Raw genomic sequence first — 57,671 nt, forward strand, 5'->3', positions numbered from 1 at the left:
ATGATTCGCCGACTTTTTTAGATGCGCCAAGCAAGGTATTGAAGTTTTTAAACGTCCATGTCATCGGCACCGCTTGTGAGGACTTGCATCAAGAAGTGCTGCTGCTAGAAGACCATCATGGCGACCCACTTTGCGTCATCGCTGCTGTGCCCTATCTGCGCGACCGCGATGTGCGTGGCAGTAAGGCTGGTGAGTCGGCTGACAGCAAAGACGCTAATGTCATCGCCGGTATTCGTGCCCATTACGATGAAGTGGCTAGTATCGCTAAAGCTCGTCAACAGCAGCTAATTGACACTTATAAGCGCCACATTCCTATTATTGCCACAGGACATCTATTTGCCGCTGGCAGTAAGACTACCGAAGATGATGGCGTGCGTGACCTTTATGTGGGTAATCTAGGTAAGATCTCTGCTGAGATGTTCGATGATTGCTTTGATTATGTCGCCCTTGGTCATCTCCATGTGCCGCAACGAGTCGGTGGCTGCGAGCATATTCGCTATTCAGGCTCACCCATTGCGATGGGTTTTGGTGAAGCGCGGCAACAAAAACAAGTTTTATTAGTACAGTTTGGTGATGTGACAGACCTTGTTACTGATGAAGATTTAGTTGCAAAAGCAGATCATAACGTGGTTAAAAACACTATTAAACTTACGGAAAAAAAGATCAAAAAAGCCATCAATAACTCTACGGCTCTGATGGACGATTTATTTGGCTTTGAAGAAACAGAGGATGTTAACAGTAGTGATAGCATAGCTAAAGATATACATAGTCATCAAGCAGAAGAAAATTCTGTTTCGCTTACTAACCCTGCTAATAGTAAAACTCTGCATTTTGACGATGGTAATAAGATGCAAATTATCACGCTACCTATTCCCTGCTTTCAAAAGTTAGCGCAAGTTTCAGGTGACCTGCAAACTATTGCCACAACTATTAAAGCTATGACTCAGTTACAACCGATTTGGCTAGAGATTATTTATACTGGCGATGAGATCGTCAGCGAGCTGCGTGAAGAAGTACAAGCGATGGTAGAGGGCTTAGCGTTCGAGGTGTTAAAAATCAAAAACACTCGTACTTATAATAAAGTGCTTAACCAAGAGCAAACCTCAGAGGCCTTGCAAGATCTTAATGAGCTTGAAGTGTTTGAGCGTTGTCTAACCACTCATGAGGTGGCTGAAAATCAGAAAGACTCATTACGGGATGCTTATCAGCAAATACTGCATAATATTTATCATGCTGACAGTCGGGCACAATAATCAGCCATAAAGCCTTTGATACTTTGATACTTTGATACCTTTAATATAACTCTAAAACCATAAGACCCCACCATGCGCCTAATCGAACTGCGACTAAAAAACCTAAACTCCCTTAAGGGCGAATGGTATATCGACTTTGCCGATCCTGCTTTTATTAACGAAGGTATTTTTGCTATTACTGGGCAGACTGGCGCTGGCAAGACGACTATTCTAGACGCTATTTGTTTAGCCTTATATGGGGAAACGCCAAGGATTAATAGTATTAGTAAAAGCAGCAATGAGGTGATGACTCGGCAGACTGCAGACTGTTTCGCTGAAGTGGTTATCGCTCTCAATGGCAGTCAGTATCGCTGCCGTTGGGGTCAGCGCCGAGCTTATGGTAAGTCAGATGGTAACTTACAAGACGCTACTCATGAGATTGCTAAGCTAAACCTTGAGGAGCCAGCCAAAGATGATGAGATTTTAGAGACCAAGCTATCACGTACTAAAGAGAAAATCATTGAGCTAACACGCATGGATTTTCAACAATTCACGCGCTCCATTCTATTGGCGCAAGGTAGCTTTTCAGCATTTTTGAAGGCTAAAGCTGATGAGCGAGCTGATATTTTAGAGAAGATAACCGGGACTGATATCTACGCTACTATCTCCGAGCACGTCCATGGAAAAAAACGCGCTGAAGAAGATGTTCTAAGCAAGCTGCAAATCGGTCTTGAGGGCTTGAGCCTATTAGATAGCGCTCAAGAGGCTGAGCTTAAGCACACCTTAACTACCCATCAGACCACTCTGACAGCGCAGCAACACACCTTTAAGCAGTTAAATGAGCAGCTTAATTGGCTAGATGCTGTGCATGAGTTGCAGCAAAAGCAACTGAATTTTAGCACTGAGCTTGAGCAAGCTAAGCAAGCCCAGCAAGCTTTTATCCCTGATGCTACTCGTCTAGCAGCCGCTAATAAAGCGCTAGAAATTGATAGTCAATACAGTCAGTTAGTTAACAGTCGTGATAATACAAAGAATTTAACTGCTCAACAGCAGCAGATTACCAGCCAGCTTGCTGGGCAACAAGTTAGCTTACAACAAGCGGCTAATCGTCTCACCACTGTGCACCATCTACAAGCTCAAGCTGATAACGAACTACACGCGACTTTGCCTATTATCATAAAAGTACGTGCCTTAGATGCGGATATAAGACAGCAAGCACATAGCTTGAGTGATTATAACCAACGTCAAGATACGCTATCTACTAACCTGCAATGCCAAGCGGCAGAGCTTGTTAATCACCAACAGCAGCAAGTCGCTAATCAGGCGCAGCTGGCGAGTACTGATAAGTATCTTGAGGACAATAGTCAACTTAGTGACCTTGATGCGGATACCACTATTTTTGATAGTAATTGCAGCCGTTTAAAAGCTTTACTGCAAGATAACATCAGCCAAGCGCAAGCTAAAAAGGCTGTTGACGCTCAAGCCAAACACTATCAGCAGCAACTTGCTAAATTAGCTGAGCAGCAAACGGTAGAGCAATTGGCAATAGCTACAGCTCGCCAGCAGCTTAGCGAATTACAGCAGCAACAAGCTGCCTTGCTAGCTAATAAATCACTAGCTGATAGACGGATTGAGCAAGAGCAGATTGAGCATAGCAGTAGTCAAGTTGAGCAAATAAAAGCTAAGATCCAACAGTTAACGCAGCTATCCGAACAAATCAATGCTATAAACTCAGCGCTACCCATAATTAATGATCAACTGCTAATTATCGAGCAACTAATCAGCAAAGACGAGTCGGCCATTACTGAGACTAAGCTCAAACGCCAAGATAAACAGCAGCACTTAGACTTGCTACAAAGAGTCGCTAAGCTCGAAGATTATATTGTCGAGTTAGAAGAGCATAGCCCATGCCCACTTTGTGGTGCTACTGAGCACCCGTACGCTAAGCATCATCCCTTTTTAGAAACTGGCAAAAACAGTGACAACAGCAATCAGCTGTCGCCAACTATGCAGACTAAGCATCAGCTGAATGAATTAGATAAGCTTCTCGATAGCTTACAGCATACCTTATCAGCGCATCGTATTGACTATGCCACTAAGCAAACTAGCATTGTGCAACAGCAGCAGCAATTAACCCCTTTATATAATCAAGTCAAGGCTTTATCTGGTGACATTGAACAGATAATAGCCACTCAAACCCCTGTATTAGCCTCATTACCACCTTCAGTATCAACTATCATTGCGCCATTAACCACCATAGCTGCCGATATGGCGGCCCTACGCCAACAGCTAGAGGGCGAAGTAGCAACTGCCATCATCACTGATCATGCTACCTCGTTAGCGTTAATAAATACCATGCAGCAACAGCTCGCTGAGCAACGCAATGCTATTAGAGCTGTGCTAGCTCAATATGAAAACCTCACCAGCTCCCTGACACAGAGTAGTAAAGTTATCGAAACCAAGGAGCAGCAGTACTATAAGCTGACAGCGGATATCAGTGCAATTGAAAGCGATCTAAAACTTAGTCTGCAAAAAACTGCAACTATAGATAGCACTATAGAAAATAACTTCTATGAGCTGGCAACAGTCAGTAGCACCGTTCAATCTTTAGTCGCTAAGTACCCCCTAGGCAGCTATGTTGCAGAGCTAACAAGCGATTCTTTTGCAGTGGATACTGTTTGTAATACTTTGCCAACAGTTTTACCGCTACTAAGCACTAGTATCGATCAACAAACGCTTGTCGATGCGGCAGAGGCTGACGATTATATAGAGCAGTTGCGCCAATACCGTAGCGGCTTAGTACAGTTAAAAAAGCTATTCAATAGCAAAAAACAGTCCCAGCAAATGCTGTTTACTAATCTCAGCAGCCTAAATACTCAGATAAAAACCCAACAGATGCAGCTTGATAAGGATACGGCGGAGCTTGATAAGCTCAGCGAGACTATCAGACAGCAGACTGAATTATTGACCCAATTACGGCAGGACAGAAAGCAGCAGTTTGACCATAAACACCCTGATAAAGAGGAAAGTCGGTTACGCTCGTTAGTTGCACAGGCCACTAACGAGCAAATAGCGGCGCAAAGACTGCATGACAATACGGCGCAAGCATTAGCACAATTAGAAGAAAAGCAGCAGCAGCTGATCGCACAGCTACAGACAGCTACTCAGACTATGCAAACTCAACAACAGGCTTTTGCAACTGTATTAGCAGCATCGCAGTTCACGGATGAAGCGGCTTTTGTGACGGCGCGCCTACCTTTAGAGCAGCGCAGACAGCTTACTCATCGCCAGCAAAGTATCGATAACCAGCTGCAGCAAGTACAGTCATTACTGACTCAAACCTCCCAAGCGCTCAAGCATAAGCTGGATACCCCACTGACTGTGGCTGACCGAGCCACACTTGCCGCCGAACAACAGCAAATGCAGGACAGTAATACTCGATTGAGTGAAATGATTGGGGCAATAAGTGGGCAGCTCAAAGACAATAATGACAAAAAAAGCGCTCAACAGCACAAACGTCAGGCTATTGATGAACAAAAACAAAAGCTACAAGTATGGCAGCAGCTACATAAGCTAATTGGTTCGGCCGATGGTAAAAAATACCGTACCTTTGCTCAAGGGCTAACCTTTGATATTATGGTTCGCCATGCTAATACTCAGCTGCATAAGATGAGCGACCGCTATCTGCTGATTCGTGACGATAATAATGCGCTAGAGCTCAATGTCATCGACAACTATCAAGGTGGCGAAGTGCGCAGCACCAAGAACCTCTCGGGCGGCGAAGGCTTTATTATCAGCCTTGCCCTAGCGCTTGGATTGTCGCAAATGGCCAGTCATAACATTCGTGTCGATTCGCTCTTCTTGGATGAAGGCTTTGGTACACTGGATGACGAATCACTAGATATTGCCCTCGATACTTTGACTAGCTTGCAGCAAGAAGGTAAATTAATCGGGGTCATCTCTCACGTTCAAGCCTTGAAAGAGCGTATATTGACCCAAATTCAGGTCAAAAAACTCTCTGGTGGCTTTAGTGAAATCAGTGGTCAGGGCTGTCATAAGATTATCAGTTGATGAAGTAACAAGTTTAAGAATCTAGCTACAAAGGCTTTGATATGGATATGCTTATAAAGAAACTCATCGATAGCTTCTACGCTAATGTCCTACCTATTAGTGTGTTTTGCTTAACGGTGGTGGCCTCTGTTTTAATTACTACCTCTGCTCAAGCGACCATCAACTGTGCTGGTTATTTGCCCAATAGCTATTTTGAGCGTATTGATGACGATAGCAAGTTCGCTGGCAAGTCAGCTCAGGTTGGCTTGCTTAATGATCAAAGCAACTGGGTAATTGCGCAGCAATACGATGAGTTGCAACCACTAAACGCTTGTACCGGTCAGCCTTTGTATTTACAGGCTATATCTACAAAAGCATTTACTTCAAAAATGCAACGGCAAACGGCTCTCCTCGATCAAAATGCCAGTGTTATTATCCCTTTTGCAGCCAATCAGAATATTGAGGTTTTTAATAGCAGGGATAGCTCGACACTATTTTTACGTAGTGATTTAATCGAAGGTAGTACAGCTACTGGGATGACTGAAGACATCAAGAATAACATCGTTAGTGCCCAAATTATTGACGCTAAAGGTAAAGTAATATTGTTATCAGAGTCAGCTATCGTAAAACTGCTATACCATCAGCTTTATGCTTACAAGCAAGATGGCAAGTTTGGCCTTATCGATGACCGAGCCAATATGGTATTAGCGCCACAGTTTGATAGTTACCGTGATGAAGGCAATAAAGTATGGGTAGAAAAGCAAGGTAAGATGTTTGATTTAGCTACGTTGATTGAGTTGGATTAATTATTTTGTGCTTTAATTATTAAACAATAAAAAACCACCCTTATCATAAGAGTGGTTTTTTTAGATCTATTAATCACTAAACTCGCTAAGTAATCCTTACTTAGTAACTAGTCCGCTCAGCTCACTCATCAATACTGACAGTGCTGATAAGCTAATAGCTTGCTCATCATTACCATCTAATTTTTGCATCTCGATAGTAACTGACTCTAGCTGCGCTTGATGACGAGACTTCCAGTCACTAAAGGCTTGCTTAGCATCAGGCTGAGATAACAGTGCATCCATAAGCATACGTAAGCTACGTGATAGCTCATTCACTAGTGCATGACGAGCACGGCGATCCCAATAGTCTTGCTGTGGTAGAGTAGCAATATTATCCATCATCCAATCAAGTTGTAACACCCGATAGGCTTCAAAGTATAGCGAGGCAATCTCATCGACAGGGCGTTCATACTGCTCAGCGAGTAAAGCTGCATCCAGAGCATCAACATGATATGCAAGCATAGCAAACAGCGCCGCATCCTTATCAGATAGGCCATCTTTAGTTAAGCTGGCAGTATCTTCTTGCAAGTATTGAGCGTACTGCTGCTCAATAAAGCCGCCTACTTTAGTCAGTTTATTGACACTACCGACGAAGCGATCAATCATATCCGTCACTTGTAACTCTTGACCAAAGGCATTGATGAACCACACTACCCCACGCTCAAGCGCATCACGCAGGCGTAGCTCAAGATTAAGTAGCAGCTTAGCATCGACTTTATTATCCAAGGCTTCTAGCATTTTCCATGCGGTGGATACTTCAAATACATCACGAGTAATGGCATAAGCACGAATAATAGTATCTATGGTTTGTCCGGTTTCCTCATAAAGACGGAATAGCGCTTCAATACCTAGACGGTTGACCACACTGTTAGTCAAATAAGTACTGATAATCTCACGATGTAGGCGATGTTCTGTCATCTCACCAAAGAAGCGTCCAACTAGCTCATCAGGGAAGTACTTGCGTAGTTCATTGACGAAGTACGGGTCGTCAGGCAAGTCAGACAATAACAAACTATCGTAAATCCACATCTTGCCATAAGCCATAACTACGGCTAGTTCTGGGTTAGTCAAACCAGTTCCTGCTTTTTGACGTCGAGCAATCTCTTCATCTGCTGGCAAGTATTCAATCGCTCGGTCTAAGCGTTGCTCAGATTCTAACAGCTGAATAAAGCGCTGATGATCGCTCAAGTTAGCCGCTGCTCGCAGATGGCTTAGCTCGATAGCTTGTGGTTGTAGATAGTTTTGACGCAGTACTAACTGTGCGACTGTATCCGTCATACTCTCTAGTAGCTCATTACGCTGCTTAAGGGTCATATCACCTTGCTCGACAACTTTACCGAGTAAAATTTTGATATTGACCTCATGATCTGAGCAGTTAACGCCACCTGAGTTATCGATAGCGTCAGTATAGATACGCCCGCCAGTTTGCGCATACTCGATACGACCTTGTTGAGTGAAACCTAAGTTACCACCCTCACCGACGACGGCAGTGCGTAGCTCGCCACCATCGACACGTAGCGCATCGTTAGCTCGGTCACCAACATCAGCGTGGCTCTCGTTAGCACTTTTGACATAAGTACCAATACCGCCATTCCAAATCAAATCAACGGGAGCACGAAGTAATGCGCTGATAAAGTCGTTCGGCGCTAAACTATCAGCGCTAATATCGAACAGCTGTTTCATCTCGGCACTAATAGCGATAGTTTTATCGTTACGTGAGAACACCCCGCCACCTTGGCTAATTAGTGACTTCTCATAGTCATCCCAAGTAGAGCGCGGCGTATTGAATAAGCGCTCACGCTCAGCATAAGAGTCTTCAGTATTAGGATTAGGATCTATAAAGATATGCAGGTGGTTAAAGGCGGCAACCAGCTTAGTATGAGTCGATTGCAGCATACCGTTACCGAATACATCGCCGCTCATATCACCGATGCCGACGACGGTGAAGTCATCACGGTTTTGAATATCCATACCGCGCATACGGAAGTGACGTTTCACTGACTCCCAACCACCACGTGCAGTGATACCCATAGCTTTATGGTCATAACCGACTGAGCCACCAGAAGCAAAGGCATCATCGAGCCAAAAGTTATATTCAGTAGATATAGCGTTGGCAATATCAGAGAAACTAGCGGTCCCTTTGTCAGCCGCGACGACTAAGTAGGGATCGTCTTCATCATGACGCACGGTATTGGCTGGCGGGACGATATTACCGTCAATAATATTATCGGTGACATCGAGCATCCCACGTAAGAACGTCTGATAGCAAGCAATACCTTCTGCTTGGAAGGCTTCACGACCATCAGCAATAGTCTTAGTTTTGACAATGAAGCCACCCTTAGAACCAACTGGTACGATTACCGCATTTTTGACCATTTGTGCTTTTACTAGGCCCAATACTTCCGTACGGAAATCCTCCATTCGATCCGACCAACGCAGGCCACCACGTGCCGCTTTGCCGCCACGCATATGTACAGCTTCAACACGCGGTGAATAGACAAATATCTCAAACATCAGCTTAGGTTTAGGTAGATTCGGAATATCCGCCGCTAAGAACTTAAAGGACAATCTATCTTTACGCTGACCATCGCTGTCAGTCTGATAAAAGTTAGTGCGTATCATAGCGTTGATTAGATCTAGGTACCAACGCAAAATGCGATCTTCATCTAAGCTATCAACTTCGACTAGCGCTGCTGTTAGCTGTTGCTGAATTTCTGTCACTTTCTCAGTGCGTATACTACTATCATGCTCATCATACTTAGGGTTCATACGAGCATCGAACAGACTGACTAATGCCACACTAATAGCGCTATATTTGACCAAAGTTTGCTGCACATAAGCGCTAGAAAACGGTGCTCTAGCTTGGCGCATATAACTCGATAAAGCGCGCAATATAACCACTTCATAAGTATCAAGTTTAGTAGTTAGTATTAGCTCATTAAAGCTATCGCTTTCGACACGTCCTGCCCATATCTCTTTTAGACTGTCCTCAAACTGAGCACGCACAACACGCATATCGATAGTATCAACATGCTCTAAGTTTAGCTCGTATTCTTGCATCCAGATTGACTGCTCTGGTAGATCAAACTCATAAGTTTGCGCTGAGATGACTGATACCCCAAAGTTCTCTAATACTGGTAACACTTTCGACAAGATTACTGGTTGTTGACGGCCATATAGTTTTAGATGCAGCTGATTACTAGCGTCGCCCGTTGACTTATACAAATGCCATAGCATTGGGGATTCATCATTTAAGCCCGCTAAGCGCTTAGTATCTTCGACTGCTGTTCTAGCATCAAAACGTTCTTGGTAAGCCGCAGGAATATAGTTTAAAAAACGGCGCTGTAACGCATTAGCCTGCTGTTCACCGACATTATCGAGCATCACTTGCTGATAATTATCTTGCCATGACTCCATCAATGCTGATAGCTCAACCTCTAGGTCACTATTGTCAACAGTATTAACTTCCCCTGGTACTGTGCGTACATGCACATGAACACGAGCGTGCTCAGACTCATTAAACTCAGTAGTGAAGCCTGATGAAGTGCCACCATAAGCCGCTTCTAATACTTTTTGAACTTTTATTCGTAACTCAGTATTGAATTTATCACGTGGTATATATACCAAACAGGAGACAAAACGTTGGTAATGATCTACTCGGCTAAATAGGCGTAGACTTTTGCTATCCTGCAATTGGCTAATACCATAAACAATAGGATATAGCTCTTCAACGCTGGCTTGGAATAAGTCATCACGTGGCAAAGTATTGATAACATGCATCATTTTATGATGAGCATGTCCATTACGTGGTAGATCTGACATCGCCATGATCTTGTTAGCTTTTTCACGCAATAGTGGGATTTGTTTTACCGTAAGCTGATAGGCCTGTGAGGTCAAAAGCCCTATAAAGCGATATTCACCAATTAACTTACCTTGGTCATCAAACTTATGGATACCCAAAAAGTCCATATATACCGAACGATGAATCGGTGATACACGGCTTGATTTAGAGAGCATCAATACTCGTGGCTCAGTTAGCAGCTGTTTTAAATTAGCAGGTAATTGATGAAAGCTATCAGAGATCTTATCTTCATCAGCGCCGCGTAATAACCCCAAGCCACTATTGCCAATAGCAAACAGCTCTAGGTCAGCGCCTTGTTCATTATCTTGCCCTTCTAGACGATACTCTCTAAATCCTAAGAATATAAAGTGATCATCAGATATCCAATCTAGAAATGCTTGGATTTCTTGCTTAGAATAGAACAACTCTGGTAAAGCTTGCTTAGTCAACTCGGCTTTGATAGTGGCTAACTGCGACTGCATTTGCTCCCAATCACCGACTACGACATCTAAAGTGTCTACTTTTTCTAATAATAATTTATGTAGTATCACTAATTCATCATCATCCTGATAAGCAATCTCAAAATGGATCAACGACATATGCGAAGTACCACTCTCAGGCGCGCTATCAATTTGAGTGATATGCCCTTCTTCATCACGTTTCACACTGACAATAGTATTGTATATACGATGCACGTCGATACCTTGATCTTCAAGGCTCATCAGTAAACTATCTACCAAAAACGGTCGATCATAAGCTACTATTTGCACTACAGTATGCGAACTATGAAAATGCTGTTCCTCAGCAATAGGATTTAAAATAGCCAATTGCGGCTTGCTGCCGTCATAAGCTTTGAGTAAAGTAAAATGGTGTAGACCCATCCCTGCTAAATCTACATCACTAATATCATCTGCAATCTCGTTATGTAATGGTCGATAGTAGCTCTGCAAAAAATAATCAACTAGCAATTTATCTTTTTGTACGTAGCTGGTAGCAATAGTACTTATTTGACTAATACGTTCCGCTGAGATATTAAGTGAGTTGGGCATAACAATTGTCCTTGTTATAATTTATTAATTTATTTTTGGGTTAATATGAATAATGCTGTCCATGCTCATAATTCATAGCTTTGTTTTACTCAAGCCTAATTATTGCTCAAGAATATTGTTAGTTATTCTTAGACAATTGCTTAGAATCAAGCCTCATTTTCTCTATCTTTCTACTAACTATCGTTACCTTGTTGCTGCTCGAACTTTTATCTGGTTATTATTGAGTAGAGATTATTATGATCCTGCCTCTAAAGTGTAACCCAGCTATTGCCATAGCTGACGCTTACAACATCATTTCATGAATAAGCTTTACTCTCATAACCTTTATTAATGAGACTGCTCTTAAAGAGAATTTTGCTAAAAAAATAAGGGGAATTTGCTAATATTGTCGTTTATAACGCAATGCAAAAACCCACTTGGATAAAGCCTAACCTATATCACCGTTTTATGCTACGCCTAGTCATTTATTAATAACAAAGTAGTCGCATTATCTGTTTTCCGCGCGTTTCAACATCATACAATGTAGATATTATGCTTAATGTCTTAAACTTATTGCTATTACACGCTTGCCTACGAATACACATAGTAATTGAGATCAGTTTTTTGCTAGAATACGCCAAGCTGATTAGCGGCAACTCTCTATGGTAACCTGAGAAGCCATCGATTTTGGCATAATGACATAATTATAAGAAAGCTCGACATTTTAATACGTAATATCTTAATAGTTTAGAATTTTAGAACTCAGCATTTAAACACTTAAATACCCAGTAGTTAAACTCTCAGCATTAAGGGCAAAACGCATGATGAATATTTTGATAATTGGCGCAGGTGGACGTGAACACGCTTTAGCATGGCAATGTGCCAAAGATGACAAGGTACAACGAGTTTATGTGACCCCAGGTAATGCAGGTACTGCCCTTGAGCCAAAATGTGAAAATATCATTTTAGAAACTGCGGCCAGTGACTCAATTGCTGGCGAGCACAGTGCTGTTATTGAGTTTTGTCAAAATAATGCTATTGATATGGTTATTGTCGGCCCAGAAGCTCCGCTAGTTACAGGTGTAGTAGACGCGTGCCGTGCTGCCGGAATCAAGGCTTGGGGGCCAAGTGCTTATTGTGCGCAATTAGAAGGCTCTAAAACTTTTGCTAAAGAGTTTATGGAACAGAACAATATTCCCACTGCAGCTTATCAAGGTTTTACTGATCCCGTAGCGGCCAAAGCTTACGTCGATCAGCAAGGGGCTCCTATTGTGATAAAGGCCGATGGACTTGCGGCTGGCAAGGGCGTCATTGTTGCTGAGACCGTCGAGCAGGCACATCAAGCTATCGATGACATGCTAGCTGATAATAAGTTTGGTGATGCTGGCAGCTGTGTGGTTATTGAGCAGTTCTTAATTGGCGAAGAGGCCAGCTTTATTTGTATGATTGATGGCAATAACATTCTGCCAATGGCTACTAGCCAAGATCATAAACGAGCCTTTGAGGGTGATACTGGACCAAATACCGGCGGCATGGGTGCTTACTCTCCAGCGCCAGTAGTTACTGACGAAGTGCATAATAAAGTCATGGCGCAAGTTATTCAGCCAGTGGTCGATGCTATGAATGCTGCCGGTCATCCTTATACTGGGTTTTTGTATGCCGGTCTGATGATTGATGACGCTGGTGACCCATCGATTATTGAGTTTAACTGTCGATTAGGCGATCCTGAAACTCAACCTATCTTGATGCGTTTACAGTCATCGATGGTTGACTTAGTGACTCAAGGGCTGGCAGGTGAATTACCTAGTCAAGCAAAATGGGACCCGCGCCCCGCTCTAGGTATTGTGGTTGCTTCCAAAGGCTATCCTGAAAGCGCTTCTAAAGGTGATGTGATATCAGGATTACCCAAGCTTGTGGATGCCGATATTCCAGCAGTAAAAGTTTTTCATGCAGGCACGACTTTTTCTGACAATAGCCAAACCATAAATAATGATGATGTTAATAGTAAAGAGATAACGACTAATGGCGGGCGTGTATTATGCGTCACTGCACTTGCGGATAGTATTTCAGAGGCTCAGCAAGCAGCCTTAATGGTCACTGGAGCGATTAGTTTTGACGGTGCGCACTATCGTCGCGATATTGGTCATCATGCTATTGCCCGTGAGCTTGTGTAGTTCACTAGCAAAACAATACTGCTGCTTTAGTGAAGTAAGTGGCGAATCAAAGCGTCTTTTATGGCCAAGAGGTATTGAAATTAAATAAGTAGACACCGCTAGATTATCAGTGCTTAACAGTATTATTTTAAAGCCTGTTGAGCACTTGTTACCTTCGGTCAATCTATGGCATTTAGTGTGATACAATTTTGTATATTGGCGTCATCGCTCCCTTGTATTGTGAGTCTCTGACCCACAAATCATTCTTACTCTGACAAATACCTTATACTTATGGCAAATGATACGTCTAAACCTACTGACAATAAGCAGTCCATCGATAGCCTGAAAACTTCAGGGTTTGAACGTCGCATGTCGATTGCTAAAACCTCTTTAAACATCGGGCGACGCTGGGCAGGTAACAGCGTTTCGGGAATGTTTTTGGATAAAAAAGCCCGCTCAGCACGTAACCAAGTGTTTATGGAAGCGCAGGCAAATTATGTGGCTCAAGAGCTAGGTAAATTAAAAGGCTCAGTAGTCAAGATAGGTCAAATGCTAGCTATGTATGGCGAGCATGTGCTACCCCCTGAAATCACTCGTGCTCTGCAAACTCTCAATGATGATACTGCTATTTTGGCATGGCCAAAAATTGAGCAAACGTTACGTCGTACTCTGGGGAGTAAACTCGATGAGCTTGAAGTTAACCACACGCCTATCGGTACTGCTTCTCTTGCTCAAGTACATCGTGCAACCGTCATTGCAACAGGTGAAGATGTTGTTTTAAAGATTCAATATCCAGGTGTTGCCGATGCTATTGATTCTGACTTAGCGCTGTTTAAGCGTCTATTAAAAGTCAGTAATGCTGTGCCACAGACCCGAGCGCTGGATACTTGGTTTGAAGAGATTCGCGACTTACTACATGTGGAAGTTGATTATACGATTGAAGCTGCTACTACAGAACGTTTTTATCAACGTTTAGCAAATGATCCGCGATACTCAGTACCAAAAATTAATCGAGATTATTCTAGTAAGTATCTTTTGTGTATGAGCTATGAGGCTGGCGTATCAGTAGCTTCAGAAACTCTGAAACTCCTGCCTAATGAGCGTCGCAGTGCTATTGGTCAAGCGGCGATAGAAATCATGATGCAAGAAATTTTTGTCTGGGGTGAGATGCAAACGGATCCAAATTTTGGTAATTATTTAGTGCGTATTGCTGATGAGAATGACCCTCAAGCGCAAGATAAGCTAGTATTATTAGACTTTGGGGCTATACGTCAGTTCGACACTCAACTTCTGACTATTGCACATGGCCTACTACGTGCCGGCTACCATCATGATCATCAAGCTATGAGAACGGCGATGACTGGTTATGACTTCTTCGACAGTATGAGTGACAAAGTAAGCTCTGATATTGCCACGTTATTTTTACTAGCGACTGAGCCGTTTAGTAATCCTGACACTAACCCTGATATTCCCTCTAACTGTTTAGACCATAGTAAACGTTATATTTGGGCTAATAGTAAGTTACATTCTCGAATTTCAGCAAGCGCTCAACGTGCTATGCAATCATTTGAGTTTAATCTACCACCGAAAGAGTTTATGTTTATTAGTCGAAAGTTTATCGGTGCTTATACTTTTCTAACGGTACTTGATGCACACACTGATTCAAACAAGTTAGTTAAACCTTTTTTATAGTTAAACACCATATTATTCACTGAATTTTGCCGTTCCTCTTCTTGGAACGGTTTTTTTCGAGATTATTTTATTTACTTAGGCTATTTTTTATAGCAACTATCTTAATGTTTCTATATCGTTGGCATTATAAAATCATCTTACATTTTAGAAAAGTCACTTTATTTTAAGTGCGTTTATTCTGCTTAGGCTATTGTTGATCGAAGTTCCTTGCAATTCATTTATCGAATGGCTTGCAATACTATATTTTATAATTAATGCTTAGAGCTAAAGCTTAGCTACTATCGCTAACTGCACTATAAAAATAGTTTGGTTAATCAGGCTATATTTGTCTTTTGATAAGCGCGTGCTATTATAACCGCTGTTATTATCTGATGACACTTTCTATCTTAACTATGAGGATATTCTCAGCTATATGACCACCACACCTAAAACTTTGCCTAAAACTTATCCTTGTCCGCGCTGCGGTACTAAAACGGCATGGCAAGGAAACACTTCAAAGCCGTTTTGTAGTGAGCGTTGTAAGCTTATTGATCTAGGGGCTTGGGCCAGTGAAGAATATACCCTACCTGCAGAAACTACCCCGTTTTCTGATGAGCTTTAACTCGCTTGCTGTAAATAGAGTAATGCCCTACCGTTAATAACTGTGCTTATATTAGCAGCTATTTTATCCCTCTAATAATCTAATGTTTTTCATCACAAGGATGTTTGTATGTCAGCGACTTACCTGATGCCCACTTATAATCGTCAGCCAATCAGCTTTACTCGTGGTGCGGGCAGCTGGCTCTACACTCAGAACGATACTCCCTATCTAGATGCGCTGACTGGTATCGCCGTATGTGGCTTAGGACATTGTCATCCGCAAGTGACAGAGGCCATTCAGCAGCAAGCGGCAACCCTTATTCATACTAGCAACTTATTCGGCATTGACTGGCAAGAGCGCGCTGGTGAATCCTTATGTGTTGCCGCGCAAATGGACAGCGTGTTCTTCGCTAATAGCGGCGCAGAAGCTAATGAAGCTGCACTCAAAATGGCGCGACTTTATGCTTATAACAAAGGTTTTAAGCAGTCTAAAGTAATCGTTATGGAGCAGTCATTCCATGGCCGTACTTTGCTATCACTGTCAGCAACTGCCAACCCTAAAGCGCGCGAAGGTTTTTTTACTTTAGATGATGACTTTATTCGTATACCTTTTGGTGATATAGCAGCTGTCGAGCAAGCCGCTATTGACCACGATGATATCTGTGCCATATTTGTTGAGCCTATCCAAGGTGAAGGCGGACTCAATACTGCTGCTAATGGCTTTAAGTATTTAGAACAACTGCAAGCAGCTTGTGATAATCATGACTGGCTATTTATGATCGATGAAGTACAGACTGGTAATGGCCGTACTGGTAAATACTTTGCTTACCAGCATAGTAACGCTCGTCCTGATGTGTTGACTACTGCCAAAGGTTTAGGTAACGGTTTCCCAGTAGGTGCTTGTATGGTTCGTGGGCGCGCAAACGGATTATTTGGTGCTGGTAGTCACGGCTCTACTTATGGCGGTACACCACTAGCTAGTCGCGTTGTGCATAGCGTATATGAAGTATTACGCACTACTGACATCATGCAAAACTCAGTAACTGAAGGTCAGTTTATCCGCGATAGTATTAGCACTGAGTTAAAACAGTATGGGGTTAGTAGTCGCGGTGCTGGTACTATGATAGGCATCGTGCTGCCCGAAATTATGGATTGCAGTCAGCTAGTTGACTTGGCTCGTGATGAGCAGCAGCTAATTATCAATGTCACTGGCGGTCATGTTATACGTCTGCTACCGACTCTGAATATTCGTCGTGACGAGAGCGAGCAAGTGGTTGAGCGTTTGCTTAGTTTATTAAAGCCACTCCTATAAATAAAGCGTTTACAGCCGACAATGCTAAGCTTACTTATTATCAAACTCAGCTAATAGCTAAAGCTTACTATCAAACACCTGTAGTCAATCGTCATAGTAAAACTGGTTAACAAACATCAGTGACCTTGTCAGTATAATACTAAAACCCATTACAAAAAGTCAGTATAAAAAAAGCCTATAGATAATTACTATCTACAGGCTTTTTTGCTAAGTAAACTATTGAACCTGCGTCACTTAACTAGCATGAAAATACTTTTTTAATACTTCTAAACAGCGAGTAATTTTGGCAGGTTGCTGATCACGATTGAGAGTAACCGCATAAAGCACAAAACTAGGTAACTGATAGCCAGTTAATACTTCAACTAACTCACCACTTTCTAATTCTTTTTTGATATCCATCTCCATCATTCTCACTAAACCATGACCCTCTCTAGCCAAAGTAGTCGCCATAAACACATTATTAGTATGGATACGTGACGTCATCTTAACACGAGTCTTTTTACCAGTTTCAGTCTGCGCCATATCAACTTGGTTAGTATCTTTCATAATATCGATACAGATAAGCTGATGGTCGTTTAAATCTTTTGGCGTCTCTATCTTATTATGATTACGCAAATATTGCGGTGAGGCAACTAGTAGCTGGCGTACATCAGTTAAAGGATGACTGCTTAACGTTGAATCATTGATACTAGGGCTCATACGAATAGCAATATCAATGCGTTCATCAATCATATCTATGTAGCGATTATCTGCTAGATAGGTAATGCTTAAATCATCATGCGCCGCCATCCAAGTCGATAACGCTGGCAAAATATGATTAACCCCTAATTCAGGAGTAGTCGAAATGCGCAAACTGCCAGCCAACTCATCACGCAACTGATTGACTTTGATACGCCCTTGTTCTGCGGCGCTGACCACATCCTTTGCCGCCTCATAAAAGCTCTCACCCGCTTCTGTTAAGCTGAGTTTACGAGTTGAGCGATGCAATAGCACTACGCCCAGATCATTCTCTAACGAGCGAATCTGCTGACTAACGGCACTAGTAGTAATGCCAAGTTCGCGAGCTGAGCCACTAAAAGAGCCGTGTCCGACTACACTGGCGAACACGGCCATACCACGTAAATTATCTAACATAATGTCACCTGAGCTATTTTTTAGTATTTAATATAACTTAACCATTATAGCCGAATTTTATTCTGCACACCTATTTTAAATATATCTAGGAAGTACAATAAATAATTTTGCAATGATAAAAATTCATATTAATCAATAAGATAGCTTAAGAATAAAATATTATGATATCTAGTACTGAAATATTAGCGATATAAATACTATATAACAACACTTCCAATAACATCAGTGACTATTTAAGTTAACTTAACCTTACCCATTTTTCCTTGTTGACGCTCTAATAAATGCTGCATAACTGGTGATTGTAATAATAGCTCTTGGGCCGCTAGAGAAGCTTGCTCTAATCTTAGCTGCTGACGACTCTCTGGGGTTTTATCTTTTACTTCGTTAAGGCTATTATCTATTCGCAGACTAATATCGGCTTGAGAAAACTGTTGTCGCAATTTGGCAGCCAATTGCTCAAAGGTCGCTTGTAAATGCTTACTGTCTACCGTAGTAATAAAAGTGGACTTACCATTGCACAGACCAGTCATCATTCCTTGGCGAGCAAGGGCACGCTCATCTTCGGCCAAACTGTTCTGTTCACGAGCGCTTTGTAACCAGTAATCCCACTTTTCAGCGTTCCATTCTCCTGTTAGCGACTGCGGGGCACAGCGTAAAAGAGTACGAGGGTCATTTATCGAAACCGCACCATGAGACTCCTGCGGGCTAAGCTCAACACTAGTATTCGTAAGCTGACTATCTCCTTCAGCATTAGCCCCTAGCTCGGAATTAGTAACTGCTTCAGTGTTGATAAACGACTTATTTTCGACCACTGTTTCAGTGGCAGCTGCTAACCCAGAAGTAGTAGATGCTAGCACAGGCTTAGCCACTGGTATTGACTCAGTAACTAAGTCAAGTTCAGTAACTAACTCAGGTTTAGTAACCGCGCTAGGCTCAATGATCGGCTCAGACTGAACAGCTGGCTCGAGTGCCAAGCTATTACTAGCGCCTGAATCTATATCGGGCATCGAATGATTTAACTCAGCAGTAGAGGGCCTATTATTAATAGCAGTATCAGTAAAAGTATCAATAGCTGTCTCATTAACATTAGCTGTACTTTGCTGAAGAGGCTCAGCAGCATTCTCGGCTAAGAAATAGCTGCCTTCAGCAGCGTAGCTATCCTTTAAAACATTAGCCTCTTCTAAAGGCAAACTCGTTAAGTTATTGGTGTTGTCAGCTGCTAGCGCCTCATTTATCGCGCTATGCTGATAGTCATCTACTACTGAGTAGTCAGAAACTATGTTATCTACAACAGAGGCATCTACAATTGAGGTATCAGGGTTTTGATAGTCGATGGTTTGATGGTCGATATCACAAACTTGTAACTCAGAAATTGAGTTAACTTGTTCACTAGTGCTAATAGTAGCAGTAGCGTTATTAGTAACCATAGCATTGTTAGCATCGCCATTGACCACATTATTATTAATAGCACGGCTGTCTTGATTAGCTTGATAGGCTACTATCTCATCAACAGGCAAAGGTCGAAAGGCCAACAAACGTAGAATACACATTTCTAGCGCTTGCATTGGGGTACTAGCCAGCTTAATACCCTCACGTGCTTGCACCACAATCTCATAATACAGCTGCAACACATCAGGACTAATGTGCTGCGCTAGAGTATTGATAGTCTCAGCTTGCGCCTCATTTACATTTAAGGCGACTTCAGGTAATAGCTGGGTCAATGCCAATTGATGCAACAGTTCAGCGAGCCCATCAAACATACTCGAGGCATCAACCATCTGCGACCGCATTTGCTCGATATGAGCTGCTACTGCCGACTTATCATGGTTATAGATATCAGTAATCAAACGTACTAAATCTGCCGCGTCAATCAAACCGAGCATCTCATTCACAGTCACATCATCGAGCGCCCCTTTACCAAAGGCAATCGCCTGATCGGTCAAAGATAACGCATCACGCACTGAGCCTTTGGCAGCACTAGCCAATTGCCAAAGGGCTGGTTGAGTATAGTCAACATGCTCTAAAGTTAACAGGTTAGCCAAGTGTTCACTAAGCAAAGTCTGTGGCAATGGGCGCAATACAAACTGTAGGCAGCGCGAAATAATAGTAATAGGCAGCTTTTGCGGATCAGTAGTCGCTAATAGAAACTTGACATGCTCAGGAGGTTCTTCAAGCGTTTTGAGCAGTGCATTAAAGCTGTGCGTCGATAGCATGTGCACTTCATCAATGAGGTAGACCTTATAGCGACCTTGGCTCGGCGCATACGGCACGTTATCTAACAGCTCACGAGTATCCTCAACTTTAGTACGAGACGCCGCATCGATCTCAATTAAGTCGATAAAACGACCTTGGTCAATTGCTACGCAGTTATCGCAGACGCCGCAAGGGGTACTAGTCACGCCCGTATCGCAGTTGAGACACTTAGATAGAATACGGGCGATAGTAGTCTTACCCACCCCGCGCGTACCAGTAAATAGATAAGCATGATGCAAACGATTATAGTCAATAGCGTTAATCAACGCTTGCGACACATGAGTTTGCCCAATCAATTCATGAAAGTTTTTGGGTCGATATTTACGGGCTAAAACTTGATATTGCTGGGTCATATCTGTCCATTTTACCAATTGGCGATAATTAAATTAGGCTACTGGAGTATTATTTTTGAGTGCTCATTATAGCAAAAAGCCAGCACTTTCGTCTGACTTGTTGCGGTTACCGCTTTCGAGTGTTTTAAGCTTATTGCTAATTATTAGTCAGCTTTGCGACGCATATGGGGGAACAAAATCACATCACGAATACTAGCCGAATCAGTAAATAGCATTACTAAGCGATCAATACCTATACCCTCACCTGCCGTTGGTGCTAAACCATAAGATAAGGCTTCGATATAGTCAGCGTCAAAATGCATAGCTTCATCATCACCAGCATCTTTTTCAGCAACTTGACCACGGAAACGCTCAGCCTGATCAGCAGGATCATTAAGCTCACTAAAGCCATTGGCCAACTCACGGCCACCAATGAACAACTCAAAGCGATCGGTAATCTCAGGATTATCATCACTACGGCGCGCTAATGGCGAAGTTTCAGCTGGATACTCAGTAATAAAAGTCGGCTGACGCAGTTGATGCTCAGCGGTTTCTTCAAAAACGATAGTCTTCAGTTTACCTACGCCAAACACCTCTTTCACTGGCTGTCTCAGCGTATTGGCTACATAGTCTGCCAAGTAATCACGATTATCGATCTGAGCAATGTCAAAGCCTTCAGCATATTGGGCAATAGCCTCAGACATTGTTACTCGCGCAAAGGGTGCTTGTAAACTGATGGTTTCTTCTTGATAAGTGATTTCAGTGCTACCTAAGATATTGGTGGCTAACTCACTAAACAGACGCTCAGTCAAATCCATTAAGTCATGATAGTCAGCGTAAGCCTGATAAAACTCAATCATAGTAAATTCAGGATTGTGACGAGTAGAGATGCCTTCGTTACGGAAGCTGCGGTTGATTTCGAATACTTTTTCAAAACCACCAATCACTAAGCGTTTTAGATACAATTCAGGAGCGATACGCAAATATAATGGCATATCAAGGGCGTTGTGGTGAGTTTCGAACGGGCGTGCTACAGCACCACCTGGGATAGGATGCATCATTGGCGTTTCAACTTCCATAAAACGCTCATTAAGCATAAATTGACGAATACCACTGATCACTTGACTACGAATCATAAAAGTATCGCGGGTAGTCTCATTAGTCATCAAGTCAAGATGGCGATTACGATAGCGAGCCTCAACATCCGCTAGGCCATGAAACTTATTTGGCATGGGGCGTAATGATTTGGTTAGCAGATTAAACTCTTCGATATGCACATATAAGTCGCCTTTACCTGAGCGACCGATATAGCCTGAGATACCCACGATATCGCCTAGATCTAGCGACTTTATACTAGCTAGGGTCTCCGGATCTAACTCTTTGCGAGCTACATATAACTGAATACGGCCACTCATATCTTGAATGACGATAAACGAGCCACGGTTGAGCATCACTCGACCAGCCACATTCACCTGAGTCTTTTCGCCATTAGCTGCTTTTTCTTCGATCTCTTGCTTAGAGATACCCTCAAAGGCTGCTTGCAAGTCTTGCGCATAATCAGTACGTTTAAACTGATTAGGATAAGGCTGTTTGCCTGAGGCCGTTATGTCATCTAGTTTAGCTTGTAGTTGAGCGATAAGCTCATTGGCTTCTTCTAGGGTTGGCGCTTGCTCATCGGAGGCTTGATTGTTCTGATTGCTGTTCTTTGACATAAAATTCTCAAAATTTGACAAGTTAAGTTTTAGTTTTGGAAAACTATATTATTAATCTATACACAAAGTCCCTTTGGTGATGCCACCTTCAATAAGTTGACGACAACCGAAAGGACTATCATTAGCCGCACAAGTTCCAACTTGATTGGGTTTGCCCGGCTCACTATCTAACTTTGAACTTAAGCAACTTCCTTGACAGTCAGAACTGTCACTACAGGACTTGCCTTCATCTGAAAACTGCATGACACACCTGTGCATCTGTAGTCTGCCTTGCTTTAGGTACTCACCGCCTTTAGCGAGACATTCTTTTACAAGATTCTCAGAAGAAGAGGTAGAGTCATTCTGCTGATCGATCACAGGCGAGGTTTGGCATGCAGATATAAATAGTAAAGAGCATAAACCAATAATAAATAAAACCAGACGATTCTTCATTATATTTTTCACCTACAAAATACGGATGGGTTTAAAAGCCAGTTTACTATAACAACACTTATATCTTTAACGCTAATTACCCTCAAAACGTTATTGCTCACCACCGATACTGGCCATAAGATCTGCTTGGTGCTCACGTAATAGCGCATCAAGCAACTCATCCATATCACCTTCTAAAATGGCATCAAGCTTATATAGCGTCAAGTTAATACGATGATCAGTCATACGTCCTTGCGGGAAGTTGTAAGTACGAATACGTTCACTGCGATCCCCACTACCGACCAAATCTCGACGAATAGTATCGGCAGCATCTACTTGCGCTTGTACTTTAACTTGCTGAATTTTTGAAATCAGCATCTTCATAGCTTGCGCACGGTTTTTGTGCTGGCTACGTTCTTGCTGACACTCTACCACAGTACCCGTCGGAATATGGGTTAAGCGTACTGCTGAATCGGTGGTGTTAACGTGCTGACCACCTGCGCCACTTGAGCGAAAGGTATCAAAGCGAATATCAGCAGGATTTAGATCAACGCTATCATCAATCTCAACTTCCGGCATTACGGCAACTGTACAAGCTGAGGTATGCACGCGGCCTTGGCTTTCAGTTTCAGGTACTCGTTGTACCCGATGTACGCCAGATTCAAACTTTAAGCGTCCATAAACGCTGTTGCCAGAGACGCGAGTGATGATTTCCTTATAACCACCATGCTCACCTTCGTTGGCTGATAATACCTCAACCGTCCAGCCTTGCGTTTGGGCGTACTTTTGGTACATACGGAACAAGTCACCAGAGAAAATCGCCGCTTCATCACCACCAGTACCAGCACGAATCTCTAGAAACGCTGGCACTTTATCATTAGGGTCTTTAGGCAACATCATCACGTTGAGCGCTTCTTCCATCTCAACGATAGTGTCGCGAGCGCTATCAATCTCATCCTGCATCATCTCTTTCATATCAGGATCAGAGGCCTCAGCTAACATCATTTCAGCATCCGCTTGGTCTTTTTCCGCGCGCCCGTAGTTGAGCCATAGTGTAGTGATATCCATCAAGTCACTATGTTCCACTGATAGCTCACGGAATTTATTATTATCACTAATAATTCCAGGGTCAGATAATAAAGCGGTAACCTCTTCATAACGGTCTACCATTTGGTCTAAACGCAGGCGCAGGGATTCTTTCATAACAGATCTTTTAATTAGATAAGGGAAATAAGGAGGCAATTATAGCAAATTTTTGCTGCTAAATTAAAATCACTACGTAAACTTGCTGTTTATATCGTGCAACACCTCTAAATATTGGCTGCGCAGAAAAAATTAAAGCAAAAAAAATAGCCAAGAATGCTCTCAGCTATTTTATATTCGGCATAAATCGATAGCAAAAAGGGCTATTTAAACCTTTTTAACTAATACTGAACCAATTGAGTAGCCAGCACCAAATGAGCAAATAACGCCCAAATCGCCTGATTGTAAGGCATCTTTATAACGATGGAACACCACCATAGGGCTAGACGAGCTAGTATTGGCAAATTCAGCAATGACACTTGGCACAATAGACTTATCGGCTTCTTTGCCCATAACAGTACGTAATATCAAATCGAGCATACTGGCATTAGCTTGATGTAGCCACATCATTTTTATATCGCTAGCTGGTATGTCGTTGTCCTGTAAATGCTCAAGAATTATTTGTGACACTTTTGGACAGACTTCACGAAATACTTTACGACCATTTTGCAAAAACAGCTTATCAGTGACCGGCTCTTTTAAATCAGGATACATTTGGGTTTCAGCTGCCAAAAATTCTGAGCGATCCATAAAGCCATATTCGTTTTTGATGTTAGTTGAGAACTCAGTAAACAGCTTAGCGTTCAGTATCTCATAACCTTTTGGCGTATCTAGATCTTCTACGATACAAGCAGTAGCAACATCACCAAAGATAAAGTGGCTATCACGGTTACGCCAGTTAAGATGCGCTGAGGTAATCTCAACGTTGACCACAGCAATGCGCTTAGCCAAACCTGATACGATAGAGCCGTGCGCTTGCGACAGACCAAAAGTGGCGGCACTACAAGCGACGTTCATATCATAAGCAAAGCCCCCAATCATGCCGATCTCATTCTGAATTTCGATGGCAATAGCAGGATAAGTACGCTGAAAGTTTGAGCAAGCCAAGATAATACCATCTAGATCGTTAGCTTCTAAACCAGTGTCTTTTAGCGCATCTCTAAGGGCTGCTGCCCCCATTTCAGCCATTACTGATAGCTCTTCACCCAAATTGCGATAAGCAATAACAGGAGCCATAATTTCAGGGTTTAAAATACCCTCTTTTTCCATGACATAACGTGATTTGATACCTGATACTTTTTCTATAAATTCAGCAGAGGAATGCTGCAAAGCTGATACAGTCTCATTAGCTATCTCGTCTGCATGTTGCTCATTATAATTATCGACATACTGATTAAAGGAGGTAACCAATTCTTCGTTACTGATGCTATAAGGGGGAATGTACAGGCCAGTGCCAGTTATACAAGTCGTCATAATAAAGCTTCCTTGTCTACTACAAATAATGCTCAGAAATAAGCGCAAAAAGGGAGAAAATAGCACAAGTCTACTTTCGGTTAATAACAATGGGTGAATAAATGTAAGCTTAAATTTAATGTCTTTATTATGCCTGAATAATACTATTTATCTAATAGTTTGTTACAAATAATCAGATTGGCGTTAATAATTAGCAAAGCATAGCCTACTTCTACAGCAGTTAAGCTATACTTAAATCTCTTAAAGCTTGGTAAATAATAAAGATTAGGAAAAATAATGTTAGAACTTTTAAACTGGCTCTTTGGTCAGTATGCGGACTATCCTGTACTATTTATTGGATTAGAGATAGTAGCGGTAATATTCGGTGTCGCTAGTGTATTACTCGCCAGCAGACTAAATGTGCTGGTCTTCCCTATTGGCATCATCAGCACCGCCATTTTTGTATACTTACTTTGGCAATGGCAATTGTTTGGCGATATGTTTATCAACGCTTACTATACGGCTATGGGTATATACGGCTGGTTTAATTGGTCAAAGAATAAAACTGACGGTGAGCAAAGCGCTATTACTATCGAGCGTATTCAAGCCAGAGATTTGCCTATCCTGACCTTATTAGCCAGTGTGACCGTTGCTTTTGTAGCATTGGTTTATTATTTCCGTCCAGTTATCAATAATAACTTCAGTTTTGACGGCGCCGTACTCGGTATGCACTTATTTACTTGGGTAGATTATACCGATATGCTCACCACAGCGCTGTTCTTGATGGCAATGTGGCTGATGGCTAAACGCAAAATTGAGCATTGGCTGATATGGATAGTGGCTGATACTATTTCAGTACCGCTATACTTTTATAAAGGTCTTACTTTTACCGCGCTACAGTATGTAGTGTTCACTCTCATTGCAGTTTGGGCTTACTATGAATGGCAACGACGTTACTCTGTACAATTTGGAACAGCATACGCTTAAGTCAGTAATTAAAGTCGCAATCTTAGGCGCAGAAAGTACTGGAAAAACTACTTTATGTCGTGACTTAGCGGCGCATTTTTCTAGTCCTTGGGTGCCTGAATATATGCGTACTTACTTGCAAGAAAAGTGGAATAATGAGCAGCAGACTTGTACTTGGGAGGACTTATTACCTATCGCCCAAGGTCAAATCGATATAGAAAATCAGCTGGCACTCGAAGCTATACAAGGGGCACAAGCTAATCAAAACCAGCAAGATGAGCTAGCAGCGCCAGCTATAGATAAAAACGCAGAACAGCAGTGTTATCTGTTTTGTGATACTAGTCTATTTGAGCTCATGATTTATGCCAACTGGTATTATGGTGACTGTCCAAAGGCTCTTAGCCAAGCCGCACTAGCCCATCGTTATGATTTAATTTTACTGACTGAGGTGGATATCCCATGGGTTGCCGATGATCTACGTGACAGCCCTTATGATCGCCAAGCAATAACGACACGCTTTGAAAATGAGCTTAACTATTATAATAAAGACTTTCGACGCATTGGCGGTGATCGACAACAACGAGTCCAGCAAGTGGCGCGTTGGCTAAGAGAATTGCATTAGCTGTCAAGGTGAAAATTGAAATAGTAAATTGAATTATGGATGCAAAATTGAATTTAATAATAATATTTGCTTAGGCTATTTAAACTATTTTATTACTAATTAAAGCTGCTAGCCTCTGCTATCCAATAACGCCCCATCACCCTAGTCAATGCTATAACCTTTATTATTTTCGCTACTACTATAGTTAATCCAGAATAAAATCAGTACATCCAATATCATAGAACAATTTAGACAAGTCATTCTTCATCCATCCTTGACGTAGAAACTTAACCTGTTCCCATTTCTTCTCTATATTCAAGTATAACTTTCCCTCTTGCACTCGGGCAAGCGTCTACTGGACCCTTTCTTATCCTTCTCTAGGATTTAGATCAGGACTATAAAGGTTTGTAGTGCGTTTAAAACTATTAAAAAAACAAAACCTCATATTTTTTTAACTAAAATCACTAGACAGCTCATTATTTAGCTATGAAAAAAGCATACTAGAATATCATTGTATTCAGGTGTGCTTAGTAACTGACTGTTGGTATCGATATACATCAAAGACAAGGCTTCTATTTTTCGCTATAAGACGTTCTAGTACTTTTCCTATCAAAGAGTATTCAAAACGCTTGAAATTACTCTGATATTATCTGATAGCTACATCACATTATCCATATACTCTGATTAACCTATTATTGTCAAAAAATAAGTATTGTGTCCCTCTATCATTGCTATATGACCATGACTCAAGTTTGCCATATTCATCTGTAACTTCGTGAGTATCATTAGGCTTTCCCCAATAAGTCTTATTTAATACTTCCTCTTTAGCCATTCCAATTTTGGCACCAACATCAACACTGTAAATAGAATCTATACTCACCGTTAGCGCCACCTCACTCTTAGTAGGCGTTAAAACACCTTTTTGTCTCTTTCTTTCTTCTTGCGTATTTTTTAAATTCTGTTTGGCTAACCCGCTCCTAGCTATTTTTATATCATTTTTCAGCGCTTGTATTTCAGCATTTAATTCTGCATTAAAAATCTTTACTTGTGCAGCAGATAAATAATTATCTTTCTTTGCAACTACTGTAGCAGGCTTGTTAAAATTAACACTTGGACTAACATTGTTGAGCAATACTTGTTTGCCATCTTTATCTTTATAAATGTATACATTACCTGCGACAGTACTAACAGCACTCAAAGCTAATAAAGAACCTACCAATATTTTGATTATCATTTTCCTACGACCTTAATTTTTTTTGATTATCTAATTATAAAATATTACCCCTCTATGCCTATCATAGGATAATATCACTGTATGCCTTGTCTTTAATCTGTTCTATAATTTCTAGATAGATGGAAATTAATTGTTATATCAAACATCAGATTTATAAGGCATTTCCACACATATCCCATTATAAAAACTCATCTTTATGTCTATCGCTGTTGAGCATCGCCCAATTGAATACCACTTTTGCCAGCACTGTAATGCAGTTTTGCTAACATTATAAAAAGTACAAGCCTGATGGATACTCATGTCTTTTTTTTGACCCTTTTCATCACTTGTGCTCAAAAATCTATTGAAGAGGTCTTGTGTTCTGCTACCATTTCAGTTGTTTTAAAACAATTGTATCTTGTTTACAACACCCTAACCATAAGTGAAATCACCCTAAGTCATTTCCATAAACTATTCATCTTTTTTGCATCGTTTTTCTTTATAGCTCCTCTAAAATTATAGTCAAATCAATCGACTGTATTGACCCTTGCTAGCAGCAAAAGGTCAAGCTGAGGAACTGCTATGCAAAAAACACTTACTATAAAACTGTGTATTATCGCAGGCTTATGCATTATTTTTGCCATTGGTCTTACTATGTTCAGCTCTGTTATCTACGAGCGCCAAAGCTATGCCGACTCAGTTATTGCAGAGATTGCTGAGCAGCACGTTTATCCACAACAAGTCATCACCCCCTTCATTGCTATTCCTACTACTATCACTCCAGAATGTTTGCTAGATGCTGAAACCCAGTCCGTTAAATGTGCAGCACCTTACACTAAGATTGACGCTATCTTTGCCGCGCAAACTCAAGCCAGCCAAAATCTTCTGGTGGATACCGATACTTATAAACGCAGTATTTATCATGCGACTAGCTATAACAGTGAGCTACAATTTAAGCAACGTTACTCATTGCCCGAATCCTCTTCAAACCTTTCAGATTCTTCAAAGCTTTCGGATTTATCAGAATTATCGAAACAAGATCAGCAGGGCATCGCTACAGCGGCAGTGACAGCTGATAAAAATGCCTTACGCTCATCCCAAGCCGTTAGCCATTGGGAGCAGGCGAAATTGATTATTCCAGTATCAGACTTACGTGGTGTAGCGACGTTGCCGACAGTGGTGATCAATAAGCAGACGATCAAAGCCACTTATCCACAAAACTCTATGCTTAAAGGCTTGTCTTATGTTGAAGTGGCACTCCCTGATACTGTGTTAACTCAATTAGCTACGCAAAATCTTGCCAACTCACCGACCCAAACAGCTGCATCAAATAGCAGTAAAACCTCTACTGTTGAAAACAAAAACCAGCCGATCGACATGCTGATTGATTTACCATTAGCAGGTATAAGCAGTTTAAATACTGTACCGACTGGGCAGAACTTTGAGCTGACTATGCTTAGCAACTGGGACACGCCTAATTTTATTGGCAAGGCCTTACCTAATACTAAGAGCTTTAGCGCCGATGGTTTTAAGGCTAATTGGCAGAATCAATATCTCACTGTTGCTAATAATCAGTACCTATCACAATGCTTAAGTACCGCTAATAACCAGTGTCAGGTGATAAGTAGTGCGCCTTTTGCAGCAGGCAGCTCCTATGATGAAGCCACTATTGCTGTAGAAGCAGCAGCTGGCTCAGTCGATAGCATCAATGGTAGCCTAAATAGCTTTGGAGTGAGTTTTGCTGAACCCAACGACGTCTATCTACAAACTGAACGGACTATGAAATACGCCTTATTGCTAATACTAGTCTCATTCGGCACTTTCTTTTTGTTTGAAATAATCAAGTCGAGCCGTATTCACCCTATCCAGTACTTGCTGGTGGGCTGCGCACTATTAGTGTTTTACGTTTTATTACTACCACTCGCCGAGCAAATTGCTTTTTGGCAAGCTTATGCTATCGCTGCTAGTGCTTGTGTTGGTCTCATCGGCTGGTACAGCTATTATGTGCTTGATAGCCTCAAACGCGCCGTTATTTTTACCGCTATATTGGCCGGACTGTATGCAGCGTTTTATGGCATCTTAACCACAGAGGATTTGAATCTATTACTAGGTGCTGTATTCTGCTTTGTGCTGCTAGCCTGCGTGATGATAATGACTCGTAAGATTGATTGGTATAAAGCCGCCTAGTCTCAGAGAAATCATGACTAGTTGGGCACTTTATTGTCGCTAAAATCTGCCTGATTATCATAAACCCTGTTGAGTAATGGCTTATTATTGCTAAGATAGTCGCCCCTACTAACAAGCAGTTATAAGCCGTGTTGAACTCTATGACGGTAAGGATTATTTTTGAAAGCCACGCTATACACGATTATCGCCTTGATTGCTTTTGCTGCTAACTCACTCTTTTGTAGAATGGCCTTGGCAGAAGGATATATTGATGCTTGGAGCTTTACCATTATTCGTCTGCTAGGGGGTGCGGTCTGCCTTATGCTCATTATGACCGTACACGCACGCCGCCTAACTCGCCAAAGTATGGCGAATAAAAATCTTGATAACCGCGCTATTTTAAAAGATAAAGGTAGCTGGCTTAGTAGTATCAGTTTGGTGATCTATGCGCTTTGCTTTTCACTAGCTTACGTAAAGCTAGATACAGGCACTGGCGCCCTGATCTTGTTCGCAGCCGTGCAATTAACAATGATTGGCTGGGGTATTTTTAAAAAAGAGCAGTTGAGCGCCTTTCAGTGGGCAGCTTTTGTGGTGGCAGTAGTAGGCTTTATTTATCTGATGCTACCCTCAGCTGCTGTACCATCGTTATCTGGCGCAGCAATTATGGCTATCAGCGGCGTTGCTTGGGGTGTATATAGTATCCGTGGTCAAGCTTGTATATCACCACTACGCGCTACAGGCTTTAACTTTATTCGCAGCCTAGTGGCTGTTCCTATATTATTCTTAGTGGCCATAAGCTATCTAGAGAACATAAGCTCAGAGGGCATACTTTTAGCAGTGGTATCCGGTGCGATTACGTCGGGTATTGGTTATAGTATCTGGTACATGGCAATGCCGTTATTAAAAAGTACTCAAGCAGCTGTAGTGCAGTTTTGTGTGCCGGTAATGGCCGCTATTGCTGGGGTTTTATTTTTATCTGAGCAATTAACGCTGCGCTTTGTCATAGCTAGTGCTATTATTTTAGGGGCAGTGTTAGTGTTTATTTTGAATAAGAGTCACCCTAAACCTAACAGTCAGCATTAGTACAGTTAGCGAGTAATTTGTGAGATACTTTAATACTGTACAACTATTAAACCTCGCCACTTACCTACTGTAGAACAGGAACCCTTATGCTCAAAATAATCCCCATTATTGCTTGTGCTCTAGCTCTATCTTCTTGTGCCAGCTTGCAACAAAGCTTATCGAAGCTTGATAGTCAGGCTGCAGTTAAAAACAGTGCTAGCTCTATAGCTACTGATAATGGCTTAGTGAGCTTACAGAGTAACCATTCGGTTAAACAAACCGCAGATCGCTTTGAGTCTATGGCTAAGAGCCAAGGCTTGACCTTGTTTAGTAGAATCGACCATCAGAAAAATGCGCTGGGAGCCGGCTTAACTCTAAGACCTACTGAAGTTATTATTTTTGGCAATCCTAAAGCAGGGACACCGCTAATGAATTGTGCTCAAAGTGTGGCTATCGATTTACCACAAAAAGTGCTTGTTAGCGAAGATGTTGCGGGTAAGGTTCATCTGACTTATAACCAGCCTGAGTATTTAAAAACTCGTCATAACATCGTCGGCTGTGATAAAGTCATCAACAATATATCTATGCTATTAAGTAGCTTAGCCACTGCAGCAACAGCTAAGTAGTATTAACTATAAGTGCTTAGCTGTTACTTATGATTAGACGTATAAAAATTAATTTTATCGAAAAAGGCTAAGTTATAGAGGATGTCGATAGGCTCTATAACTTAGCCTTTTTGTCTTAATCCTTGTCTTAAGGCTCGTCTTAAGCATTGTCTTAAGCATTGTCCTAAGATTGCTTTAAGGCTCATGCTAAGGTATCAATCCAGCTAGCGCTTATAAGCAATAAACTGTACCACGGCACTGACACCTTGATGACGATTACCTTCTGAAATCATACGTTGCCTTTCAACCCCGACTAGCTGCTCAAGCTCTGCCAGCTCATACTGCAAAGTGGCAAGCGATCCAAAACGATCTTTTTCGCTAGCTGAGGGCCCGCCGACCGCCTCCATCATAAGCTGTTGTTCAGTGTAAGCTTCAACGATAAATACTCCATCCGGCTTTAATGCTGATGCAATGCGGCTATGTACACGCTGGCGAACCGCAGTCGGCATATGCGCCCAAATAGAAACAATGCCATCCCACTGTTGTGCTCCAAAATCATAATCATTAAGGTCGGCAACTTGGGTGATTAAAGTTACTCCTTTATCTTTAGCCAATTGCTGTGCTTTATTTAAGCCTACTATCGATAAATCAACACCGGTAACTTGATAGCCATTTTGGGCTAAAAACACTGCGTTCCTACCCTCTCCTTCAGCCAAGCATAGTACCCTTCCACCCGCTTTTATGTGATGAAACGACTGCTTTAAAAAATCATTAGGTTCTGTACCAAAGATATATTGAGACTCGCTATAACGCTCATTCCACATACTATGCCCCTCCAGTGCTCAAAGCTGTTAGTAATAAAGCGCTTACTAGGCGTAGTGATCTTTTGCCCCTAAGCACTGCTACTAGCTAATTATGCCACTATAATCAAAGCGCTGTTCTAGACGAAATGTAAATTAAAAATGATGCAGACTGCTTTTATCAATAGGCATAAAAAAACCAGCCAAGACTCGCTCAGCTGGTTTTGGTTCATTACTATCACTTAAAGACAATGAATTAAAGACTATGACTTAAAGACTATGACTTAAAGACAGTGACTTAAAGTAGTAGCTACTAATTAACTAACAGCTATAGTACAAGTCAAACTCTACTGGGTGCACAGTAACGTTGACACGCTGCACTTCTTCTTCTTTTAGAGCGATAAAGGCTTCTAGCATGTCTTTAGTGAATACATCGCCTTTTAATAAGAATTCATTATCATCTCTTAAAGCTTGTAGAGCGACTTCTAAGCTTTCAGCAACTGTTGGAATTTGGGCTTCTTCCTCTGGTGGCAAGTCATACAAATTCTTATCTGCCGCTTCGCCTGGATGTATTTTGTTCTGAATACCATCAAGACCTGCCATTAGCAATGCTGCAAAGGTCAAATACGGGTTCGCTGCAGGATCAGGGAAACGAGCTTCGACACGAACTGCTTTTGGGCTGCTAACGTGTGGAATACGAATAGATGCTGAACGGTTAGACGCTGAATAAGCCAATTTAATAGGCGCTTCATAATGTGGCACTAGGCGCTTATAGCTGTTAGTCGATGGGTTGGTAATAGCGTTCAATGCGCGAGCATGCTTGATGATACCACCGATGAAGTATAACGCTGACTCTGATAAACCGGCATACTCATCACCTGCAAAAGTGTTTACCCCATCTTTTGAGATAGAAATATGCACATGCATGCCTGAACCATTATCACCAACAACAGGTTTTGGCATAAAGGTAGCGGTTTTACCGAACTGATGCGCTACGTTATGTACAACGTACTTTAGCTGTTGTACTTCATCTGCTTTTTTGACCAAAGTATTAAAGGCTACGCCAATCTCTGCCTGACAAGGAGCAACTTCATGATGATGGACTTCAACGCTACCCTCACCAATGATCTCTTCAATACGCTCACACATAACTGCGCGCATATCATGTGAGCTATCAATTGGTGGTACTGGTACATAACCGCCTTTGACGCGCGGACGATGGCCCATGTTGCCCCACTCATAATCTTTATTAGTTGACCATGCCGCCTCTTCAGCGATAATTTCATGGCTAACCCCAGACATCTCAATCGACCACTTGACTTCATCAAAGATAAAGAATTCAGGCTCAGGACCGAAATAAGCAGTATCACCAATGCCAGTCGACTTTAAATACTCTTCAGCACGGCGGGCGATAGAGCGTGGATCACGATCATAGCCTTGTAGCGTTGACGGCTCGATAATATCGCAAGTGACGACCACAGTAACCGCATCGAAGAACGGGTCAAGGAATGCGGTCTCTGGATCAGGACGCAGGATCATATCAGAGGCTTCAATACCCTTCCAGCCAGCAATGGACGAACCATCAAACATCTTGCCATCTTCCATGACCTCTTCATCAACACTATGAGCAGGAAAGCTCATGTGATGCTCTTTACCCCGAGTATCGGTAAAGCGAAAATCAACCCATTTAGCATTAGAGGACTTGATAAGATCTAGTAATTTATTCGACATGAATAATCTCCATAGTAGTGGTTATAATGTTACTTGCGGTCTTGCTATTTTAAAAATCTGACATTATTTTAGCAATATCTGAGCGATAATGTTGAATTGTTATCGACTCAGTAATAATTGGCTAGCCTATTTTTACTGGCAGACGAAGCCATGATTGGCCTTTAGTAGTAAAAATCTTGATAGTAACTAGTGATAAGTCGCTGTTACTGACTGTCTTCGATATAGCGGTCTTCTATATATAGTTAACTATCAAATATAATAAAGCAAACATCGTGCCAATCCATAACAAAAATAGATAAAAGCCCTCTATTTACCCCTTTTTATTAATAATACGCTCACCACACCCACTATTACGCTGCAAAATACAATCATCGCCTGCTCTATAAAGATACAGTTCGCTACTAAGCATCCGAATAAATGCACAAAAATGATAAAAATTTTTAAATATTATGCACTAAATTGGTGCAATTGCTATGACGATTACTCATTATTGGCCTAATAGTTAAGTGCGTTACTTCAGCAATATTACTCCAACAGCTTTGCTTTGCTATAGTTATTTTATAATTATTCTAGGGTTGTTTTTACCCTCTGGATAACTACAGGCTTTATGATACAAGTAGACTAACAATCAGTTAAACAAAATAAGTACTTTCATTAGCCCTACATTTGCTAGGCTACAAAATAATGGTAAGATACTTGTGAGCATTTAATAAGTGACAAATTCATAAACCTATAGCTTCACCACTTTAGTGTCCTATTATAAAATCCAATAAAAGTTGAAACCCTGATGATTTTGATGATCGATAATTACGACAGCTTTACCTACAATATTGTACAGTACTTTGGTGAATTGCAGCAGGACATCACTGTTTGGCGTAATGATCAGGTCACTATCGAACAAATCCAAACGCTAGCTCCTGATATTATCGTCATCGGCCCTGGTCCTTGCGACCCCGATCGCGCTGGTATTTCATTAGAAATCATTGATACCTTTAAAGGCGTTATTCCTATTTTAGGGATTTGTCTAGGTCATCAAGCTATCGGCCAACTATTCGGTGGTCAAGTCGGTAAGGCGGGCGCAGTAATGCACGGGCGCTTATCATCGGTCTATCATAATGGTCAAGGGGTATTCGCTGACCTCCCTAACCCTGCAGAATTCACACGCTATCATTCCTTAGTTGTTAATAAAGACAGTTTGCCGGACTGTTTAGAGATGACCGCATGGACCAAAAACACTGATGGTAGTATTGAAGAGATAATGGGCGTTCGTCATAAAACTTACCCTATTGAAGGGGTACAGTTTCACCCTGAATCTATCTTAAGTGAAGCTGGCTATCAGCTGCTCAATAATTTTTTGCAAATACATAATTTAGCAGTACTAGACACTGACCAATTACCGCAAGTGGGTTAATTATTCTACATTGTGCAACTATTGAGCTACTGAACTTTCAATAAAAATTTAATGCTTTTAATAAAAATAATAAGCGAGACTTTATGAGCCCTACTAATACTTCAACCACTACTAGTAATCAATACCAAGCCACAGCAGAAGATATCGCTCAACTCTCCGATGAGCAGATTCATAAGTTACTATCGACGGCCTTAGATCGGATATTACAGCGTATTGATTTGACCTTTGATGAGATGCATCAAGTAATGTTAGTGATCATGCAAGGCAAATGTAGTAACGCTATGATGGGTGCTATCTTGACGGGACTACGCATGAAGGGTGAATCAATTGATGAGATCACTGCAGCGGCTAGTGCTATGCGAGCTTTGGCTACTAATATTAGCCCTAGTGCTTGTGATCATTTGGTAGACATTGTCGGTACTGGCGGTGATGGAGCTAACTTATTTAATGTCTCTACGGCTTCAGCCTTAGTCGCTGCTGCTGCTGGTGCGCAAGTCGCCAAACACGGCAATCGCGGGGTCTCAACTAAGTCTGGTAGCTCAGACTTATTGGAGCAAGCGGGTATTAGTCTTGCTTTAACGCCTTTACAAGCGCTGGATTGTATTGAGAACCAAGGTATTGGCTTCTTATTTGCCCCTAATCATCACAGTGCCATGCGCTATGCCAATCCCGTACGCCGCGAGCTTAGAGCACGGACTATTTTTAATATTTTGGGGCCTTTGACTAATCCTGCTGGCGCACCTAACTTAGTGATTGGAGTGTTCACCGCTCAATTGTGTGAACCGATAGCAAAAGTGATGAGAAACTTAGGGGCACGCCACGTAATGGTGGTTGGCGCCAAAGACGGCTTGGATGAAATCAGTCTAGCCACTTCAACGACCGTTGCTGAATTAAAAGATGGCGAAATATCAGTTTATGATTTGATGCCAGAAGATGCCGGTATCGAATCACAAACGTTGATTGGACTGGACGTTGACTCCCCACAGCAGAGTCTGGAGTTGATTCGTGCCGCTTTATCAGGTACTGACACTCATGAGCGCGCGGTACTTAAAGCCCGTGATATGATTGCTCTTAATGCAGGAGCAGCAATCTATACAGCAGGTCTAGCCAGCAACTATGCCAATGGAGTTAGTCAAGCACAAAGCGTAATTCAAAACGGTAGCGCCTTGCTCAAGCTTGAATCATTAGCGGCTTATACTCAACAGTTAGCCACTCAATCTTAGCTGTTCCGATAATAGGCTGTTGACTACTTACTGCTTACTAAGCGGTTAAAACTTAGCTAATGCAGACTTAAAGCATACACTGCAAGCTAAGCGCTAGTAGTAAACCTATCTGCTCTAGCTATTTATATAATAATTAATCAATATTTGGATATTACTATGATCGACAGCTCAACGACCAACGCTGCTATCCCCTCAGTATTACAACGTATTGTAGCCACTAAAGTCGAGGAAGTTGCTGCTGCCAGCAGTGAGCTATCGCTAGCAGACTTAAAAGCACAAGTCGCTGCTGACAAGCGTCCACGCCGCGGTTTCGCTGAGGCTTTACGCACAGCGAACATAGGAATCATCGCTGAAATAAAAAAAGCTTCGCCTTCTAAAGGGATTATTAATCATAATTTTGCCCCAGCCGATTTTGCTCAGCAGTACGAACAAGCTGGGGCTAGCTGCTTATCAGTATTGACCGATCGTGACTATTTTCAAGGCGATGATAGTTATTTGGTCCAAGCACGTGCCGCTTGCAACCTCCCAGTACTACGTAAAGACTTTATGGTTGATGAGTATCAGATTTATCAGTCGTACTTGCTTGGCGCTGACTGTATCTTATTGATTATGGCCTGCCTCGATGATACACAAGCCCTTGAGCTACAAACTTTGAGTATTAAGCTGGGTATGGATGTATTAATTGAAGTGCATACAGCTAATGAGCTGGAACGCGCCTTACAGTTACCACGATCGTCACACAATATCTACGGTATTAATAATCGTGATTTGAATACCTTTTCGGTAGACTTACAAAATACGGTTAAGCTAAAAAACACTTTGTTGCAGACTTTAAAGGCTGAAGATACTAATCAGCAAGCGGTAATCGTTACCGAAAGTGGTATTCATAGTGCTGACGATATGCGCTTAATGTTCAAGCACGGTATCCAACACTTTTTGATCGGTGAGCAGTTTATGAAAACTGACCACCCTGGTAATGCTTTACAATCCTTACTTGCGAGCGTTGCCACACAAGCGTAAAGTATGGCTTATTAGGTCAATAGCATAGCGTTGATCAACTATCAGTAGTTATAATACTCGCTATATCATTGAGCGCTTAATTACTTATAAAACTAGCAGTTTATAGCCTAAAATATTTATAAATCAGCTTATTTATAAACCAAAACTTTCACTAATCAAATAGAACCCTGAATCATTATGTCAAATTCTCTATTTTCAAAAGAAATGCAAGATCAGCTTAAAGAGCTAAAAGGACAGCTAAGTAAAGGTCGTGATACCTCAGCTGCTGACGGCGACAATCAAAAGCCTACAGAACCGGTATCACTATTGACCCAAAAGCAAGTCAAAAGAACCGTTAAGCAGCTAGATAGTGAGCATGTCGACGACGACAAAGTACTGTTTATGCAAGCTATGCATGGCGTTAATCAACTAGAAGATAAGAATGTACGCTCGGTTACTGGAGCTACCAAAACTAGTAAGCCGGATGCAGCTACTCTCTCAAAACGTGCTGCTGCGCAAGGTAGTGAAGCCGCTGAATTAGGAGCCGCTTTATCGGATATGCAAGCTCTACTCAATCCGGTTGCCGCTGAGTCAATCTTATCTTATAAGCAGCCCTCTTTGCAGAACAAAGTATTTACTCAATTAAAGCAGGGCAAACTACGCTGGTATGATGCCGTAGACATTCATGGCTGTACTATTGAAGAAGCTCGTGCAGCTATGACCCAACTGCTCAGCCAAGCCAAGCAAAATAACGAAACATCAGTAAAAATCGTTCATGGCAAAGGCAGCGAAGCTATTCTAAAAACTTGTGTCAACGGTTGGTTACGTCAGTTGCCAGAAGTGCTAGCTTTTTGTTCAGCGCCACCAAAAGATGGTGGAAATGGTGCGGTATTAGTACTGCTAAAGAAGTCTAAGACCGAAGGTGAATAACTGTCTATTTGACTATTTAAAAAGGACTGCTTATAGCAGTCCTTTTTTAGCTTTAAAAGCTGTGAATAATGATGAAGTTATAGCAGCTATTATTGGCATTGGTCGCCACAGTCAAAACCCTTAGAACCCTTAGAACCTTTAGCCCTTATAAGTATCCTCATCAACAGTGCCAGTGTGAATATCAGCGCCAAGTCTGGTTCCACATCGACAGGCTGTTTCTTTTAGCACGGTGTTTATGAGTAAGTTTAAGCTTCTTAAATTTACGTTTTGCCAATATCAGACTATTGATTTTCTTCGACTTATCTATAACACTATTGTTTTTTTCTGGCTTATGCGTCTGCTTATCAGGACTTTTGCTTACACTACTTTTAGTGATATCAGCATCTTTATTAGCATCTGTAGTATCAGCCTGTTGCTTATCATCCATATCAGCATCTTCAGTTAATAAATGCTCCATGGAATCAGTGCGGTCATTGTTACTATTATTAGAGTCTTTGAGGTTATTTTGGTCAATAACTAGTTGCTGGGTGGGTAGCGCATGTTCGACATTATATTTTTTGACTTGGCTTAACACATCAACTAATAATATATCTTGTTTTCCGTAAAACTCGATCACATCAGCTGAGTTGACATAAGCGCGTAACTGGATGACGTAACAGTCTTGACGCAGCTCTAAAATATGGGCCTGATTCCACTCTTCGTTGGTCAGTTCATGCTCACCTAGTAGCTTATGCAAATCATTGACCATCTCGAATACCACGTCGATGTCAGCATTGCGCTTAATATATAAGTTATGCAAAAAATGGAACATATCCCGCGAGTTAAAGTTCTCAATCTGCATCGATGAAAAGTCACCATTAGGCACAGTCACTACGGTACGGTTTAGCGTGCGCACTCGCGAAGAGCGAATACCGATATCAATAACGGTACCTTCATAAGTACCGAACTTACAATAATCGCCTATACGTACTGGCGAATCAGCGACTACCACTACACTACCGACTAGATTCTCGATAGTCTTTTGCGCACCCAAAGCTAAGGCTAAACCCCCTACCCCTAAAGCTGCAATACCAGTGGTTAGATCAAAACCTAAGTTGCCAAATATCACAATAACCGCAAAGATTAATAATAACGCTTTGACCACTTTACGCAGCAGACCTAATATCGACACTCGCTCGATATAGTTTTTTCTATAACTTAGATTGACAGCGCGGCTGAAAATAACGTCAACCATGCGTAATAGCAACCAAGTTATTGCCAGCCACGATGCTATTTCAGTAAAACGATTGATAGGCTCACGTAGGGTCACCGATATGCCAGCATAAACCATTATCTCTGACAGAATTAGCGCCATAATCACTACTGACAGTGGTAGGATTATCTTGTCAGGTAAGGGTAACGGGTCACTACGTATATAAGGATAAACAATTCTTAAAACGTGATACCACAACCACACCATGATGTAAGTGAGTAAGAAACTGCCTAGTGTCAGTACTAATGCGGCAACCAAATCAGTAAGCTGATAGCCAAATAGCTTTTGGCCATCAATTGAATCAAACGTATACTGCGATACTAATGTTGGCTCAGTATTTTCTAGTACCTCAGGTATTGAAGTTAACGTTTCGGCAGAAAACTGCCAGTATTGCTCACCTTTTTTGGAGACCACACGTTCCAATAAGATAGGAACGCTTTTATCATTGATATCGATACTACCTACTTTTTCTTGATTAGGTAGCAGCTGATCACTTAAATACCCTTCAACGGAATTACTTAGCTGTAAATCTGGTAAAAAACGTCCCCCAGCATCGAGCGCTTGTTTTAGTTGGCGCACTACAGTCGTTGGATTGTCAGATTTGGTTAGATTAAGATAATTGCTGGCAAGTAAATAGTCGTTTTCGCCCAGCGCACTAATAAACCCTTGTACCGTATGTCTTGGAGTATCTCGTCCAAAGGAGTCTGGTATCGGTGTACGTTCGCTTTCTTCTGTAGTCCCACCACCTACTCCTAACAGACTAGCCTCAGCAGCAAAGGTACTAATCGGTAACAGACTGAACAATAGAGTTAGTAGCAGTAAGCCTAGCAACACAGGCTTTTTTATTAATAAAGTGGCTGTAGTTAATGTACTAGCAGTTACTATGCTAGGTTTTAAGTGACGCTGAATAGACAAAACAAACCTCTTAAGTTAATAAACTAATACGATTAAATGATTATAAGTCTCATAGCTATGATAGCAATTATTTTTGCCATAGTAATTATGATTGTGATGTTTTATATGTGACGTTTTATAGTGGCTAGCCGCGTTTGCAGTATCAACAAGCTATTAAATCTTCCTATCAACACTATGAATACCATTCAAACTGTACAATCATCATTATTAGTAGCGCACTTACCCAGTTGTTTACCCTAATTTAATGAATTTCTCTCATCTTATAGTGAATAAAAATTAGCTTAAAGTAGTTTATAACTCAGCACTTTTTATGGATAATGAACCCAGTTTTGCTTTACTACTACTTTTTGTAAATTTTAGCCTTAAGTTTGTTACTTTTTGGCTTATTTCTTACTTTTATTGCTCTGGAAATTCCTATGGTTTTATCACGTTCTTCTTCAACTACTTATCTTCGATTGTGTATTTTAAGCGCACTTGGCGTATTTGCCATGAGTGCTACTGCAGCGACTACTGAGTTAGATAGCGTTAGCGATAACGATCTACCACAAGTCGAGCTGGATGAAATCATAGTAACGGCTACTCGCACCCCGACTAAAACTAGCAATGTTATTGCGCAAACTCGGTTAGTTAATAAAGAAGAGCTGCGACGTTTCCAAGGTCAGACGGTGATGGAAGTTTTGCGACGTCAGCCTGGGTTTAGCATTAAACAAGATGGCGGTATGGGCACTAACAGTAACTTCTATCTTCGTGGTTATGATAGTAAGCGTGTATTAGTATTGATAGATGGCATCCGTTATGGCTCAATGTCATCTGGCCAACCCGCTTTAGGCCTGCTTCCTGCTGACCAAATTGATCGCATCGAAATATTGTATGGTGCTTCAGGATCTAGTATTTACGGTTCTGACGCTATGGGTGGCGTTATACAAATATTCACTAAAGGTAGCGATGTTGAGCAAACCAACTTTTCAGTTACTGCTGGTGTTGGCTCACATGACCACTATGTGTATGGCGCAGCCGCGCAGTTTGCCAATACTCAAGGTGCAAAACTTAGTCTTTCTGCCAGCCGCAACCAAACCAAAGGTATCAGCGCTCTTGAAAACCGACCAGGTAATGATGCCGATGATGATGGCTTTAAAAGCAATAATTTTGCTCTAAATGCTAGCATACCTTTAACTAAAAATATCAGTGTAGGCGCAACTGGGCTTTTTGCTAAGTCAACTACTGAGTTTGATAACTTTAGTTTTGGACCAGGGCCCAACGCAGAAACTGATCAAGAAAACGGTTTAGTGTCAGCATTCTCACAATATGAAAATGATAAGCTAACCGTGCGTTTGTCAGCAGGTCAGAGCTTAGATAAACTAGATAATAAAGTTGGTGATGCCTTTGAAACCAAGCAAAAACAAGTGAACTTGATAAGCAGCTATAAATTACCTGTAGGAAATTTTCAAGCGGGTGCCGAATGGTTACAGCAGGAAGTAGAGCTCACAGACAATACTCCTAGTAGTAACGGTAAAGATCAGTATAAAGTTAATGACCGTGATATTAAGAGTGGCTTTGCTGGTTATCAAGTCAATGAAGATGCTTTCGATTTTCAAGCTAATGTTCGCTTTGATGATAATTCGCAGTTCGGTAATGAAACCACTTTTGGTCTTGGTTATGCGGTAAAACTAGCTCCTAGTCTCCGTCTTGGTACTAGCTTTGCTACAGGTTATAGGGCGCCTACTCTAAATGATTTATATATTGAAAGTGAGTATTACGTTCCAAATGAAGACTTAAAAGTTGAGAAGAGCAAAAACATAGAAGTCTTTATTGAGTCTAATACCGCTATACAGAATACCCGTCTGACTGCCTTTAATAGCGATGTGGATAATCTTATTGATAACAGATATATTGATACTATTAAGAAGTATCAAGCACTTAATATTGATCAAGCAAAATTATCAGGATATAGCTTTACCTCAGACTGGCAGCTGAGTAATATCTTGTTAGGTGGTCAATATACTCGCACTGAAGCAGAAGAGCGTTCAGGAATTAATAAAGGTAAGCAATTAGTATACCGTCCTGAAAATACTGGCTTGATATATATAGGCTACCGAGCCGCAGACTTTGATATTCGTACTGAAGCGGAATATGTTGGTAAAACTTATAATGTCGCAGACAATAGTACTTTTATTGATGACTATACGCTGTTTAATATTAGCGGTAATTATTATCTTAGCCCAAACCTTACTTGGACCAGCCGTATTAATAATTTAACCAACGTTGACTATTCAACTAACGAAAGTTTCGGTGAATACGCTTCGCGTTATAACCAAGATGGTACTAACTTCTTTACCTCATTAACTTATAACTGGTTCTAAAGTTATTTACTATCCATACTAATATCAACTTATATTACCAACTATTAAGGCCATCAATCGATGGCCTTTTTTTATGGCTATTGCTTAATATGAATAACGATCGACACGATGCATCAACATAATCACTAACTATTTATACTAGCCAATAGGTGACAAACGGTCTGTCATACTTTACAATAACGACCTCCGAGAGGTGTTGCACCATAAAGAATAATTAAGGCATTTAAACCCTAAAATTATGCTGATTGTTCGTTATGTTAGGCTCGGTACTGTTTAATAAATGGTTATTAGACAGCGCAAATAACGGCACCTGCGTTTTATTCTTTTTATCATTCATTTATTACTGATAGGAGCATATGATGGACGCAGTGTCTAATATACCATCTGTCCACACGCTAGACCCCACTTTCACAGACTACAAAGTTGCTGACATTAGCTTAGCAGAATATGGTCGCCGTGAAATCACTTTAGCTGAAGCTGAAATGCCTGCCCTTATGGGTTTGCGTCGTCGCTATCAAGCTGATCAGCCACTACAAGGCGCTAAAATCGTCGGCTGTATCCACATGACCATCCAAACCGCTGTACTTATCGAGACCTTAATTGCTCTGGGTGCTGAAGTGCGTTGGACTTCATGTAATATCTTCTCAACCCAAGATCACGCTGCTGCTGCGGTTGCTGCTGCTGGTACGCCTGTATTCGCTTGGAAAGGCGAAACTGATGCAGAGTATGAGTGGTGCTTACGTCAACAGCTATATGTCGGCGGCGAAGAAGCAGGTCAACTTTGGGATGCCAACTTAATTTTGGATGATGGTGGTGATTTGACCGCTCTGATCCATAATGAGTATCCACAATTGCTGGATAACATCCACGGTATCTCTGAAGAGACGACTACTGGTGTGCATCGCCTGCTTGAGATGCTTAATAAAGGCACGCTAAAAGTACCTGCTATCAACGTCAATGATGCTGTTACTAAGTCTAAGAATGACAACAAATACGGTTGCCGTCATAGCTTAAACGATGCCATCAAACGTGGTACCGATATGTTCCTAGCTGGTCGTCGCGCTTTAGTTATCGGCTATGGCGATGTTGGTAAAGGTTCTGCGCAAAGCTTGCGTCAAGAAGGCATGATCGTACGGGTATCAGAAGTTGATCCTATCTGTGCTATGCAAGCTTGTATGGATGGCTACGAAGTCTTATCGCCTTATATTAATGGTGACAACACTGGCGGCGCAGAAAACATCAATACCCGTCTACTAGAAGATACCGACATGATTGTTACTACTACTGGTAACTATCACGTCTGTGACAAACACATGCTAGCAGCATTGAAGCCCGGGGCTGTAGTTTGTAATATTGGTCACTTTGATACCGAAATCGATACTCAGTTTATGCGTGATAACTGGCGCTGGGCTGAAGTTAAGCCACAAGTTCACCAAATCTTCCGTTCAGACGATGTCAATGATTATTTGATTCTGTTAGCTGAAGGTCGTTTGGTCAACCTAGGTAACGCTACTGGTCACCCATCACGAGTGATGGACGGATCATTTGCTAACCAAGTATTGGCGCAAATGTACCTATTTGAAGAAAAGTTCGCTGAGCTACCTGTCGATGAGCGCTCTGAAAATCTATACGTCAGAGTACTACCGAAGAAGCTTGACGAAGAAGTGGCTGCGGCAATGGTTGCCGGCTTCAATGGTACGCTAACTAAGTTGACCAGCAAGCAAGCTGAATACTTAGGGGTACCTGTCGAAGGGCCTTTCAAGCCTGAAACCTATAAATACTAAGGAGCACGACTGTGAGTAAGCCTGCCGTCTCTTTTGAGTTTTTCCCTGCTAAGTCTGCACAAGGGCATGAGAAACTGCTGAGTACTTTTGATGAGCTCAACCAGCTTGCCCCAAAGTATTTTTCAGTTACTTATGGTGCGGGTGGCTCAACTCGTAGTCGTACTTTAGAGATAGTAAAAGATTTATGCGTGCGCAGCGAAACGCCAGTTGCTCCGCATATCTCTTGTATCGGTGATGATAAAAGCGAGATTGCTGAGCTATTAGAATTGTATAAGAGCTTAGGTATCGATCGTTTGGTCGCTTTGCGTGGTGACTTACCTTCAGGTCAAGTCGGTATGGGAGAGCTGCCGTTTGCGGTGGACTTAGTTAAGTTCATTCGGGAACATTCAGGCGACTATTTCCATATAGAAGTGGCAGCGTACCCTGAGATGCATCCACAAGCACGTAGCTTTTTATTAGATATTGATAACTTAGTCAATAAGTACCAAGCAGGTGCTAATGCGGCTATTACTCAGTTCTTCTACAACGCTGATAGCTATCTTTATTTGCGTGATGCCGTAGAGCAACGTGGTATCGACACCGCAGTTCAGCCACTAGTCGCTGGTATCATGCCTATTACTAACTCTAGCAATTTAATACGTTTTGCTGATAGTTGTGGTGCTGATATTCCACGCTATGTGCGCAAGCAGTTGGCTGATTTTGGTGACGATAGTAAAGCTATTCGTGAGTTCGGCTTCGAAGTAGTTTATCGCCTTTGTGAGCGTTTAATTAGCGAGGGTGTGCCATCGATGCACTTTTATAGTATGAACAAAGTTGAGCCTAACAAGCGCTTAGTGGAAGCTTTAGGTCTTGCTCCTACAGTGGCGCTTTAAAGTTGCGGTTATGAATAGGCTATAATAGGTGTTTAAATCAACTGGTACTCTTAGGAGCGCCAGTTTTTTTATGAGCGGTTATCAATCAGCCTAGCAAAAACACCATAACTGTTAGTATCAATACTTAATACCTTTTTGCCCTAGCTACTGACAATTTGTTATTCGATTAGCAGTGAGGTATGGTATACAGAATATTAAGACCCTTTTTATATTAATAATAGGAATAAGATAAAGTGCGACGTTTTTTTTATGCAGCCAACCTAGATGATGGTAATAATAAGTCTGAGGATAACAACAATAATCAGCCTCATTATCCCAAACTAAACACCCTAGCAATCGGCGACAGTCTTATTTTGACTGAGGCTATCACTCATCATTGGTGCCGTGTCTTGCGTGCTAACAGTGGTGAGCAAGGCATTTTATTTGACGGTTTTGGTGGCGAGTACCTAGTAGAGCTGGCGACTATAAGTAAAAAACAAGCCACTGCTATTTTACTCACTCACAACACTGATGACCGTACTGCGCCGTTCATAAGTAAGATTGGCTTAGTGATTAGTCGCGGTGAGCGTATGGATTATGCGATCCAAAAGTCAACTGAGCTTGGGGTAACCGCTATTCAACTGTTGAGTAGTCATCATGGGGAGGTCCATCTAAAACCCTTGCAAGTAGATAAAAAGGTGGCGCACTGGCAGCAAGTCGCTATTGCCGCTTGTGAGCAGTGTGGGCTAAATAGGCCGCCCCTTATTATCGCACCAGTGCCCATCACTACTTGGTTGCAAACGCAAGCCAAGCCAAGTAGTGATAATACTACAAGTGCTGGCCCTGATGATCGTCTTAGCAAAGTCATAGATAGTCAGATAGCGGTAGGCTCTGCAATGACAACGCTCAGTCAAGATCCTTACTACCAGCAATTACAGCAGCAGGCAGACTTATCCTTAATGCTCAGTGTGCCTGCCGCAGCCCAACCCTTGATGCCAACTACTTTACTTAAAGTCTTAGCGCAGCCATTGCCTTATATCAACTTACTGGTTGGGCCTGAAGGGGGTCTCAGTACTGATGAGTGTGAGCAAGCACAGCAGGTTGGTTTTGCCGCTTGGCAAATTGGTCGGCGTGTATTACGGACTGAAACGGCCCCAGTTGTAGCACTAGCGACCTTGCACGCTCTTAGTGACCTATAACAGCCTATAACAACTGTTTCGCCCTGCTTATGGCCTGTCAGGTTTTTGTATCTATGTATTGAACTTTTGTCTATATTTACTATACTACAAGTATATTTTCAATAACTATATTTAGAATAACTCTGTCATTTCATGAGCAAAGATTATGAGTACACCATCCCCTATCACCGATTCAATCAAGCAGCAGTTACTAGCTCAATTTTGCGAAGAACACGATAATGCTATCTCTATATTAGACGCCAACCTTCATTATTTATCAGTCAATCGTGCGTTTGAGGTGATGATTGGCTATAACTCAGAGTTTTTGTTAAATCGACCGCTTGGGGTTTACGCTACTGAATTTTTATCGCCAAAAGATAGCACTACCTTAAACGACATGATTGATCAGTTACGCAGTACTGGCGTTTATTCAAATAATGTTTCAATAGCCAGTCGTTATGGTCAGACACTCGATTGCTCTGTTACTTATCGTCAAATGACTATTGATGATCAAGTGTATTTTATAGGGATGTTTCGTGACATCTCAGCGATAGTTAAAGACAAAGAAAAACTCACTCATTTACTAAACTTCGATCCACTGACAGTGTTACCTAAGCGCGAAGTATTTCTGAGTCAAGCCAATCATCTATTGTTAGACAACAGTGGTGAGGTATTTATTGTGCGCTTCAATATCAATCGTTATCGCACCCTTGCTGCCAGTATAGGACTAACTCAGGGCAATAATTTAATAATAGAATTTGTCCAGCGAGTTAATGACCTAAAACTAAAACATCTAAAATGTTTTGCCCATTTTGGTTCTGATGATTTTGCCTTATTATTTGACAGCTGTCACAAGAGCCAAGTAAGTCATCAACTGGGTAGATTAATGCAAGTTGGACAACAACCCTTCATAATAGACTGTTGTTCAAAAGATCAGCTGATAAATGCCTATCCTAGAGATGAGATAGTAGACTTTAACGGCTTAGTAGATAGTAGCTCCTTTAAAAAAATCAATATTTATTTACAGCTGTCCATAGGTATTAGTCATTATCCTAAGAATGACAATCACCTGATAGGGCTACTGACTAAAGCTGAAACAGCGCTACAGTATGTCAGGGAAAGTAAAGCTGACGATATCTGCTGGTATCACACCGATTTGGATAGGTTTAGCTCTGATAGCTTACAGCTCGAAGCAGAGCTGCGCATGGCTATAGAGAAGTGTCAGTTTGTACCTTTTTACCAGCCTAAAGTGAATTTAAGTACTGGTGAAATTATCGGCTTTGAGGCCTTAGTGCGCTGGCAACATCCTACTCGTGGACTACTAAAACCCTCTCACTTTATTGATGCTATTATCAAGTACAAACTCTCATTTGAGCTGTTCTGTCAAATGGCTCTACAAATTACTAAGCATTTGCAAGCTTGGAAAGATTTAGGTTTTAACCAAAATATCTGCATTAATGCTAATGCCACGGAATTTAGTCATACCGATTTTTATGGCTTTCTTAGGGATTTGTTTAGTAAAAAATTAATTAATCCTACCCAACTGCATATTGAGATTACAGAGTCTTCATTAATGCTGCGTCATGCTAATGTCAAAAAGCAGCTTGAGCAACTTAAAAGTCTGGGGGTGGGTCTAGCACTTGATGATTTTGGTACAGGTTATTCTTCTTTGAGCTACCTACAAGAGTATCCTTTTGATATTATAAAAATAGACAAAAGCTTTATTATAAAAATGGTTAATAGCAAGACTCAGCAAGCTATTATTAAAGCCATTTTAGACTTAGCCCTAGCACTAGATATGGTAGTTATTGCAGAAGGTATAGAAACTGAGGAACAGCGGGATTTACTATTAACCATGGGCTGCCTCTATGGCCAAGGGTATTGGTTTAGTCGTCCCATACCTTACTCATCCGCTACTAGAATGTTAACCGAGCAGATTAATTTTCGTTAATATTGAATACCTATAAGATCAATACCCTCGTTACTTTCGGCCATATTAGTAGATATATGCTCACTTTTTGCTGTGATCTGACTTACTAACAGCGATACTCAATTTTTATCATATCAATCGTCTTTTATTCACCTTTAAGGTTTCATCAAACTTGCAAAATAGGATGCAAGTTGGGTTGATGACTTATCAGTTTTACCTACCAACTTGTATAATTCTCTGCGAACGCCTATCTTTTGTAATGAATTCATTATCATCTATTGCCATAAGTTAATGAACAGACTGAATTTTAATAGATCAAAGCCATAGGCCTGAGTTATCACTTCCAATCGTTATCTGTATTCATTTTACTAGTCTTATTAGCGCTGATTAATTTTTATAATTATTGCTACGATCGTTTTTGACTACTGATAACCCTTAGCCTTAGAGTTATTACTTTTTATTAATAATCTCTTGAATAGCAGTTACAACCCTCGAATTATAAGCAGACAAATCCCTAATAAAGGACAGGAAATTATGCAATATAAAGCTCCCCTACGCGACATGAAATTTGTCATGCATGAACTTCTAAATACTACTGCTCACTATCAATCAATCGCCGCCTTTTCTCATATTGAAGCCGACATTGTAGACAGCTACCTCGAAACGGCCGCCAGCTTTGCTGAGAATGAGCTGTCACCGTTGAATCAAAGTGGTGATGCTGAGGGCTGTCATTTTAATAATGGTGAAGTTACTACTCCTAAAGGCTTTAAAGAAGCTTATAAGCAGTATTGTGATTTGGGATTCACCTCTTTAACCGCTGAAGAAGAGTTCGGTGGTCAAGCCATGCCAGCCTCTCTTAACTCAGCTATCTCCGAATTCGTTGGTACTGCCAACTGGTCGTTCGGCATGTATCCTGGCTTATCAGAGGGTTGTGTTTCTACTCTTGAGCATCATGGTACAGATGAACAAAAACAAAAATACTTACCTAAATTAGTGGCCGGTGAATGGACAGGTGTCATGTGTCTGACCGAGCCACAATGTGGTTCTGATCTGAATTTAGTGCGCAGTAAAGCTGAGCCTAATGATGATGGTAGCTACAATATTACTGGCGGTAAGATTTGGATTTCTGCAGGCGAGCATGATATGTCTGAGAATATTATTCATATCGTTTTGGCGCGTCTACCAGGTGCACCAGCAGGTACTAAAGGGTTATCATTATTTGTGGTACCGAAGTTCATGGTCAATGATGATGGCAGCTTAGGTGAGCGTAACGCAGTCTCTTGTGGCTCAATTGAGCACAAAATGGGTATCAAAGCATCAGCCACTTGTGTCATCAACTATGACAGTGCCAAGGGTTATCTAATTGGTGAAGAAAACCGTGGTCTAAACTGCATGTTTACCTTTATGAATGTGGCTCGGATTGGCACGGCTATTCAAGGGGTCACTGCCTCTCAATATGCTTTCCAAGGTGCTTTATCTTTTGCCAAAGAGCGTCTGGCCTTTCGTTCTTTAGATGGTGCTAAATTCCCTGCAAAACCTGCCGATCCTATTATTGTCCATCCTGCCGTTCGTGACATGCTATTGACGACTAAAGCTTTTGCAGAAGGCGGTCGCGCTTTGATCTGCTATATGTCTCAGTTTGCAGACACTGTAGCTAAAGGCGAAGGCGAAGCTCTTGAATATGCCAATCAGATGCTGTCATTACTCACCCCTATCGGTAAGGCTTTCTTGACTGAAACTGGTCTTGAGTCTGCTCACCACGGCGTGCAAGCCTTAGGTGGTAGTGGCTTCTGTGTAGAATATGGTCTTGAGCAAAACGTTCGTGATACTACTATTGCTTGCATCTACGAGGGTACCACCCAGATTCAATCACTCGATTTGATCGGTCGTAAAGTACTAGGATCACAAGGCAAGCTATTGGCTAACTTTACTAAAGTTATTCAGCAGTTCTGTGATGACAATGAGAACAACGGCGCTATGAATCAGTTTACTGCACCGCTTATCAAACATATTAAGCAATGGGGCGAATTGACCACGGATATTGCTAAGCAAGCTGAAGAGAACCCTGAGGCGGTAGGTGGCGCTGCTGTCGACTATATGTATTTTAGTGGCTACGTGACTTTAGCCTACTTATGGGCGCGAATGGCATTGGTTGCTCAGACTGAAATTGCTAATGGCAACAGTGAGCATGCCTTTTATGATGCCAAGATGAAGACTGCACAGTTCTACTTCGCTAAACTGTTACCACGTACCACTACTTATGCTGAGCGTATCGCTACTGGCGTTGCACCCTACATGAGTATGGATGTTGAACAATTTAGTTTTTAATTGATCATGCAAGCTACTAATAGCTTTTAGCTTAATAAAAGCTATTAAATACTTGCTTACTGTCAATACAGTCATTGGCAATGCAGCATCGGTAATGCAGTCATTGGCAATACAGTCATCGGCAATATACTTAGGTATGTTGCCGATTTTTTTAGTCAGTGCTACCCGTTGTGTTAGCTGCTACTAACCTTATCAACCTTGGCCTAGAATTAAAGACTCTTTATTAGCGGTACAGGGTCTTAAGCTATTTTTAGTTAATACAAGGTCAATCGGTAACTTTTAGTACACTCGTAATTCACGAAGAGATACACACGTTTATACGCTAATTTGCTAAACTTTATTTATAGTTTGCGCTCTGTGTTGATACTCAGTTAATGACGGTTCATTGCTCTTATGAAGCCCTATTATCTAAGCATTGACCGTAAGCGCCCTCATTTTATTTATAGTAAACAAAAGGATTTTTTATGTCTGTTTATAATGCACCCCTTAATGACATGCGTTTTATTTTAACGGACGTTTTCAAAGCCCATGAACTTTGGCAAAATAACGATAAACTTTCTCATGTCGACATGGAAACTGTCGATATGATTTTGGAAGAAATGGCCAAACTATCTAAGAATGTTTTACTGCCTATCAATCGTAGCGGTGACGAAGAAGGCGCAACTTTTCAAGGTGATGGCGTAGTCACTACTCCTCAAGGCTTTAAAGAAGCGTATAAGCAATATGCTGAGTCTGGTTGGGTAGGCTTAGGAGGCAACCCTGAATACGGTGGTCAAGGTTTCCCAAAAATGGTTACTATGCTGACTGAAGAGATGATGTTTACTAGTAACCAATCCTTTGCGCTTTACCCTAACCTGACCGTTGGCGCAACTATGTGTATGAATGCTGCCGCCTCAGATGAGATCAAGAAAATCTATTTAGAGAAAATGTACGCTGGTGAATGGTCAGGGACTATGTGCTTAACTGAGCCCCATGCTGGTACTGACTTAGGCATTATCAAAACCAAGGCCGAGCCTAATGACGATGGCAGCTTTAACATCTCTGGTACTAAGATATTTATCACAGGTGGTGAACATGATCTTACCGATAATATCATTCATCTAGTATTGGCCAAGACCCCTAATGCGCCCGCTGGCTCAAAAGGTATTTCGCTATTTGTAGTGCCTAAATTCTTAGTTAACGAAGATGGTAGCTTAGGCGCACGCAACACCCTAGCGGTAGGTTCTATCGAACACAAGATGGGCATCAAGGCTTCTGCCACTTGTGTAATGAACTTTGATGGCGCTAAGGGTTGGATGATCGGCGCTGAGAATACCGGCTTATCTTCTATGTTCATTATGATGAACTATGAGCGCGTTACTATGGGTCTGCAAGGACTAGGCGGTACTGAGCTTGCCTATCAAAATGCGGCATTGTATGCGCTTGATCGTGCTCAAGGTCGTAGCGATACGCAATTACAAAGCCCTGAAAAGCCTGCTGATGCCATCATTCACCATGCCGATGTTCGCCGTATGCTATTGAATGCTAAAGCCAATTCGGAAGCTTCACGTTGCTTTGCTATGTATGTGGCTCAACAGCTTGATATCGAAAAGTTCAGTAGCGATCCAGAAGTCGCTAAAACTGCAGCGGCTCGGGTGGCTTTATTGACTCCTATTGCTAAAGCGTTCTTAACTGATAAGGCGTTAGAGGCGACTGTTGACTGCCAGCAAGTGTTTGGTGGCCATGGTTATGTACGCGAATGGGGTATGGAGCAAATCGTCCGTGATACTCGTATTGCTCAAATCTATGAGGGCGCTAATGGTATTCAGGCACTGGATCTATTAGGTCGTAAAGTGGCTCGTAATGAGGGCAAATATATTGCCAATTTCTTAGCTGAGATTCGCGATTATGTGGCAGCAATGATCGCAGATCATGGTATCAAACAAGCGACTTTAGCGGCAGCAGACACTGTTGAAGAACTTACTAGCACCGTGCTTACTAATATTGGCACTCGCAAAAATGAAATCAATGGCTGTGCTGTTGACTACATGCATGCGGTTGGCTACTTATGCTACTCGTATATGTTTGCGATGATGGTAGAAGCTGCTGATGGCAAACAAGGTAAGTTCTATAGCGATAAAGCCAAGCTGGCCGATTACTTCGTTGGTCGTATCTTACCGCGCATTGATGCCCATGCACAGATGGTCAAAGCTGGTAGTGATCCGATGATGAATTTTGATCTTGAATACTTCAATGTGGCTGCTAGTTAATCGAGGCTTAGCCGTTTAGCATAGTAGGTATTTTATAAGTACATGACGATGAGGACAGTATAATTACTGTCCTTTTTTTGCCGCTAAAACTACGGTTTATAGAATAAAGCGTACTAAAACAACTACTAACAAAATAATTAACTATCACTGTGATATTCAGATTAGAATGAAGCCGATAGTCGTACTGAATAACATCCCTAAAAAGCCATATACCTACCGTAAGGTAACTACAATAAAGGGTCTAATGTGTCAGAGTTAAAACGCATTTTACAGCAGATTACTGCTTTGAGCGAAGTACCCGATGCGGCCATTCTTAAACGCTTAATTGATCACCTAAGAGCAGGAGACAAAGAGCCTGATTTGGCCAATGAAAAGCTACAAGCGCTTATCGATATTTTACATAAACATCCTGAATATGGTAATGGTATTGCCAGCTTTGTATTGAAGCTAATTATCCAATATCGCCAAATCGCTCTTTATACTGATACCGGTATTATGTCGGATCAGGGGTTTTTTAGTAGTCTACGCCGCCTGATTGGTCATCGATTTTTGCCGTTATTACCACAAGATGATTCTGTGGTAGAACTGGTCGGCTATCTGTTTGATAAGCCTCAAGATGAACGCTGGCTGGCAAACGTCGAAAAACAAAAATGGGACGAGTTAGTCAGTTTATTAAAAATACAAGACGATCAACTCAACTTAGTCGCTTCTGTTAAAAACAGTATTCTTAACGCTATAGTTATTTTATCCTATCGAATTAGTGGTATTGGTCTCCACCCTGATTTGATGGAAGCTTATCCTGAAATACTGAACTATTCAGCCGCTTTTGTCGCCCAAAATCAAGAAGCCGTCTTGTTCGTTAATCAATATCGCGAAGCGCATGAGCTGGACACTTTAACGGATATTACTCCTGAACAAGCGGTTAGCCCAGCTCCTTTATTAGTGATGTTGGAGCAGTGTGAAGATATCGTCTCTACCATACGCAAACGTATCTATAAGACCGGTATCTCTATCCATTTGACTAATATGATGTTGCGCTTGGATCAAAGTCTACAGCGCGTACGCATCCTAACGGAGCTGGTTGCTGATCACTCTCAAAAGCGTGATCACGCTATTATTGAGATGATTCAGACCCTAATTGAAACGGCTAATCGTCGCTATAGTATAGGCTATCTGATTGATAACAGTACTAAGCTGCTCTCGCGTAAAGTGACGGAAAATGCTAGTCGCGTTGGGGCGAACTATATTAGTACCGATAAAGCTGGCTATCGAAAAATGTTTCAAAAGGCCTCTATCGGTGGCCTTATTATCGCTTTTATGGCGACCCTAAAGATACTGGCTTATCATCTGGCTCTTGCCCCTATAGGACGAGCCTTTATTAATAGTATGATTTATGGCTTAGGCTTTGTCTTTATTTATGTGGTTCATGGCACAGTGGCTACTAAGCAGCCGGCGATGACGGCGGCAGCTATTGCTTCTACCATCTCAGACAGCTCTGGCAAAAAATCACATCAGTTGACTAAATTGTCAGAGTTAGTAGTGGATATCCTACGTACTCAGTTTATCGCCATTATGGGTAACGTCATGCTAGCGGTTCCGGTAGCATTAATAATATCCTATGCCTGGTTGCAATATACTGGTGCGCCAATGATTAATACTAACAAGGCGGCACACTTACTGCATGACCTCGACCCTTTTCATTCGCTTGCCCTACCGCATGCGGCCATCGCTGGGGTCTATTTATTCTTATCGGGACTTATTGCTGGATACTACGATAACCTAGCTGTTTATAATCAAATTGGCCCACGTATTCGTCGTCACTGGTTACTAAGGTATCTGTTACCGCGGTCTTGGCTAGAGCGCTTGAGTGGTTTTGTGGAGGCCAACCTAGGCGCTATCATGGGTAACTTTATCTTTGGGGTGTTCTTAGGAAGTACAGCTACTGTTGGCTATATCCTCGGCTTACCGATTGATATACGCCATATTGCCTTTGCTTCAGCGAATTTGGCCCATGGACTATTCAATATCTCATCGTCTCAAATGAGCTGGCCATTGATTTTAATGTCTATTTTAGGAGTAGCTTTGATTGGCATGGTTAACTTGATGGTTAGCTTTTCGCTGGCACTGTTCGTGGCTCTACGATCTAAAGAAGTGCGTTTCTTTGAATGGGGACGCTTGACCCAACTGGTCGTTAGTCATATCTTTAGCCATCCTTCAGACTTTTTTTGGCCGCGTGATAAGCCTATGAAGTATGCTCAGATTGACAGTCAAGGTCGTATGATCTTTGAAGATAGCTCTGCACAGCAAGGTAACAAACCTATTCCTAATAACTATGTGGTTAGACGCCTATCTGACGTAAAGATATCGCCAGATATTGTCAAAGTAGTGGCTCAAGGAATACAATCTAACACTAACATTAATTATGACCAGCAGCCAAGCGATAGCACGCAGACTATAAAAGCTATGGCATCCCCTAAGAAGATTATAGATTTGGACGATGGTCTAATAGATGAGGAACTAAATAGCGTTCCTTATACTGATGACATACAGTACGATCAGATCACTAAAACCTTGGGGGCGAATGCCGATACTGGACAGCCAGTAGCTGCTGATCATAAAGCTAGCGGTGATGCAAAAACCCCTTTACCTAAACCGAGTAAGCCCCCTAAACTACCTGATTGATTGGCTTAAAACTGGCATTAAGTGATAATTAGCCTCAAGTTAAAAGAGTGACAGGCTTAAATACTATAACCATTGACTACTAAGCGCTTAAGGCTTTGGACAGTGAGCGCTTGAGGTAATTACTTTGCCGTCACCTAGGCGATAGGCTAATAAGTAATTACCCCAAACACAACCACCATCTAGTGCTCGTGCATGAGGTAAATCAATAGTGCCTTTAAGGGCTGCCCAATGGCCAAAAAGTATTTTGCGCTCACGTGGGACTTGCCAGTCAAACCAAGGTAAATAACCTGTTGGAATAACCTCATCAAGACCGGAGGTAAAAGTAAACTCCAATCCCCCATCCTGCTGACACAAACGCATACGTGTTAGGTAATTAGCGATAGCACGCATCTTAGTAAAACCATTTATTCCAGCATGCCACTCATCCGCGCTCTTACTATATAGATGCGGTAAAAGCCGCCCAAGCTGCTTGAGGCTGCCTTGCAACTGTCCCTCTAGCTGCCGGGCATAGTCTGCTGCTTGCGCAATAGTCCAATGCGGTGGAATACCAGCATGTACTAATACCGTGTGGGCATCTGGATAAGCCAACAGCGGCTGATGGCGCAACCAATTTAGCAATTCATTTTTATCATCTGCAGCAAAGATAGGCGCTGTCTTATCCTTTTTTTTCATCTTAGTAGCGCCTAGCCATACTGCTAACAGATTAAGGTCATGATTACCTAGTACCGTAGCCGCTGCACCAGTTTCGCACAATGCTTTTACATCACGTAGAGTTGCGAGTGAATCCTCACCGCGCGCTACTAAGTCACCGGTAAACCATAATTTGTCTTGCTTGGGATCGAAATCTAAAACGCTAAGTAGCTGTTGATAGGCGCCATAACAACCTTGTAGGTCGCCGATGACATATTGGTGGCGAAAACTCATAGTGCCTCAAAATCTGAAAGTGAATAAATAATGATTATAAAATTAAATCTAAATTAGAGTAATGCAGTCAACCAACTTACTCTTATAGGCAACTGACCTTTGCCAGAGCTTCAATCTTAGTCTTCAGTCAGCGGTGACTGTAACTCTACTTGCTTCGCTTGATTGGTCAAGGCCACAAAGTCTCTGACACTAAGTGTCTCTGGACGAGCTTGGGGATCAATACTACAAGCAGCGAAGTCTTGCTCGCTAAGGGTTGGTAATAGTGTTGATTTTTTGAAGATAGCCCGTAGCGTTTTGCGACGATGGTTAAAGGTCTCACGCACTACTATGGCAAAATAATCTTCATCAGCAGCTACTATCGGCTTATCGACGTGTGGGGTCAGGCGAAAAACAGCACTAGTG

37 protein-coding genes (2 of these 37 cut by a window edge) are annotated in these 57,671 nt (G+C 41.7%); 24 read left to right on the top strand and 13 right to left on the bottom strand.

What is annotated here, in order from left to right; all coding sequences use genetic code 11:
• The 3 genes from KZA12_RS06560 to KZA12_RS06570 all read left to right on the top strand — a co-directional run.
• Positions 1–1,253: the 3' portion of an exonuclease SbcCD subunit D C-terminal domain-containing protein gene (locus KZA12_RS06560; protein ID WP_218689667.1), read on the top strand. The gene continues 307 nt to the left of window position 1, outside the view; only the last 1,253 of its 1,560 coding nucleotides appear in the window; its start codon lies off the left edge, out of view; its stop codon occupies positions 1,251–1,253.
• A 72-nt stretch (positions 1,254–1,325) separates the two neighbouring features.
• Positions 1,326–5,303 carry an AAA family ATPase gene (locus KZA12_RS06565; protein ID WP_218689668.1) on the top strand — a complete coding sequence of 1,326 codons (3,978 nt, stop codon included), beginning with the start codon at positions 1,326–1,328 and terminating at the stop codon, positions 5,301–5,303.
• A 41-nt stretch (positions 5,304–5,344) separates the two neighbouring features.
• On the top strand, positions 5,345–6,088 hold the full coding sequence (locus tag KZA12_RS06570) for a WG repeat-containing protein (RefSeq protein ID WP_218689669.1): 744 nt from the start codon (positions 5,345–5,347) through the stop codon (positions 6,086–6,088).
• A 96-nt stretch (positions 6,089–6,184) separates the two neighbouring features.
• Here the strand turns inward: KZA12_RS06570 and KZA12_RS06575 are convergent, their stop codons facing one another.
• Positions 6,185–11,017 (bottom strand): NAD-glutamate dehydrogenase, encoded by a 4,833-nt coding sequence (locus KZA12_RS06575; protein ID WP_218689670.1) that lies wholly within the window; start codon positions 11,015–11,017, stop codon positions 6,185–6,187.
• Positions 11,018–11,820: 803 nt separating this feature from the next.
• Between KZA12_RS06575 and purD the strand changes: the two genes are divergently transcribed.
• The 4 genes from purD (at position 11,821) to KZA12_RS06595 (ending at position 16,732) form a co-directional block, all read left to right on the top strand.
• Positions 11,821–13,170, top strand: coding sequence for a phosphoribosylamine--glycine ligase (gene purD, locus KZA12_RS06580; protein WP_218689759.1), 1,350 nt, complete (start codon positions 11,821–11,823; stop codon positions 13,168–13,170).
• Positions 13,171–13,440: 270 nt separating this feature from the next.
• Positions 13,441–14,841: an AarF/ABC1/UbiB kinase family protein gene (locus tag KZA12_RS06585; protein WP_218689671.1), complete on the top strand. Its 1,401-nt coding sequence runs from the start codon at positions 13,441–13,443 to the stop codon at positions 14,839–14,841.
• A gap of 412 nt (positions 14,842–15,253) precedes the next feature.
• Positions 15,254–15,442: a DNA gyrase inhibitor YacG gene (locus KZA12_RS06590; RefSeq protein ID WP_218689672.1), complete on the top strand. Its 189-nt coding sequence runs from the start codon at positions 15,254–15,256 to the stop codon at positions 15,440–15,442.
• 108 nt (positions 15,443–15,550) lie between these two features.
• Positions 15,551–16,732, top strand: coding sequence for an aspartate aminotransferase family protein (locus tag KZA12_RS06595; RefSeq protein WP_218689673.1), 1,182 nt, complete (start codon positions 15,551–15,553; stop codon positions 16,730–16,732).
• Between the two features lie 234 nt (positions 16,733–16,966).
• On the opposite strand, the gene KZA12_RS06600 is transcribed toward KZA12_RS06595, so the two are convergent.
• The 6 genes from KZA12_RS06600 to KZA12_RS06625 form a co-directional block, all read right to left on the bottom strand.
• Positions 16,967–17,866: a LysR family transcriptional regulator gene (locus KZA12_RS06600; protein WP_218689674.1), complete on the bottom strand. Its 900-nt coding sequence runs from the start codon at positions 17,864–17,866 to the stop codon at positions 16,967–16,969.
• A gap of 233 nt (positions 17,867–18,099) precedes the next feature.
• Positions 18,100–20,472: a DNA polymerase III subunit gamma/tau gene (gene dnaX, locus KZA12_RS06605; protein WP_218689675.1), complete on the bottom strand. Its 2,373-nt coding sequence runs from the start codon at positions 20,470–20,472 to the stop codon at positions 18,100–18,102.
• 143 nt (positions 20,473–20,615) lie between these two features.
• Positions 20,616–22,163 (bottom strand): lysine--tRNA ligase, encoded by a 1,548-nt coding sequence (gene lysS / locus KZA12_RS06610; RefSeq protein ID WP_201622024.1) that lies wholly within the window; start codon positions 22,161–22,163, stop codon positions 20,616–20,618.
• Positions 22,164–22,214: 51 nt separating this feature from the next.
• A complete protein-coding gene (locus KZA12_RS06615) occupies positions 22,215–22,595 on the bottom strand; it encodes a hypothetical protein (RefSeq protein ID WP_218689676.1) in 381 nt (126 codons plus the stop codon).
• A gap of 90 nt (positions 22,596–22,685) precedes the next feature.
• Complete coding sequence (gene prfA / locus KZA12_RS06620) at positions 22,686–23,777, bottom strand: peptide chain release factor 1 (RefSeq protein WP_218689677.1); 1,092 nt, start codon at positions 23,775–23,777, stop codon at positions 22,686–22,688.
• A 207-nt stretch (positions 23,778–23,984) separates the two neighbouring features.
• A complete protein-coding gene (locus tag KZA12_RS06625; RefSeq protein ID WP_218689678.1) occupies positions 23,985–25,130 on the bottom strand; it encodes a beta-ketoacyl-ACP synthase III in 1,146 nt (381 codons plus the stop codon).
• Between the two features lie 276 nt (positions 25,131–25,406).
• On the opposite strand from KZA12_RS06625, the gene pnuC reads away from it, so the two are divergent.
• Together pnuC and KZA12_RS06635 are read left to right on the top strand one after the other, a co-directional pair.
• Positions 25,407–26,096, top strand: coding sequence for a nicotinamide riboside transporter PnuC (gene pnuC, locus KZA12_RS06630; protein ID WP_201622028.1), 690 nt, complete (start codon positions 25,407–25,409; stop codon positions 26,094–26,096).
• Positions 26,047–26,697, top strand: coding sequence for an AAA family ATPase (locus KZA12_RS06635; protein ID WP_218689679.1), 651 nt, complete (start codon positions 26,047–26,049; stop codon positions 26,695–26,697). Before pnuC ends, KZA12_RS06635 begins: the two co-directional genes overlap by 50 nt.
• 646 nt (positions 26,698–27,343) lie before the next feature.
• Here KZA12_RS06635 and KZA12_RS06640 read toward each other — a convergent pair.
• The gene (locus KZA12_RS06640; protein WP_218689680.1) at positions 27,344–27,910 is read right to left on the bottom strand and encodes a hypothetical protein; all 567 of its coding nucleotides are present in this window, start codon (positions 27,908–27,910) and stop codon (positions 27,344–27,346) included.
• A gap of 561 nt (positions 27,911–28,471) precedes the next feature.
• Here KZA12_RS06640 and creD point away from each other — a divergent pair.
• The 3 genes from creD (at position 28,472) to KZA12_RS06655 (ending at position 31,743) form a co-directional block, all read left to right on the top strand.
• The gene (gene creD, locus KZA12_RS06645; protein ID WP_218689681.1) at positions 28,472–30,076 is read left to right on the top strand and encodes a cell envelope integrity protein CreD; all 1,605 of its coding nucleotides are present in this window, start codon (positions 28,472–28,474) and stop codon (positions 30,074–30,076) included.
• A gap of 159 nt (positions 30,077–30,235) precedes the next feature.
• Positions 30,236–31,138 carry a DMT family transporter gene (locus KZA12_RS06650; protein WP_218689682.1) on the top strand — a complete coding sequence of 301 codons (903 nt, stop codon included), beginning with the start codon at positions 30,236–30,238 and terminating at the stop codon, positions 31,136–31,138.
• 86 nt (positions 31,139–31,224) lie between these two features.
• Positions 31,225–31,743 carry a DUF302 domain-containing protein gene (locus KZA12_RS06655; RefSeq protein ID WP_218689683.1) on the top strand — a complete coding sequence of 173 codons (519 nt, stop codon included), beginning with the start codon at positions 31,225–31,227 and terminating at the stop codon, positions 31,741–31,743.
• 203 nt (positions 31,744–31,946) lie between these two features.
• Here the strand turns inward: KZA12_RS06655 and KZA12_RS06660 are convergent, their stop codons facing one another.
• The gene (locus KZA12_RS06660) at positions 31,947–32,546 is read right to left on the bottom strand and encodes a bifunctional 2-polyprenyl-6-hydroxyphenol methylase/3-demethylubiquinol 3-O-methyltransferase UbiG (RefSeq protein WP_218689684.1); all 600 of its coding nucleotides are present in this window, start codon (positions 32,544–32,546) and stop codon (positions 31,947–31,949) included.
• A 297-nt stretch (positions 32,547–32,843) separates the two neighbouring features.
• A complete protein-coding gene (gene glnA, locus KZA12_RS06665; RefSeq protein ID WP_201622034.1) occupies positions 32,844–34,253 on the bottom strand; it encodes a type I glutamate--ammonia ligase in 1,410 nt (469 codons plus the stop codon).
• A 787-nt stretch (positions 34,254–35,040) separates the two neighbouring features.
• Between glnA and KZA12_RS06670 the strand changes: the two genes are divergently transcribed.
• The 4 genes from KZA12_RS06670 to KZA12_RS06685 all read left to right on the top strand — a co-directional run bounded on the left by KZA12_RS06670 (position 35,041) and on the right by KZA12_RS06685 (position 38,816).
• Complete coding sequence (locus KZA12_RS06670; RefSeq protein ID WP_201622035.1) at positions 35,041–35,664, top strand: aminodeoxychorismate/anthranilate synthase component II; 624 nt, start codon at positions 35,041–35,043, stop codon at positions 35,662–35,664.
• A gap of 83 nt (positions 35,665–35,747) precedes the next feature.
• The gene (gene trpD / locus KZA12_RS06675) at positions 35,748–36,887 is read left to right on the top strand and encodes an anthranilate phosphoribosyltransferase (protein WP_218689685.1); all 1,140 of its coding nucleotides are present in this window, start codon (positions 35,748–35,750) and stop codon (positions 36,885–36,887) included.
• Between the two features lie 156 nt (positions 36,888–37,043).
• A complete protein-coding gene (gene trpC / locus KZA12_RS06680) occupies positions 37,044–37,907 on the top strand; it encodes an indole-3-glycerol phosphate synthase TrpC (RefSeq protein WP_218689686.1) in 864 nt (287 codons plus the stop codon).
• A gap of 177 nt (positions 37,908–38,084) precedes the next feature.
• Positions 38,085–38,816: a Smr/MutS family protein gene (locus KZA12_RS06685; RefSeq protein WP_218689687.1), complete on the top strand. Its 732-nt coding sequence runs from the start codon at positions 38,085–38,087 to the stop codon at positions 38,814–38,816.
• A gap of 181 nt (positions 38,817–38,997) precedes the next feature.
• Here KZA12_RS06685 and KZA12_RS06690 read toward each other — a convergent pair whose 3' ends face one another.
• On the bottom strand, positions 38,998–40,983 hold the full coding sequence (locus KZA12_RS06690; protein ID WP_373416593.1) for a mechanosensitive ion channel family protein: 1,986 nt from the start codon (positions 40,981–40,983) through the stop codon (positions 38,998–39,000).
• 416 nt (positions 40,984–41,399) lie between these two features.
• Here KZA12_RS06690 and KZA12_RS06695 point away from each other — a divergent pair, with 416 nt between their 5' ends.
• The 8 genes from KZA12_RS06695 to KZA12_RS06730 all read left to right on the top strand — a co-directional run bounded on the left by KZA12_RS06695 (position 41,400) and on the right by KZA12_RS06730 (position 56,345).
• Positions 41,400–43,343 carry a TonB-dependent receptor domain-containing protein gene (locus KZA12_RS06695; protein ID WP_218689688.1) on the top strand — a complete coding sequence of 648 codons (1,944 nt, stop codon included), beginning with the start codon at positions 41,400–41,402 and terminating at the stop codon, positions 43,341–43,343.
• A 359-nt stretch (positions 43,344–43,702) separates the two neighbouring features.
• Positions 43,703–45,127, top strand: coding sequence for an adenosylhomocysteinase (gene ahcY, locus KZA12_RS06700; protein WP_218689689.1), 1,425 nt, complete (start codon positions 43,703–43,705; stop codon positions 45,125–45,127).
• Between the two features lie 11 nt (positions 45,128–45,138).
• A complete protein-coding gene (locus tag KZA12_RS06705) occupies positions 45,139–45,999 on the top strand; it encodes a methylenetetrahydrofolate reductase (RefSeq protein ID WP_218689690.1) in 861 nt (286 codons plus the stop codon).
• A gap of 233 nt (positions 46,000–46,232) precedes the next feature.
• Entirely contained in the window at positions 46,233–47,177 is a 945-nt protein-coding gene (locus tag KZA12_RS06710) for a 16S rRNA (uracil(1498)-N(3))-methyltransferase (protein ID WP_218689691.1), read from the top strand.
• 145 nt (positions 47,178–47,322) lie between these two features.
• Positions 47,323–49,107, top strand: coding sequence for a bifunctional diguanylate cyclase/phosphodiesterase (locus KZA12_RS06715; RefSeq protein ID WP_201622043.1), 1,785 nt, complete (start codon positions 47,323–47,325; stop codon positions 49,105–49,107).
• 510 nt (positions 49,108–49,617) lie between these two features.
• The gene (locus KZA12_RS06720) at positions 49,618–51,414 is read left to right on the top strand and encodes an acyl-CoA dehydrogenase C-terminal domain-containing protein (RefSeq protein ID WP_373416596.1); all 1,797 of its coding nucleotides are present in this window, start codon (positions 49,618–49,620) and stop codon (positions 51,412–51,414) included.
• Positions 51,415–51,878: 464 nt separating this feature from the next.
• The gene (locus KZA12_RS06725; protein ID WP_201622045.1) at positions 51,879–53,663 is read left to right on the top strand and encodes an acyl-CoA dehydrogenase C-terminal domain-containing protein; all 1,785 of its coding nucleotides are present in this window, start codon (positions 51,879–51,881) and stop codon (positions 53,661–53,663) included.
• Between the two features lie 246 nt (positions 53,664–53,909).
• Complete coding sequence (locus KZA12_RS06730) at positions 53,910–56,345, top strand: site-specific recombinase (RefSeq protein WP_218689693.1); 2,436 nt, start codon at positions 53,910–53,912, stop codon at positions 56,343–56,345.
• A gap of 87 nt (positions 56,346–56,432) precedes the next feature.
• Here KZA12_RS06730 and KZA12_RS06735 read toward each other — a convergent pair whose 3' ends face one another.
• The gene (locus KZA12_RS06735) at positions 56,433–57,269 is read right to left on the bottom strand and encodes a symmetrical bis(5'-nucleosyl)-tetraphosphatase (RefSeq protein WP_218689694.1); all 837 of its coding nucleotides are present in this window, start codon (positions 57,267–57,269) and stop codon (positions 56,433–56,435) included.
• A gap of 116 nt (positions 57,270–57,385) precedes the next feature.
• Positions 57,386–57,671: the final stretch of a 16S rRNA (adenine(1518)-N(6)/adenine(1519)-N(6))-dimethyltransferase RsmA gene (gene rsmA, locus KZA12_RS06740; RefSeq protein ID WP_201622048.1), read on the bottom strand. It continues 599 nt past the right edge of the window; 286 of the gene's 885 nt are visible here — the last part of the coding sequence; the start codon falls outside the window, past its right edge; it ends in the stop codon at positions 57,386–57,388.

Origin of the sequence: Psychrobacter sp. BF1 (assembly GCF_019279065.1) — a bacterium.
Classification (GTDB): Bacteria; Pseudomonadota; Gammaproteobacteria; order Pseudomonadales; family Moraxellaceae; genus Psychrobacter; species Psychrobacter urativorans.

What these genes read in the sequence shown, in the direction of transcription:
- KZA12_RS06565 (WP_218689668.1), top strand. Translation starts at nt 1,326, where the DNA reads ATGCGCCTAATCGAACTGCGACTAAAAAACCTAAACTCCCTTAAGGGC.
- KZA12_RS06570 (WP_218689669.1), top strand. Translation starts at nt 5,345, where the DNA reads ATGGATATGCTTATAAAGAAACTCATCGATAGCTTCTACGCTAATGTC.
- KZA12_RS06575 (WP_218689670.1), bottom strand. Translation starts at nt 11,017, where the DNA reads ATGCCCAACTCACTTAATATCTCAGCGGAACGTATTAGTCAAATAAGT.
- purD (WP_218689759.1), top strand. Translation starts at nt 11,821, where the DNA reads ATGAATATTTTGATAATTGGCGCAGGTGGACGTGAACACGCTTTAGCA.
- KZA12_RS06585 (WP_218689671.1), top strand. Translation starts at nt 13,441, where the DNA reads ATGGCAAATGATACGTCTAAACCTACTGACAATAAGCAGTCCATCGAT.
- KZA12_RS06590 (WP_218689672.1), top strand. Translation starts at nt 15,254, where the DNA reads ATGACCACCACACCTAAAACTTTGCCTAAAACTTATCCTTGTCCGCGC.
- KZA12_RS06595 (WP_218689673.1), top strand. Translation starts at nt 15,551, where the DNA reads ATGTCAGCGACTTACCTGATGCCCACTTATAATCGTCAGCCAATCAGC.
- KZA12_RS06600 (WP_218689674.1), bottom strand. Translation starts at nt 17,866, where the DNA reads ATGTTAGATAATTTACGTGGTATGGCCGTGTTCGCCAGTGTAGTCGGA.
- dnaX (WP_218689675.1), bottom strand. Translation starts at nt 20,472, where the DNA reads ATGACCCAGCAATATCAAGTTTTAGCCCGTAAATATCGACCCAAAAAC.
- lysS (WP_201622024.1), bottom strand. Translation starts at nt 22,163, where the DNA reads ATGTCAAAGAACAGCAATCAGAACAATCAAGCCTCCGATGAGCAAGCG.
- KZA12_RS06615 (WP_218689676.1), bottom strand. Translation starts at nt 22,595, where the DNA reads ATGAAGAATCGTCTGGTTTTATTTATTATTGGTTTATGCTCTTTACTA.
- prfA (WP_218689677.1), bottom strand. Translation starts at nt 23,777, where the DNA reads ATGAAAGAATCCCTGCGCCTGCGTTTAGACCAAATGGTAGACCGTTAT.
- KZA12_RS06625 (WP_218689678.1), bottom strand. Translation starts at nt 25,130, where the DNA reads ATGACGACTTGTATAACTGGCACTGGCCTGTACATTCCCCCTTATAGC.
- pnuC (WP_201622028.1), top strand. Translation starts at nt 25,407, where the DNA reads ATGTTAGAACTTTTAAACTGGCTCTTTGGTCAGTATGCGGACTATCCT.
- KZA12_RS06635 (WP_218689679.1), top strand. Translation starts at nt 26,047, where the DNA reads ATGAATGGCAACGACGTTACTCTGTACAATTTGGAACAGCATACGCTT.
- KZA12_RS06640 (WP_218689680.1), bottom strand. Translation starts at nt 27,910, where the DNA reads ATGATAATCAAAATATTGGTAGGTTCTTTATTAGCTTTGAGTGCTGTT.
- creD (WP_218689681.1), top strand. Translation starts at nt 28,472, where the DNA reads ATGCAAAAAACACTTACTATAAAACTGTGTATTATCGCAGGCTTATGC.
- KZA12_RS06655 (WP_218689683.1), top strand. Translation starts at nt 31,225, where the DNA reads ATGCTCAAAATAATCCCCATTATTGCTTGTGCTCTAGCTCTATCTTCT.
- KZA12_RS06660 (WP_218689684.1), bottom strand. Translation starts at nt 32,546, where the DNA reads ATGTGGAATGAGCGTTATAGCGAGTCTCAATATATCTTTGGTACAGAA.
- glnA (WP_201622034.1), bottom strand. Translation starts at nt 34,253, where the DNA reads ATGTCGAATAAATTACTAGATCTTATCAAGTCCTCTAATGCTAAATGG.
- KZA12_RS06670 (WP_201622035.1), top strand. Translation starts at nt 35,041, where the DNA reads ATGATTTTGATGATCGATAATTACGACAGCTTTACCTACAATATTGTA.
- trpD (WP_218689685.1), top strand. Translation starts at nt 35,748, where the DNA reads ATGAGCCCTACTAATACTTCAACCACTACTAGTAATCAATACCAAGCC.
- trpC (WP_218689686.1), top strand. Translation starts at nt 37,044, where the DNA reads ATGATCGACAGCTCAACGACCAACGCTGCTATCCCCTCAGTATTACAA.
- KZA12_RS06685 (WP_218689687.1), top strand. Translation starts at nt 38,085, where the DNA reads ATGTCAAATTCTCTATTTTCAAAAGAAATGCAAGATCAGCTTAAAGAG.
- KZA12_RS06695 (WP_218689688.1), top strand. Translation starts at nt 41,400, where the DNA reads ATGGTTTTATCACGTTCTTCTTCAACTACTTATCTTCGATTGTGTATT.
- ahcY (WP_218689689.1), top strand. Translation starts at nt 43,703, where the DNA reads ATGGACGCAGTGTCTAATATACCATCTGTCCACACGCTAGACCCCACT.
- KZA12_RS06715 (WP_201622043.1), top strand. Translation starts at nt 47,323, where the DNA reads ATGAGTACACCATCCCCTATCACCGATTCAATCAAGCAGCAGTTACTA.
- KZA12_RS06725 (WP_201622045.1), top strand. Translation starts at nt 51,879, where the DNA reads ATGTCTGTTTATAATGCACCCCTTAATGACATGCGTTTTATTTTAACG.
- KZA12_RS06735 (WP_218689694.1), bottom strand. Translation starts at nt 57,269, where the DNA reads ATGAGTTTTCGCCACCAATATGTCATCGGCGACCTACAAGGTTGTTAT.